Consider the following 55,391-nt stretch of genomic DNA (forward strand, 5'->3'; position numbering starts at 1 on the left):
TGCTGCTTCCACTGCTGACGCGCAATATCGGCGGCTACGTCTGGTCGCTTCCGGTGACGACCGAGCCCGCTCGCGCGCTCGGCGATGAAATCTGGGGCTACCCGAAGACGGTCGCCGACATCACCCACCGCGACGACGCGACCCGCCGCGAGACGACGGTCGTCGAGGACGGCGACCGCGTGGCGACGGTCAGCATCGACTGGCCCCGGACATGGGAACGCCGGGAGCGGATAGAGAGTTACGCGGTCCGAGAGGGACGACTGGAACGGACGCCAGTCGAGTTCCAGGGGAAACTGGGGGCCGCACCGCTGAGCGGGCGCGTCGACGTGGACATAGGCGACCACGAGCGGGCTGACACGCTCCGCACGCTCCGCACGCTCAACCTCGGCTCCCGGTGCGTCCTTCGATTCTCACTGGAAGGGCGGATTACGTACGGCGCTGGCCGGCCGGTGGAGCGGTAGCGGGACGATGCAGTAGCAGGTAAAAGCCGTGCAACAGGCATACCGCGCGCCTGGCGGCGCGCGGTTTCACTTCTCGCGACCAGCGGGAGCGAGAAGGGCGTTTTTAGCGTAGATTTTTGCGAGGAGCCCTCCCGCAGCGGCGCTTCGCGCCGCGAGGAAGGGCGACGAAGTAAAAAGGTACTAGAGGAATTCCCGAACCTCAGAGTACCACATGTCGTGCTCGTCGCCGGCGCCGATGGCCTCGGCGATGCGAACGGCGATGGCGTGCCAGCAGAGCTGGTCGGGGTCGTCGGGGTCGAGGTTGTACTCGCTGTCGGCGCAGGTGCAGCCGCCGTCCTCGACGATGTACTCGTCGTCGTGGCCGACGACGACGGTGAAATCGCGGTACTGCTTGACCCGGCTCTCGCCGACGGCCTCGATGGCCTGGTGGCCCCGGTCATCGTGCACCGCGACGATAGCCGACACTGCGTCGGGGGTCAGCTCCCCGGCGGCTTCGAGGTCGGCCACCCACTCCTCGACTGCGGTCACACCCATGCTACGGAAAGGGGTGACAAAACGGCGTCGGCTTCAGCAGCCAAGTCCCGACCGCCTGGCAGGCGGCGGGGAGTTATCAATGCTTGTACTGTGCCCAGAAGGATAAACACGGAGTGCAGATTTGTTCCGACATGAACCTCGACCTCCCGTGGCTGGCGCTGGGCTCGTTCGCCTCGGGAATCGGGTCGCTGTATCTGCTGGCACAGCTCCGGGCGCACTGGGACAAGCCCGGCGCACGGTGGTTCGTCGCAACTATCGTCACGCAGACGGTCTGGTGTTTCAGCTACGGCGCGGCGCTGCTGGTGTTCGACCCGACACTGCGCCTCGCCCTGGAGATGGTGTCCTGGCTGGGGATCATCTGGATCGGGTTCTGCTTCCTCTCCTTTGCGCTGGGATACACCGGCCGGACGAACGTCCTGGAGAGCGGGTGGTACCGGGGGCTGGCGGTGCTGCCGCTCGCCGGCACGGCGCTCGTCGTCACGAATCCGCTCCACACTGTGGTCTGGCAGGGCTTCCGGGTCGTACCGGCCGCCGGCAGCGCGGGGGCCGAGTACGCCGTCCTGCCAGTAGGGCTGCTCATCATTATCGTCGCGATGCTGTTCGTCAGCTTCGGGACCCTGCTGGTGTTCGATACGGTCGTCAGCTACGGCCCGCTGTACCGGCGCGAGGCGCTGGCGGTCGGCCTGAGCCCGATACCGCCCGGGGCCGCGGTGTTGCTGTGGGCCGGCGGCATCGGGCCGACTCCGACGGTGAATCTGACGACGCTCCTGTTCCTGCCACACGTCGCGCTGGACTTGTACGCGTTCGTTCGCAGCGACATGTTCGAGTTCCACCCGGCGACGCGACGGGCCGGCGAGCAGGCGGCCATCCACGACATCGCTACGCCGGTCGCCATCGTCGACGAACAGGGCCGGGTCGTGAACCTCAATCCAGCTGCCGAACGGATGCTCGCCGTCGACAAGCACGAGGTGCTGACGGAGGCGCTGAACGACTTTCTGGGCGACGACGACATCGCAGCCGACGGTGGGAGTTCGCGGGTCTCCATCGAGGCCGGTGGTCGACACCGCGAGTTCAAAGTCCGGCAGACGGCGCTCCGCGATGAGGCGGGCACGCAGTTGGGCTACACCGTCGTTTTCCAGGACATCACCGACGAGATCCGGCGCGAGCGCCGCCTCGAAGTGCTCAACCGGTTTCTCAGACACAACGTCCGCAACGAGAGCGTCGTCATTCAGGCCCGGGCGGAACTACTGGCGGGGGAACTGGACGGCGAGCAGTCCGACCACGCGGCGACCATCGAGCGGTCGGTCAGTCGCTTGGTTGACTCTGGCCAGAAGGCCCGGACCCTCGCCGAAGCGGGGTCAGACGATGCCGGACTCGAATCCGTCGGGCTTGCCGACCTCGCCGCCGAAGTCGTAGAAATCGCCCGTGACGAGTACGGTGGTTCAGTCACCGTCGAGATACCCGACGGCCTCCGGCTGACGACCCAGCCTGCCCTGCTGAGGATACTGCTTACAAACCTTATCGAGAACGCCCTCCAGCACGTTCCGGACCCCGCTGTCAGCGTCCGTGCAACTGTCGACGGCGACGAGGTCGTGCTGACTGTCAGCGACAACGGCCCCGGCGTCCCCGAGCACGAGCTCGGCGTGCTGGAGCGGGGCCGTGAGACGGACCTGAACCACGGCAGCGGCATCGGCCTCTGGCTCGTCCGCTGGACGGCCACGACGCTTGAGGGTGACCTCGACTTCGATACGAGCGACGGGACAACCGTGACCGTTCGACTCCCCCAAGAGCGGACAGCCACTGAAGCGGCATGAATGTGGTACTCACGGAGACGGTCCGCCGACCGTACTGAGTGCGATTACACAGCCAACATTCTCAGTGCGATTACACCAGCAACATCGGGTGGGACTGAAAGGGGCGAGGCGCTGGCGGACGGCGGGCGATGCAAGCACTGCACGAGCGACTGTAAGGAGCGAGGCAGCGCGCAGCGAGACCTCCGATGCCAGCGCCTCGGGGCTTTCTGGCTGTTCACAACAGCCTGAAAAATAGCGGACCCGACAGGCAGGTTCGAACGACTTAACGGCGACCGCACGGACCGGAGAGTATGCGCGTCAGTGAGGGCCGAGTGACCGTCACGGTGCCGGAACAGCCCGACGCGGGGAAGGGCGCGGACGTGTTCTTCAACCCCGTCCAGGAGCTGAACCGCGACATCACCGTGGCGGCACTGCGGGCCTACCGAGAGCGAACCCCCCGCGTGTCGACGTACTTGGACGCCACCGCCGCCAGCGGCATCCGGGGCGTCCGCGCGGCGGCCAACGACTGGGAGACGACGCTGTGTGACATCGACGACGACGCAACGGCGCTGTGTGAGCAGAACCTCGAACGCAACGACCTCGCGGCCTCAGTCCGGCGGTCGGACGCGAACGTGCTTATGCACTCCGAGGCGTTCGACGTGGTCGACGTGGACCCCTTCGGGACGCCGATCCCCTTCGCCGACGCGGCCGTCCAGGGGACCAAACACCTCCTCTGTGTGACGGCCACCGACACCGCGCCGCTGTGTGGCGCGCACTTCGAGAGCGGCGTCCGCTCGTATGGGGCGGTCCCGCGAAACACCGAGTTCCACGCCGAGATGGGGATGCGCGTCCTCCTGTCGGCGATGGTCCGGACGGCGGCCCGCTACGACATCGCCGCCCGGCCGATTCTCAGCCACGCGACCAAGCACTACGCTCGGACCTATCTGGAGTTCGACCACGGCGCGAAGGTCGCCAACGACTGCATCGACGAACTGGGCTACGTCCACCACTGCCAGCACTGCCTCTGGCGCGACCACGACTACGGGCTCATCGCCGACCCACCCGAGGACTGTCCCGTCTGTGACAAACACCTCCAGACGGCCGGCCCCATCTGGCTCGGCCGGACCTGCGACCCAGCGTTCGCCGACGCCATCGCCGAGCAGGTCACGGAGGAAATGGGCACCGCCGACGAGGCGAAAGAACTGCTGGCGACGCTCAGAGACGAAATCGACACGCCGACCCACTACGACCAGCACCGCCTCTGCAAGCGCTGGGGACGCGGCGCGGAAGCCATGGACGAGTTCATCGAGAAACTCCGCGATGCTGGCTACGAGGCCTCCCGAACGCACTACGGCGGCACGACGTTCAAGACGGACGCCGACGTGGTGGAAATTCGCGAGGCGACGGCGGAGTAACGGACTACAGGAGTCCAGACAGTCCCGAGGATTACGAACGGAGTGCGAGCCGAACTGATTCTTACCGACCGTTCGCCCGGCCGACGCTCTCTCGAACCGCGGAGACGAGGTCGTAGCCCAGCAAGTACACCGGGCGCAGGAAGTAGTTCGCCATCCCCGCGAGACCGAGCAGCCCGCCGATGGCCTGCACCTCGCCGGGTGTGGCCGACAGGCGGACGAGCAGCGGCAGGGCCGTAATGAGCGGTGCGAGCCACAGCGACTGGACGATGCCGTCCATATCGACACCAGCGACGGGACCGAATCGGTCCTCGTCCGGTCGGGCGGCGAATAGAACAGCCATCAGTACCAGCAGGCCCACGACAATCGGCAGAGACGCGCCGACGCCGGCGACACTGAATCCGATAGCCAGTGCGGCCGCGATGAGCAACAGGACAGTCACCTGCATCGTCCCGTGCCGGATGGCCGCTTCCGTATCCATATCCGGTCGTTGCCGCGATGCTGTATAAACCCTGTGAGGGCGGCGTCCCTTTCTTAACACCTTTCGGGTTCGACCGCAAAGCAGTGGCGAACACGTGCCCTCCACGTACAACCCGGTCCGCGGCGTCCTGCTGTTCGTCGGCGGCCTCCTCGCGCGGGTCGGCCTCGTCGAGCGCGAGCGGGTCCGCCGAGCGACGGACCTGTCCTGGCCACGGATCGTCACCGGAGTCGCCCGGATGTCGAAGTCGACGGTCGACGTGGCGATGGTCGGGCTGGCGCTCGGGCCGACCGCTATCGCCGGCGTCGGCTTCGCCGCCCCGTTCTGGGAACTGGTGTTCGCGCTGGGCGGCGGCGTCGCCGGGGGGACAATCGGGATGGTATCCCAGCGCTACGGGGCCGACGCCGACGAGGAGTTGGCGGTCACCGTCACGACCAGCGCCGCCGTCGTTCTGGGGCTGACACTCCCATTGATGGCGGCGTACTGGGTCGTTCCCAGTCTGCTCGTCGATCTCGTCGGAACGGGGTCCGAAGCCGTCGGCTACGGGACGCGGTACCTGCGCGTCGCCGCCCTCGGCGTCCCCTTCGCCGCACTGAACCTCATCGCCAGTCGGACGCTCGTGGGGGCCGACGACGCCTGGTCGCCGATGCTGCTCCGGGCCGGCGGCGCGGTCGTCAACATCGCGCTGAACGCGGTGCTCATCTTCGGCTTCAGCCTCGGTGTCGTCGGGGCGGCGCTTGGCACTGTCATTGCGAACGTGCTCGTCACGACCGGGTTCGCTGTCGGGCTGGCCCGCGGTGGGCTGCCGATAATCGGTGCGTTTCCGGTCCGGATTCCGGTGTCGCGGCCGTTCGTCGACCGCGGACTGGGGCGTGACCTCGCGGAGACCGGGGCACCGCTGGTGGGGGCCAACCTCGCGCGGACCGGGGCGCAGTTCCCTCGGCTGTTCATCGTCGGCCTGTTCGGACCTGGCGTCGTCTCGGCCTACGTCGTGGCACTCCGCGTCCGGGCGCTGCTTGACACACCGAACTGGGGGCTGAGTCTCGCGTCGAGCAGCCTCGTCGGGCAGGCACTGGGCGACGATGACGAGGGCGAGGCGACCGTCTGGGCGCAAACGGTGCTCCGGCTGAGCATCGGCGTGTACATCGTCGTCGCGGCGACGCTGCTTCCGTTCTCGCGGGGCATCGCCCGCCTGTTCGTCTCGGACCCAACAGTGCTCCCGCTTGTGACGGTGTTCGTCGCGGTTGCGTGTGCCAGTGTCGTGTTCCGGGGCGTCGACGGCGGCTCGACCGGGCCGCTCCGGGCCAGCGGCGACACGCGCTGGCCGTTTTACTCCCAGCTGGCCGGGATGTACCTGTTCGCCCTTCCGCTGGCGTATCTCGGCTACGTCACGCCGCTCGGCGAACTCGCACTGTACGCCTCGCTGATGGTCGAGACGGCGGTTCCCGCGGCGGTGACCTACTATCGCTTCCGGTCGGGGACGTGGCGGGTCGTGAGCCGGTCCTACCGGCCCGACACGGCGCTCGACGATTGACGCACGTCGGCGAGCGACTGTCATCAGTCAGTCGACAGTATATTTGTGGCTCCACCTTGACGTGCCCACGTGGACCGCACACGCGCTGTCTCCGTCGGTCGGGCTGTCATCCGTACCGTTCAGGAGGAGGAGGTCTCCTTTCTCGCCGCCGGCATCGCCTACTACATGTTCGTCTCCCTGCTGCCGCTGTTGCTGCTGACGCTGGTCGTCGGCACGCTGGCGGGCGGGGAGGCCTTCGCCGAGCGAGTCGTCAGCGCCGCCGGTGACGTACTCACACCGGCAGCGTCGACGCTGCTCGAAGACGCGCTGACCAGCGGGGCCGGCCGCGGGGGCGCAACCGTACTCGGTGTGGGCATCACACTCTGGAGTGCGCTCAAGGTGTTCCGCGGGCTGGATACGGCTTTCAGCCGCGTCTACGGGACAGACGGCCCCGACTCGATCATTGGCGAACTCGTCGACGGGCTGGCTGCGCTGGGCGGCATCGGTATCGCGCTGGTCGGGCTCGGTATCATCGGGGCGTTCGGGACAGTGCTGGGCGTGCAGGTCGCGCTCGGCGGGCTTGCGCTCGTTCCTGTGCTGGCAGTCGCCTTCCTCCCGCTGTACTACCTCTTTCCCGATCAGGAGATGACACTGCGGGAGGCCGTTCCCGGCGCGGTGTTTGCCGGTGTCGGGTGGACGCTGCTCGGGACGGGGTTCAACGTGTATGCGGCGCAGGCCGACTCCTATCAGGTGTACGGCGTCATCGGCGGGGTCCTGTTACTCGTGACGTGGTTCTACTTCGCTGGACAGGTACTCCTCGTGGGCGCGGCGGTCAACGCGGCGCTCGCGGACCGGCAACTACAACAGGTACCGCACCGACGGTCCGGCAAAGCGATGAGTGAGGACGCTGACGAGACTGACACGCCCCCGCCAGCAGGAGCCGGGCCGACCGGCCGAGACGAGGCGCTGACAGACGAAGAGCTCAGAGAGCTCCGCGAGGAGTTCGAGTCGTTCCGGGAGGACATCGAGGGCCGGACGCTCCACCGCGACGAGGTGAAGTCCGACCTCAAGCAGTACGTCCGCCGCCGGATGCGTCGCGGCCACGCCCGCCAGTGGGGCCCCTACATCGTCTTGCTGTACGGCACGATAATGACCCTCGGCGCGTTCTACTATCTGAAGGGACTCTATGCCGTCCTGGCGATGCTGGTCATCTGGCTGTCGACGCTCGGCCTCTACACCGTGATGATTGCGGTCGGTGTGACGCTCACCGCCACCGGTCTTCCCGGACGGCTCGTCGACCGCGTGCGCGACTGGCGACAGTGATGCGAGCTGTCGGCGTCACAGAGGTGCTGTCGGCGCTGCCCGGGGCAGTCGTCGTGCTGTTCGCGCTGGTCACCCAATTAGGGGATTTCTGGTTCACCTTCCTGGCCTGTGGCCTGCTGTACTGGCTCGGCCCGCGGACGCCGAAACTCGGTCGCGGCCTCACTCGCGACCGGACGGCGATGCTGGTGGCGCTGCTCGCCGTCGGTGTCGCGCTCGTCGTCTCACTGAAAGGCGTGTTCGCGCTGCCGCGGCCGCCCGGGGCTGGCACGGCCACCCACGCCGAACTCCTCCCAGCGGCGCTGCGGGGTACCTACGAGTCAATGGCGACCGGAGAAGGGTTCGGCTTCCCCAGCGGCCACGCCACCCTCTCCCTGCTCGTCTGGGGCGGTATCGCGTGGGCACTCCGGGTCGGCACGCGTCGACAGCGCACCGCCGTCGCCGCGACGATCATCACCCTCATCGGGATCTCGCGGCTGGTACTCGGCGTCCACTACCTCGCCGACATCCTCGCGGGCTTTGCCATCGCCGGTGCAGCCCTCGTACTCGCACTCGGCGCGCTCAAAACGCCCGAACGGGTGTTCGGCCTCGCGGCCGTCATCGCCGTGGCGGGGCTACTCGTCACTGGTGCCTCCCGTAATTCGGCCGGGGCACTGGGCGTCGCTGTCGCGGGTGCCGCAGTCTGGTCGCTACTGGGTGATGCGATGCCGGAGCCGACCCGGCACGGTGTCGGTATCACGGCGTTGCTGGGCGTTGTCTCGGTCGGAGCGTTTCTCGGCGTGACGTTCGGGTTAGACCCGTCGCCGGTCGCCGTCACGCTGCTTGCGGGGCTTGGGACCGGAGTCTTGCTAACGCTGCCGCTGGCCGGTGAGCGCCTCGCGAAAAAGGTGTGAGTGGCAGCCGTTAGAACTTCTCGAGGTAGCGGTCGAGTTCCCAGTCGGAGACGTCGACGAGGTACTCCTTGTGCTCCTGCGTTTTGGCCTCAACGAAGTTCTCGTAGACGTGCTCGCCGAGCGCGTCCTGAATCACTTCGTCGTTTTCGAGCGCTTCGACGGCTTCGCCGAGGTTCGACGGGAGCGTGGTGATGCCGTACTCCTCACGTTTCTCTTCGTCGAAGTCGTAGATGTTCTCGCGGACAGGGTCGTCGCACTCGAGGTCCTGCTCGACGCCGTCGAGACCGGCGTGGATGAGTGCGGCGAAGGCGAGGTACGGGTTACACGACGGGTCGGGGAACCGAGCCTCGATACGGCTTGCGGCCGGCGTTCGGGCGGCCGGCTTGCGGATGAGCGCCGAGCGGTTACGGTCGGACCAGGCGACGTAGACAGGTGCCTCGTAGCCCGGAACCAGACGCTTGTAGGAGTTCACGGTCGGGTTCGAGACGGCCGTGATAGCCGGTGCGTGCTTGAGAATCCCGGCGGTGAAGCTCTTTGCCGTCTCGGAGAGGTTGAACTCGTCGTCCTCGTCGTGGAACGCGTTCTCGCCGTCCTCGGTGAACAGCGAGAGGTGCGTGTGCATCCCGGAGCCGTTGATCTTCGGGATGGGTTTCGGCATGAACGTCGCGTGCAGGTCGTGTTCGGCCGCGATGGCGCGGACGACGGAGCGGAAGGTCGCGACGTTGTCGGCCGTCGAGAGCGCGTCGTCGTAGGTGAAGTTGATCTCGTGTTGGCCCTGGGCGACCTCGTGGTGGGAGGCCTCGATGTCGAAGCCCATGTCTTCGAGGCCGTAGATGATGTCACGGCGCACGTCGGAGGCGAGGTCCTTCGGCGCGAGGTCGAAGTAGCCGCCGGCGTCGTTGGTCTTGGTCGTCGCACGGCCCTCTTCGTCTTCCTCGAACAGGAAGAACTCGGGCTCGGGGGCGGCGTTGACCGTATAGCCCATGTCGTTTGCGCGCTTGATAGCTCGCTTCAGGACGCCACGCGGGTCGCCGGAGAACGGCTCGCCGGTCGAGGTGTCGATGACGTCACAGATGAGTCGGGCACTGGAACCGCCGTCGACGTTTTCTCTCCACGGGAGTACCGAGAACGTCGAGGGGTCCGGGTCCAGACGCATATCGGATTCCTGAATCCGGACGAAGCCGTTGATCGAGGAGCCGTCGAAGTAAATCCCCTCTGTGAACGCTTTCTCTGCTTGGTCGGCTGTGATCGAGACGTTCTTGATGGTACCGAGGATGTCGGTAAACTGGAGTCGGAGGAAGTCGACGTTCTTCTCTTCGATTTCGTCGAGTACCTCCTGTGCCGCCTCTGAAAGTTCGCTTGTCATCTTTGGACACCCGATAGGAACGGTGCTACTACTAAAACCCTGCTGATTTGCGCAAAGGTTTCGACGCTTTCGCTTACATTTGGACATTCGTAAAATTCTAATCCCTGGGGGGCGTCCCCCAATGTAATGACGTACGAAAATCTCGACCGTGAGCTAGTGAATGCACTTCTGGGTGACGGCCGTGCCAGCCTCCGAAGCCTCGGAGAAGACCTCGACGTGTCGGTAACGACCGTCTCAAACCACCTCTCCGATCTCGAAGACGAGGGAATCATCAACGGGTACACGCCCAAAGTCGACTACGACAAGCTCGGTTACGACGTGACGGCCATCATCCAGCTCAAAGTGGAAGGGTCGTCGCTCCCGGCAGTCACCGAGGATCTCGAAGAGCACAAGCAGATGATCTCGGTGTACGAGGTCACCGGCGACTACGACGTCATCGCGGTCGGGAAGTTCGCCGACACCGACGGCATGAACGCCCAAATAAAGGAACTCCTCACCGACCCAGACATCAGAGAGTCGAACACCTCTGTCGTACTCAATGCCGCAAGCGAACACGAACAGTTCGACCTCGACCTGAAGGAGTAGCGACCGTCGTTCCGAGCGCTCTCAGAGCGACGGCTCCCGGGAGTCTGATTTCCGGGTGGCATGGTACGCGAACCCAGCCTCAAATGGTACCGACGAATACTTGACTGACCAGTCAGTTAGTCACGCGTAATGAACGACGGCGACACGGCCGACGATATTATGGATGCGACCTACCGTGCGCTGTGTACGCACGGCTATGCGGATCTGACGATGCAGGATATCGCCGACGAGTCGGACAAGAGCAAAGCTGCCCTCCACTACCACTACGACAGCAAGCACGACCTCCTCTGTGCGTTCCTCGAATACCTCTATGACGGGTTCGTCGACCGGATCGAAGACCCCGACGGCGAGAACCCACACGAGCGCCTGCTGGCACTCATCGATTCCGTGCTGGACAAGCCGGACGACGGGAGCGAAGAGTTCGGGACGGCGATTCTCGAAATCCGTGCCCACGCGCCCTACGAACCCGGCTTTCGCGAGCGGCTCACCGAATTCGACGACTACCTTGTCGACGAACTCGAAGTGATCCTCGAAGACGGTATCACTGACGGGACGTTCAAATCGGACCTCGACGCCGAGGAGACCGCCCGGTTCATCGTCACCGTCCTGACCGGGGCTGCGACCGAGCGTGTCACGACCGGGCGCCCGGTCGAGTGTACCCGACGGATGCTCGCCGAGTACGTCGAGACACATCTTCTGGACGGACAGCAGGAGGTCACAGCGTGAGCGTCCGGCAGAAACTGGGTCGTCTGGGTGCGCGGCTCGGGAACCTGTTCAAGGGGCAGGAGGAACTGGACCTGACCAGCGGTGACATCGGCAAGCCGTTGCTGTTCCTTTCTTTCCCCATCGTCATCACGAACCTGCTACAGGTGGCGTACAACCTCGCGGACACGTTCTGGCTGGGGCAGTACTCCACGACAGCGCTTGCGGCCATCTCCTTTGCCTTCCCGATGATCTTCCTGCTCATCTCGCTCGGCATGGGGCTGTCGGTGGCGGGCAGCGTCCTGGTCGCACAGCACACCGGAGCCGAGGAACATCGCGAGGCCGAGTACGCCGCCTCCCAGACTGTGACGTTCGCGCTGTTGGCCTCCGTGCTGCTCGGCGCGACTGGCTACTTCTTCGTCGAGGACTTCCTGAGCCTGCTCGGGGCCTCCGAGCAGGTTCTCCCTGGCGCGACGGGCTACCTGCAGGTCGTCTCGCTCGGACTGACGGCGATGTTCGGTTTCTTCGTGTTCATCTCGCTGATGCGCGGGGCCGGCGACACCATCACGCCGATGCTGGTGATGTTCGGGACTGTCGTGCTGAACATCGTCGTCGACCCGTTCCTCATCTTCGGCTGGTGGGTGTTCCCCGAGATGGGCGTCGTCGGCGCGGCCGTCGCGACGATCTTCTCGCGTGCCGTAGCGCTGGTCGTCGGTATCGGTATCCTGCTGTCAGGCAGGCGCGGCGTGCGGATTCACCTCAGTGATATGGCACCCGATCTGGAGTACCTCCGGAAACTGCTCAGACTGGGCATCCCGGCCTCCGTTGAGGGGACCGGTCGCGCCGTGTCAGTCAACGCCATGTTGTTCATCGTCGGGACGTTCTCGGTGACGGTGGTCGCGGCCTTCGGCGTCGGCATCCGCGTGTTCTCGCTGGTGTTCATGCCGGCCATCGCGATGGACCGCGGCGTCGAGACGATGACCGGCCAGAACCTCGGGGCCGAGCGGCCTGACCGCGCAGCGACGGCCAATCACTTCGCCGCAAAAGTCTCGTTCGCCATCCTCACCGTGCTGGGCGCGATCACTATCTTCGCCGCACCGGCCGTCGTCAGCGTGTTCAGCGACGACCCCGAAGTCGTCCGCATCGGGGCCGAGTTCCTCCAGTGGGTCGCCCCGACCTTCGGATTCATCGGCGTCGTCCGGGCCTACTCCGGTGGGTTCCGCGGAGCCGGCAAAACCCTCACCGCAGCGGCGCTGGCGGTCACGATGCTGGGAATCATCCGCCTGCCGGTCGCCTGGGTCGCCTCCCGCCCGGTCGCGGTCCCGGCGTGGCTCGGCCCGCAGGTCGTCGACCTCTTCGCGTACTCGATGGCCGAACAGGGCATCTGGCTCGCCTTCGCCGTCTCGAACGTCCTCGCGGCCGGCCTCGCAGCGGCCTGGTTCCTCCGCGGGACGTGGCGCGATGCCGATCCCCGGACCGGCAGCGAACCGGCCGTCGCGGACGACTAACGGCGCTGGTCACTGGAAGACAACCGCGAAAACGTTCTGAAATCGCGTTTCAGCGCCGTTCGGCCCGCTCGAAGCGCTCGTCCGTGAGGTACACGTCGCCGTCCTGAACCGTGACCTCGATGCTGTCGAGGGCGTCGCCAGCACATGGGCCGTGCGTGCAGACGCCATCGTCGGGTTCGAACTGTGCGCCGTGTTTGTGACACACCAGTTGGTCACCCCGCACAATCGCGCCCCGGCCCGGGTCAAGCGGGACTTCGGGCTGGTGGGGACAGGAGTTGCGCCAGGCGGCGACGGCGTCACCCGAGCGGTGCAGGATACAGTTGACGCCGCGCCGGCCGTTACGAGCCTCGAACACGAGCGTGCTGTCGGTGGGTACCGAGTCGAGTTCGGCGATGCGGCACGGGTCGTCACCGTCGTCGTTGCCGTCGGGCGACTGCTCGTCGTTGCCGCTGGACTGCCCATCGTCGCCAGTGCCGGAAAAGCTGAATCGGACAGTCGCGTCGCCGGCCTCGACCTCGCCACCGTCGTCGTGGACACGGACCGATTCCGATTCGTCGTCGGTGTCGACGGTCACGTCCACGGGGTCGCTCATACAAACTTGTCGGCGATTGACACACATAGCGATGTCGAAGTCATCCGCGGCATGCCGGTTGCAAAACGGAATTATGTCATCCGCTCGAAAAGACGGTATGGACCGAGACGACGTTTCCGTCGAAGTGGAAGTCGAAGTGGAGATAGACACAGCGGAACTGGAAGCCGAAGTCGAAGACATGGCGGAGTTCGAGGCGGAACTGGAGGGCAAGGGCGTCGAAATCGAACTAGAGGCCGAAGTCGAATTCGCCGAGGCCGACGAACATGAAGAGATGGACGAGACAGAAAATGAGACGGAGGCCTCCGAAGCCGACGACGAGATGGACGAGGCAACGGATAACGAAGACCAGGAGTAGGCACAGACAGCGTCAGCCGCGGTTGGCAGGGCACACCTCAGTGGATGCGGGTGAACCCGATTTCACAATCGCAGGCGAGGTATCGGGCGCAGCCGGTGGCTTTTCCAGCGCTGTGACTGAGAGGAGCCAGTCAATAATCAGTATCGTCGGCAGTACCGACTGATTCACACTGACACTACGGGCCGTCTCACCACGCATCTACCTATCAGAGTACGTACTGAAATCTATTTCTCAGAATGCTTACTAATACGCCCTGGCTACGAACAGGCACACGATGCACGACACGCCACACGTTATCGGTATCAGCGGCAGCCTCCGTGACGACAGCGGAACCAGAATCGCTGTCCAGTGTGCCCTCAATGCGGCGACCGGTGCCGACGCGACCACGGAACACATCGACCTGCGGGAGTGGGACCTCCCGCTGTTCGACCCCGACGCGGGTGCGGCTGAATCCGGTGACGGCCCGGAACTCGCCGCTTGCGTCCGCGAAGCCGACGCGATAGTCCTCGGAACACCTGTGTACCACGGCACAATCGCCTCACCGCTGAAGACAGCGCTTGATTACTGCAGTATCGACGATGTCGAGGGGACGACCATCGGCATCCTCGCAGTGGCCGGCGGTGGGTTCCCGACACCGACGCTCCAGCACCTGCGCGCTGCCGTTCTTGAACTGAAAGGCTGGCCGCTCCCGCAAGGTGTCGCCATCCCCGACTCGTGGGCCGCCTTCGAGGACGGCAGCATCGCCGACGGAGACATCGCGGAGCGCGTTGAGGAACTTGGCTCAAACGTCGTTGCGTACGCAGGTGTTGCGGACCGACGTGAGGAAACGGAACAGTCGGAACTGGCGACCGGGGACTGAGGTTACTCGAACCAGTCGACGAAACTCCCCTCCAGCAGATTCTCCTCCTGATGCCGGATGTAGGTGGCCTGCATCCCCCAGATCGCTTCGGCCAGCGGGACGTTCTCCTCGACGCGGCGGCGGACGTAGTCGTGTTTCCAGCGTGCGGGTGTGAGCCGGCGGTCGACGCGTTCACGCAACGGCCGGATGTAGCTGTGGGCCTCCTCCGCCGAGAGGCCCCGCTGTTCGAGGCCCTCGCGCGCGTGCTCGAACAGTTCACCGTATATTTCTTCGGTGCTGGTCGTTGTTGCTCCGTCAGCGGTAATCCACTCGATTTTCGCCCGAAGGCCGTTCCGCGCGGCGGTGTAGAAGTTCTTCTCCGCCGTCTCCCAGTCCAGCGACCGGATGGGGTGTTCGAGCTGTGGCAGGCTCTCCATCAGGCCGGCAAAGACGGCTGCAAAGCCGATGGCGTCGTCGACGGTCGGCTGAGCGGCCAGCGGGCGGAACTCGATGCGAGCGTTTGCCGCCGACCGCGTCGGCCCTTCGAACACCGGCCTGACCCACCGCCAGTAGGAGCCGTGCTTGTGTCGGAAGTGGACGAAGTCGTCGTCGAAACGGGTGCCGGACGGCAGGTCGACCGGGACAATAGTGTCGTCCGCGACGATGTCGTCGATAGCCTCCTCGACGGAGTCGAAATCCGGCGGGAAACAGACTTTCGGTGGCGTCGTGTCGCCATCAGGTGGATTGAGAACCGACTCGAAGACGCCGATTCGGTTTTCCATGTTCGCCCGGGCGACGATCTCCGGGTCGGGTGCGTCGTCGTAGAGGTCAGGCGGGAAAAACGGGGAATTGACGCCAAGCGCCAGCAGCGGCGCGGCGATCCGGAGCGCGTAGCTGAAATACTCCGGCAGGTCCGGAGCGTGAGGAATCTGGTAGTGGGGTTGAATCGAGGTGATGAGCGACTCCGGCATCACTGTCTCGGCCTGTAGCGAGACGTGCGGCGCGTCGATTTCGAACGCCGAGGGGTAGTCCGTATTGGCCATCGTGTGATAGCGGACGGAGTCCGACATGTTCGTCCCGATGCGGACGCCGCTCTGTTCGACGCAGTCACAGAGGTACTCCCGGGCCGTCTCACCGGTGGGTGGAACGGTCCACATGCCGTCAGAGACGAGGCGGATGCCCTCATTGCGCACCCGTTGTTGGGCCGGCATCAGCGACGCCTTCAGTTCGTTGCGCTGGGCCGCCAGCCCGTGGGTGTTCAGCGGCTGCGGGCTCGTCTGCATCTCGGCGTTGTGCAGGCCGAGCTCCTTCTCGAATCCGATGAGTTCGAGCAACTGACGCGGGACCCGCTGGAGTGCGTCGGTCTGCTCATCGACGGCATACAGCTCCAGTTCCATGCCGACAATCGCCTCCGAGTTGTCGAAGGTCCCGCTTCGGACCGCGGACTTGAGCGCTTCGGCTTCCTCGCGGGCCCGTTCGTTGAATGACTCGCTGTCCGCTGCAAGCACCTCAGCCACCCGGTCCGCCAGTTCCGAAGCCGACATATCTCCGGGTTTGCAGCCATGGGTGTTAAGCATGCCCCAGAGAGCGGGCAGGTAGCGAGCGCGTGGATTCCCCACGCACGACGCGACCGCCGCTCACTCCCGACCTCACCGAGAAGGCAGATCACACAGCCTCACAGCAGCTCCCCGACGTCACTCATCGTCTCCCCTAACGGGTCCCGTTCCTCAGTTATGAGCGCCCCCTCCACCGCATCGCGGGCGGTAGGCAACGGCTCGTGGGTTTCGATATAAACAGCCAGCGCAAACTCCTGTTCAGTCACGTCAGCGAGTGCGATGGCGTCGCTGCGGGAGAGGTCCCCGGCAAGCCAATCGGCGATTATCTCTCGTCCCTGTGGCCCGACCGGTGACACTTGCTCGCCGACGAGATGGAGCGTCTTGGCGGCCATCACAGGCGCAACACCGGCAGCGCGGCCCGCATCGCCGACGCTCTTGCCGGCTGCGTAGGCTTCGACGACGGTCGCCGCTGTCGCCGCTGAGCACGGGAGGTCGTCTGCCACGGGGGCCAACCGCTCCGGGAGAGGTGCGTCTGTCTCATCGACGGCAGCGATGCCGCGGTCACGCTGGTGGGTCGTGACCTCGACACCAGCGGCGATATCCGACAACGTCATTAAAATTTCCTTCTATACTCCGGAATTTAATACTGACGGAAGATCGATAGGCGCTGATGTTAATTCCAGTATCTACCTACCGGTTACCGGTAGGCAGTTTCACCGAAAAACGCCCGGAAACCCGCCTTTGCATCGGTTTTTTAACCCTCCATCCAGCCGTAGGTGGAAACATGAGCACGACGGTAACGCAATGTCCGGAGTGTAACGGGTCAGTCAAACAGCAGGGCGTCGAATCGGTCTGTAGCAGTTGCGGGCTGGTCGTCGGCGAGGACGCTATCGATCCCGGGCCGGAATGGCGGTCGTTCGACGATGATGACACGGACCGGGCACGCACGGGCGCGCCGCTGACGCGGTCGCGCCACGACCGCGGTCTCTCGACGAAAATCGGCCGTTCGACGCGACTGAAAGGGCGCAAACGCCGTCAGTTCGCTCGCCTCCGCCGCGAGCACAACCGCGCCCAGATCAGCTCGAAACGGGAGCGAAACAAGGTGTACGCCTTCACCGAGATCCGGCGTATCATCAGTTCGATGGCGCTCTCGGACGCGATACGGGACCGGGCCTGCGTGCTGTTCGAGTCCGCACAGAACGAGAACCTGCTGCAGGGCCGAACGCTAGAAGGGTTCGCGGCCGCGGCCATCTACGCTACCTGCCGGACCGAAGGCGTCGCCCGAACCGTCGACGAACTCTGTACCGTCGCCAAAGCGACCCAGGCGGAGCTTCGTGCAGCGTACGACGCCCTGAATAGGGAGCTCGGCTTGCCGACCGGTCCGATTGACCCACGTGAGTATGTCCCCCGGTTCGCGACGGCGCTGGATCTGCCGACAGCGGTCCGCCAGCGTGCGGAACGGCTCGTCGACGAGGCACAGGACCGTGGCCTGGTCAGCGGGCGTAATCCAGCCGGTGTCGCGGCGGCGTGTCTCTACACCGCGGCGCAAGAGCAGAACGTGGCGCTCACACAGGTCGAAGCGGCAGAGACGGCGGACGTAACGCCAGTCACGCTCCGTGGGACCTACACCGAGCTACAAGAGTAGACTGCGTCAGCAAGCGCTTCGAGCGAGTCGTGTGCTGGTGCTTCCGGTGCTGTTTCTCGAATCGGCTGTCCGTGTGTCTGTGCCGTCGCCAGCGGCTCGCTCTCCGGAATTTCGACGGCCGGCGCACCGAACCGGTCCGCGACGGCCTCGGTCGCAGGGTTCGGTCCGGCGCGGTTGAGAGCGACCCGACAGAGCCCGGCGTCGAGTTCGCGGGCCAGCGCCCGGACCCGGAGCGCGTCAGCGAGCGCCGCGTCTTCCGGTGTCGTGACGAGTACCGCAGCGTCAGCGGCAGCAAGGGGAAGCCCCACGTCGGCGTGCATCCCCGCCGGCGAGTCGACGATGACCCAGCGATAGGTCCGCTCCAGCGCGGCGAATACGTCTGTGAGGCCCTGCAAGTCGGCGCTTCGAGCGCCGGCCAGCGTTCGTCCGCATGGGACGAGAGTCACGGGACCGTCCCCGCGGACAGCCTCATGCGGGTCGGCGCGGTCGGCAAGAACGTCGTGCAGGTCGGGGCCGTGACTGGACGGGAGGTCCGCCATCCCGAGGTCGCCGTCGACGACGACGCTGCCCGCGTTCGTGTTTGTGAGCGAGTTCCCGCTGTCAGCCCGTTCGAGCGCGTCGAGTTCCGCCGCGAGATTGTACGCGATAGTGGACTTGCCGACGCCGCCCTTGCCACCGGTGACTGCCAAGATCATGCTAGGCGGGACAGCGTTTCGGTCGGCACCGTGGCGGCCGCCCGTCGGTCGGCAAGCCGCTCGGCCCGCCGGGCCAGCGCCCGGAGCATTTGTTCGTCAGTGTCGCCGCGTGCCGCAACTGTCCGCACGCCGGACAGCCCGTCCGCCGCACGAACCGCGGCCGTCGCCGCCGACAGCGAATCCACCTCGGCCAGCCGCTCGGCACGGTCGACCCGTCGAGCAACGGTTTCGAGCCACTGCGAGACCGAATCGGGGAGTTGCTGTTCTGACTGCCGAGCGGAATCAGCCCTTGATCTGGCTGAGGGTTGGACAGTCGCTGTCTGCGGGTCCACCCGCCTGTCGTCCCATTCAACCGCAGATGCGTCCGACCGGCTGTTCTCGGAGTCGGCCCCCTGTGTCCGCTCGCCCGCAGGCACAGCGTCAGCAGGCGGTGCCGGATCGCCCAGTTCCCTGAGTACGGCATCTGCGGAGTCGAGTCGCTCGTCCGCTGAGGTAGTATCGGGCGCCGGTTCGGCGCGCACCAGCTCCGCCGGCTGGGCAGACGGTGGAGCCGGTGTCGCGTACCCGAGCGCGTGCGTCCCCGGCCTAACGACCCCCTCGAACCCGTCCTCCGACCAGCCGGCCGCAGGAATGCCCTGCGTTCTCGGCGGCCAGAGGGGGCCATCGAGACGGTTCCGAACGGTAATTCGAGTCGGTTCGGGGATGTCACCGACGGTTGCCGTGACGAGCGTCACGCCGTCGACTCGCTCGGCGCGACAGTCGAAGGTAACCATAGGAACGGTGGCCCGGCCTTCCGATTTAAAAGTCAGCAACGGACGACGGGCGCATCAAGGCAGTCCGACGCAGCCGTCGGTGACCTGAACTGATCCGTTCCAAGGACGACCGGTGCGGGCGTCCGGGCGACCCGGAGTACGGCCAGCGCGGCCGTTACTGGATCAGCGTTGAACGGACTGTCTGGGACCGGCCCCGGAACGGCTTCGATGGCCCGAGCGAACGTATCGGCGCATCGGTCGACGAGGGTCGCCCGAGCGTTCCGCCGGAGGTTGGCCAGTTCGTCGGCAAGCCGACGTTGTTTCTCCAACGTATCCCGGTAGGCGCGTGCCCGCTCCCGGCGGAGTTCCCGAGTTTCTCTGGCGGCAGCCCGCCGTGTCTCCCGTTCGCTCAGTTCCGTCGCCGCGTCCCGGAGAGCGGCCTGTACCGCCTCGTCGTCCGCACCGACCGCCTGCCGAGCGGTGAGACGACCGCGGTGGGTGGCGACCGCCTCCTGCAGGCCGTCGATAGTCGACTCCGGGACGGGGTCGACAGGGTCCGGCAGCTCCGGCGGCGAGCAGTCAAGCTCGGCCAGCTGGGCGCGGCACTCAGCGATAGCGTCGTCCTGCGGGGTCTCGTATCCACGTGACCGAGCGGCGGCCGCGAGTGCAGTCCGCGTTCGGAGTCCCATCGACGGGTGGACGTGTCCGGTGTAAGCGTACACAGCCGGTGGCTCCGGGCAGGAGACGGCCGGGAAACGCCGCTGTCCACGAATGCTTGCGGCGATGATTCGACCATCGATGTCTCGCGTACGGAGATCGACGACAGCACCTGCGTAAGTGGTTCCAGCGACGCGGAGCTTCACAGGTCGACGCCTCGGAGTTGGTCCGGGTCCGGGAGGTCACGCCCGGACGCGAACCGCCCGTAAGGCGTCGCCGGTTCCTTGCGTGCCTCGTACCGTTTGGCCGCCTCGCGGACGTGCTTCGGGACATCTGTCGGCTCGAACGGCTCGACGTGTTCGATCTGTACGTCGAGGTCGTGTTTCTCGTGGAGTCGGAGTGCCTGAAAGGCCCCGTACTCGGTTTCGGAGAACAACGCTGCTCTCCCGAACTGCCGAACAACACAGTCTTCGTGGGCACGACAGACGTTCCGCAGGTCTCTGCGTGCCGCCCGGGAGTAGGTGACGACGAGTAGCACTGGATAGACATTGCTATTATTGCTATAAAATTTTACTGAATTGAATTAGATTTAGGCTGAATATATATGGCAGTCGGAAAGAAAGATAGGGGAGACAGTCGGATTCGAGAGTCAACACCGTGGGGATGATGTGGGATACACCGATAGTACTCACGCTGCTCGAAAGGGGCCTACTCGACGACTGTAACAGTGAAATCGCCGGCATCCGCGACGAGGTCCTGTACCCGCTCGCGGGCTGCTGTCTCGGACGGCGCAAGGACGACGAGTCCGTCTACGGCAGCCCCACCGCTTGCCCGGTAGGCCTGCAGGTCCCCCTCGAACTCAGTCGCGTAGGTCCGGAGCGTCCCGCGAACGTCCCGTTCGAGGTCACTGAGCGACCGCGACCCTGCCTCGAACTCGGCCAGCGCCTCCTCGATATTGCGGAGTGCGGAGATACGGTCCATATCAGGTCGTCCGGAGGTGATCCGTCCGGGGCTCGTACACCTCGCCTTTCTGTTTCAGCTTGTCAATCTCGTGTTCGGCCTTCGACTCGTCGATACCGACCTCCTCGGCACGCTCGATGACCACGTCGGCGGGTGCGCCCTCGTCGTACTCGTCCTCGATGTCCGAGATGATGCCCTTGATGTTCTGGATGCGGTCACGCTGGGTCTTCGACTGGCCGGTCTCGACCACGTCGGCGTCGAACTCGCCGGTCTCGGGATCGACGCCGATCTCCTTCAGGCAGTAGTGGGCGATGTCGACCGCCCGGTCGGCGTCGGCTTCGTCGACAGTGTCGGAGAGGCGTATGCGTGCAGAGGCCTCAGCAAGCCGGACCAGCGCCTCCAGTTTCCGGGCGGTGACGGGCACCGGCGCGTCCTCGTCCTGCCCCTTCATCCGCAGATCGACGTAGAAATCCTCGATGCGCGATTTCGCCTCCTCCGTCATCGTCGGGAAGCAGTTCCGCTTGGCATAGGCGACGTACTTCCGGAGGAGGTCCGGTTCGATAGTCGGCGCGACCTCCTCTGTAACGGTGCCGACCTCCTCCTCGCTGAAGTTCGAGGTCGGGTTCTCCGTCCGGTGGGTGTGGAGCTCGCCGGCGTAGTTGGTCTGGATGATGTGTTCAGCGAGGTTGCGGTCCTTTTCCTCATCGGGCTTGTCCGTCACGGTGAAGATGAGGTCGAACCGCGAGATGAGCGCCGGTTCGAGGTCGATCTGCTCGCCGATGGGTTCGTACTGGTCGAAGCGGCCGTACTTCGGGTTGGCCGCGCCCAGCAGCGAACAGCGGGATTTGAGCGTCGCGTTGATTCCGGCCTTGGAGACGCTGATACGCTGCTGTTCCAGCGCCTCGTGCATCGCAGACCGATCTTCTGGACTCATCTTATCGAGTTCGTCAATCGCGGCGATCCCCTGGTCTGCGAGCACGAGCGCACCCGCCTCCAGCGTCCACTGCTGACCGTCGCCGAAGTCGTCGCGAACGGCGGCCGCGGTAAGCCCCGCGCTCGACGACCCCTTTCCGGAGGTATAGACGGAGCGTGGTGCGATGTTCTCGATATATGACAACATCTGCGATTTCCCTGTTCCCGGGTCTCCTATCAGCAACATATGGAGGTCTCCGCGTATTCGAGACCCGTCAGGTAGCTCCTTCGTCACGCCGGAGAAGAGCTGGAGCATCATCGCGAGCTTCTCCTTCTCGTAGCCGTAGATGGAGGGGGCAATGGCCCCGACCATCTTGTCGTAGATGTCGGGTTCGCTGGAGAGTTCGACGATTTCCTTCTTGTCGGCGTCGGTGATCTCCATGTCTTCGAACTGCTCGTCCTCGATTTCGACGCTGACGCCCTCCATGTAGATGTCGAACATCGGGGACTTCTCGTTGTCGTTGCCCCGCTGGTCGAGTTTGAGGATGCCGGTTACGCGGACGTGGTCGCCGGCGGTGACGTGGCCCGTGATGTCGTCCTCGATGTTGATATCGATTGACTGGGGCGTCTCCCCGCCGCGCAGGCCCTCGGGGGACTCCTGCACGCGGAGCTTCTGCGCGTCGATGAACTGGGACTGGTCGGTGTTGAGTCGGAACGGCCCTTGCCGTTCACAGCCCTGGCAGTCGTGTGGTTCCTGAAAGTCACCGGCAGTCTGGGGAATGCGCGTGAGCGTCCCACAGCGCTGGCACTCGAAAGCCGCTTCGATGACTTTCGGGCGCACATCAGTCGCTTTCCGGATGATACCACGGACGGCGACGAGGTTGCCGTGATGTTCGTGGCGGAGGTCACGGATGTCCTCGGAATCCGGGAGATTTCGAACGCGGACGTGGGCCTGCCCGAGTGAAACATCGACCGGGAGGTCGTACAGTCGAAGCGCCTCCTCGGCGTACTCCTGAATCTGCTCGGGCTTGGTCCGGTAGTCGTCGGCCAGGTCTGGATCGAAGCGATAGAGGTCGTCCCAGTCGATATACAGCGATTTCTGGTCGTTCGGATATTTCTGGGCGAGCTCACCGATCTCGTTGCGGTAGTAGTTGCGGTAGAACTCCTCGAAGCGGTCGATGAGTTCGGTGTTCTCGGCGGTCGCCATTTGAGTGGACAGTGGTTATGCCCACTGGCCTAAGAAGGTTCGCAAACCGGGGTGGAACTGAAACGATATGCTGTCGAATCCGAAGCCGGTAGTGGAACCGACCCCGAAGAGAAGAGGTGGTCAGAGTAACTGTGGTGGAAAAACCGAATGGGATCGCCCAGATTTGAACTAGGGGCGCGGGCACCCAAGGCCCGAAGGTTACCAAGCTACCCCACGATCCCGTATTACCTTCTCGACTCGACAGCGTGTAAAGCGTTTCGTTGCAAGGCGGCCGTGTCACGCGGGAGCGAGGCCCCAGAAATACGCGATACCAAGGGTCGTCGCAACGGCGAAGACGGCCTGTAGCGGGGCACCAACCTTCAGGTAGTCGGTGAATCGGTACCCGCCGGGACCGTAGACGAGGAGGTTCGTCTGGTAGCCGACCGGCGTCATGAACGCCGTCGAGGCGGCAAACGTGACGGCAAGGACGAAGGCGAAGGCGTTGGCGTTCAGTTGCTGGGCGGTTTCGATAGCGACCGGGATCATCAGGACGACAGAAGCGTTGTTCGAGATGATGTTCGTCAGCAGCGCCGTGACGAGATACATGAGGCCGAGGACGACGGCGAGGCCGCCACCGGCGGTGAGGACACTGCCAGCACCCATGACGAACAGCTCCGCGAGCAGATCAGCGCCGCCAGTCTCCTGCAGGGCGATACCCAGCGGAATGACGCCGGCGAGCAGGAAGATGACATCCCACTGGACAGCGTCGTACAGCTCCGGGGGGCGGAGACAGCCAGTGAGAACCATCGCCAGCGCGCCGCTGAGCGCCGAGATGACGATGTGAATCGGCGTCAGTGCCGCGACACCGACGACGGCGGCGACGATGCCGATTGCGATGGGGATCTTCGACCGCCGGAAATCCGGCCGTGCGACCTCCTGCGCGACGATGAAGTCGTTATTACGGTTGAGGCGTTCGATGCTCTCGGGAGTGGCCTGCACCAGAAGCGTATCGCCGATGCGGAGTGTGACGTGGTCCATTCGCTGGCGGTACAGCTCTTGCCCGTGGCGAAGCGCCAGCACGGTCGCGTCATAGCGCTGGCGGAAGCTCGTGGAGACGAGTGTTTCACCGATGAGCGAGGAGCCGGGAGCGACGACAACCTCGACGAGGTTCTTCCGCTCGTTTGCGGTTTCCAGTTCCGCGTCGTCGACCTCGACATCCGGGATGACGTCCAGCCCTTCGACGTCGAGGAGGTCGACGAGCGTGTCCCGGTCCGTCCGAACGGCGAAGACATCACCAGCCTGAATGGATTTCTGGCCGAGCGGTTCGAGGAACGTGCGTTTCTCGCGGACCAACTGGACGATGTCCACGTCGAACTCTGAGACTCTGAGCGCCTCCTCGACAGTCTGGCCGATGAGCGGGGAGTCTTCGCGAACGACAACCTCGGTGAGATACTCACCCATCTCGAACTCCTCGGTGAGGTCCTCCTCGGCCGGGATACGCGACGGGATCAGATAGCGCCCGACGGTAAGGAGATAAACCGTTCCGATGACGGTCACAATGATGCCGAGCTGGGTGAACTCGAACATACTGAACGGGCGGCCGATCAGTTCCGCCGAGAGCTGCGAGGCGAGGATGTTCGTTGAGGTGCCGATGAGCGTCAGCATCCCGCCGAACATCGAGGCGTAGGACAGCGGTAGCAGTAATTTCGACGGTGAGAGCTTGCCCTTGTGCGCGATATCAGTGACCATCGGCAGGAGGATGGCGACGGCGGCGGTGTTGTTGATGAACCCGGAGATAGGTGCGACCAGCCCGACGGTGGCACCGAGCTGTTTCGTTTCGCTATCCCCGGTCAGGGAAGCGATTTTCGCGCCGAGGATCTGGACGATGCCGGTCCGCTGGACGCCGTCGGAGAGAATGAACATCGCCAGCACGGTTATCGTCGCCGTCGAGGCAAAGCCGGAGAGCCCGCGATTCAGCGGCGAAATCCCGTCACCGGCCTGATGTAACACGTACACCGGCTCGGCGAGCAGTCCGACATCAGCCGCGAGTACGGTCACCGGTTCGGCCAGCATCAGCGCGACCATGACGCCGATCGCGGTCACGTCGACGGGCAGCGCCTCTGTCGCAAACAGCACCAGCGCGGCGACGATGACCGCGAAGACGAACAACATCCCCGGCGTGACAGGTGGCAGCGACACGTCTGTCCCCTGCAGGGCCAGTGACAAAAGGATGGGTCGTTTGCGAGCGCGGGCGTCCGCTCACACCCTGCTCCGGCGGCCGACGTTTATCCCTGTCCAGGCCGAACAGCTCACAATGAGCCTTTTCAACGATCTCGGTCGAAAAGTCGAGGAGCTGAAACAGGAGGTCGGAAACGCGACCGACGACGAAGCCACCCACCGGTGTATCGAGTGTGATACGCTCCTCTACACAGACCACGACGAGTGTCCCGAATGTGGGAGCACGTCGGTCATACCCCTGTCTGACTAGCAACAGCGAGGAACCCGACCGGAGTCGCGTCGCTCACCGCGTCGGGCCGTCACGACCCAGGTCTTCGAGCAGAGCGTCGTAGCTCCGGCCGAACACCGCCTGTTTTCTGAGCGAGGTTATCGCGACCTGGAAAACGGGGACGGCGAACTGTCCGTCCGGTCCGCCGACGACGACGGCCGCTTCGTGGTCCGTTTCATCGCTCCATTCGCCGTCGAGTTCTCGGACGAGTACCTCACCGAAGTAGCCGCCGAGTTCCCGCACGACGCTTGTAAATGCGCGGTCGTCGAACGACGCATCGCTCCCGAACGTCGTTTCGGCGAAACGCTCGTCGTCCCACTCTGCGTCGACCAGATCGTCGAGCCGCGAAAGCGAAGTCGGCGAGAAGTCGAGGTCGTGTTCACCCCAGAACTCCGCGAACTCGACAGCGGTATCGGCGTGGTCCGCACGGACCGTGTCGGGTTCCCACGAGCGGGCCATCGAGCCAGTGGTCGGGTCGCTGTCAGTAGACGCAGACAGTTCACTCTCGTCGGTGGCCGCTGTCGCAGCCGTCTCGTCAGCGGTCACATCCTGTGATGCCGCGTGCTCGCTGGTATCGGTCGTTTCGGCATCCCCGACAGGAACCGATGTGTCGGGGCTATCATCGAACAGTTCGCCAGCATCGGATTCCGCAACGGCTGCCGGCGCATCATCGGCCGCCGCGGCGTCGGCGGTGTCTGTCGGTGACTCGTCAACCGTCGTTTCGGAAGCCACCTCCGCGTCTGGAGCGGCGTCTGACGACGCATCCGGCGAGCTATCGGGGGTCGGGTCGTCATCCGTCGGTTCTCCGACCGCTCCGTCGTCGGCTGCGTCCGTCGCTGCTTCGTCAGCGGATATGTCAGTTCCCGCCTTCGTGGCCGCGGTCTCACTGGTTCCGTCCTCGTCGCGAGAGTCGACAGCCGAGTCTTCGAAAGGTGTCTCGGCCGCCGGCGCGTCGTCCGGGGAGTCCGCTGTCGCACTATCGAACGACGACTCCGCTTCGTCGATGTAAGTGGCCGCTTCATCAGCCGTGACCGCATCATCGCCCGTCGTCTCTTCATCAGCCGTGACCACATCATCAGTCGTTGTCTCGCCAGCAGCAGTCGTGTCGGCAGTCGGTCCATCCGAAGAGGCGTCGGAGAGTGTCTCAGCTACCGGTATTTCAGCCGTGGGGTGGTCAGCAGCGGTTTCATCCGCCGACTGCTCGACGGCGGTGTCGGTAGCCGGCTCCGCATCGCTTGAACTGATAGTTGCTCCGTCGCTGGCGGTTTCACCGGTCGACGGTTCGCTACCGGTGTCGTCTGACGCTGAATCGGTCGAGTCGGGGTCGGCATCTCCAGCGGTGTCGGAAGCCGAGCCGCCGGCTTCGTTGTCCGGTGGAGCCTCGTGCTGTGGTTCGTCAGCGACCTCGCTGATGACGGGTGTGGGACCGGTGTCGTGCGACTGGTCGTCAGTTTCCGTCCCGGATTCGATCCGTCGGACGACGCGGGTCGGCTCCGTTTCGACAGCCTGAGACGGGGCAGAATCAGCTGTATCGCCGGCGGCTACCCCAGTTTGTGCGTCTGTCGCCGTCGATTCGGGAGGCGCGTCGCGCTCGTCAGCCTGTCCGTCGTCGACGCGGCTAACGATCCGCGTCGGCTCGGAGACGATGCTGTCGGCGTCGGTTTCGTCCGCATCCCGCGCTCCCCCATCGTCGATGCCTTGTGCAGTATCGAGCGCCAGTTCGGATTCCAGCCGCGTCACGACAGCCGCGAACACCGGCTCGTCGCCGAACGAGCGGGCGGCCACGTCGAACACCGCGACCGTCACCTCGTCGTCCGGGCCGGCGACGGTAACGCCCCACCGGCCGTCGGACTGGACCCATTCACCATTGTACGCCCGCAAGAGGAGTTCGCCGAGATAGCTCCCGAACCGTACCGTGTTCTCAGTGTATTCCGTCACGCCGGCGTCGTCGCCCGCGGTTTTGCCGTCGTAGCTCTCCTCGATGGCCGTATCGAGGCGCGCGAGCGCTTCGGGGTCGAACGTCAGCGGGTCCGCGCCGTCGACGACGCGCTCGGCGTACTCGCGAAAGGTCGCCGGGTCGAGCGTCGCCGTATCACGTAGTTCCGGCCCGTCGTCGGACGGCCGGTTGTCCCCGGCCGCCTGCTCGTCCCTGTCGGTCGACGAGTCATCGCCACCGACAGCGCGACGGATCGTATCGAACAGGCCCATGAACACCGGAAGTACGTGCCGCTACAAGAATGTACGCCGAAAGGATACTCGGCCGACAGGTCTGTGGGGCGAAAGCGGCTCAGTGCTCGTCACGCAGTTCCATGTCGGCGACGATCTCGTAGGGATGTTGCCCCTTGCGGATACCATCGAGCAACTGGAACGATTCGTCGGGTGCGAGGAAGTGCCGCGTCACGGCCCGGCCGAGCGGCGTCGGTGAGAGGCCGTCGATGAACTCGTATTCCAGTAGCTTCCCCAGTGCATGCTTGGTCGGCACCTCACCGACCATCCGGTCGTTGAGCCGCTTTGCCTCCTTGCCGGCGACGGTGACGTTCGCCAGCGTCTCCTCGACGGCCGCGCCCTCGTCGTAATGAGTGATGACCGGCTCCATCTCGCCTTTCAGGAGCTTGAACGCCACCTCGTCCTCGGTCATCTCCATGCTGTTGTGGTACGAACAGTCGGGTTCGACCAGCATGTAGACGGTACCTTTGTCGTGGTAGTCCGGGCGGCCGGCCCGGCCGAGCATCTGGCTGAACTCCTGGACGGTGAGCCACTCGATGCCCATCGCCAGTGAGTCGAAGATGACCTGTGAGGCCGGGAAGTCGACTCCGGCAGCCAGCGCCGCCGTCGTCACGACCGCCGCGAGGTCTTGGTCGGCGAACTGCCGCTCGACTCGCTGGCGCTTCCGGTTGTCCAGCCCGGCGTGGTACGGCGCGGAGCTGTACTCCAGTTTCCGTGAGATCTGGTGACAGCGCCGTCGGGAGTTCGTGAAGATGATGGTCTGGCCGCGGTAGCCCTTGCTGGATTTGTTGTCGAAGGCCCGCTTGACGAGCTTCTTTTCGGTCTCGATCTTCTCACGGCCGTCGGCAAATGTGACGTGCCGTTCGATTGGGACCGGGCGCTCCTCGAACTCGATGAGCGTCGCCCGGAGCTGGTCGGCCAGCTGGCCGGGGTTACCGACCGTCGCCGAGAGGTAGATCCACTGCGTATCGCCGCTGTCGGGCGCGCCACCGGACTCGCAATAGTATTTGAGTCTGGAAATCAGCCCGTCGAGCCGGTGGCCCCGCTCGTCCTCGCCGAGCGTGTGGACCTCGTCGATGACGACGGTCCCGACGGTCCCGAGGTCCTTGCCGGTCCGGAGCGCGTGGTCGATCCCCTCGTAGGTGCCGACGATGACATCCGCTTCGGGGTCAAAGCGACCGCCCTCGTCGGCGATGCGGCTCGCACCCACCCGGAGGGATACGTCGACCATGTCGCCGTAGCGGTCCTGGAACTGCTCGTACTTCTGATTCGCGAGCGCGACCAGCGGGACGAGAAACAGCATCGTGCCCTTGTTGTTCAGGACGCGGTCGATACCGGCCATCTCGCCGATGAGCGTCTTCCCCGTCGCCGTCGCGCTCACGACAAGCTGGTCGCGGCCCTCCGTGGCCCCGTGCTCAACGGCGAGGCTCTGGACCGGCAACAGCGTCTCGAACCGGGATTCGAGGTGCTCCTGCATCCCGGGGTGGAGGTCCAGCGAGTCCACCCGGACGGGGTCGACCTCGTCGACGGTCGCCGAGATCTCGTCGAACTTCGTCAGGTCCGGGTCCAGCTGGCCGGACAGGAGGTTCGTCACCCGGTCGAGGTCCTGTACTTCGAGCAGCAACTCTTCGAGTCGGTCGCGCGCGTCGCCGCTGATACTGCCTTTGAACGCGAGTTCGCGGTCGAGCTGCTGGCGAGCGCACTCCGGGCAAATGGTCTCGTCGTCGGTCTCGATAGCGGTCTCGCTCGTAATCGGCGAGTAGCGCCCGTCAGAGGCACACAGTCTACAGGTCCGGACGACCTTGGCCTCGATCTGGTAGGCATCGAGCATCTCGCGGATGCGCTCACGCGCAAGCGGGGCGGTCTGTTCTGAAACCCGAATGCGGGCCGCACGGCGGGCAAGATCGACGAACTGGTCGGGCGAGCGAAGCTCCTCGCTGGTCCCGTCCTTGACGCGGAGCCGACGCGGGCGGGGGCCGGCGTCGGTCTCCTTCAGTTCGAGGATGCCGTGGAAGAGCCGCTCGCCGTCCCGGTGGGCGGCGACGCGGAACTCCTCGCCGTGTTCGTGGAGGAACAGCGTCTCTACCTGTGCGGCCTGCTGTGACACAGTCGTCTAGAGGCGACTGCGCTACTTGAGCGGTTCGGACTAGGTGTGGATGGTGCTATCGTTGTGACCGTTGGTTTGACCAGCCAGAAAGTCCCACCCAGCATAGCTCGTCTACTCGGCTGCATATGGGGCGGTTTGGCTCTCAGCTGTTGCTATTCCCGTGTAACTGCTGATGGCAGTCACTCCTGCAGTTTGATCTTGTCGTCGCCGGCCGGAACGGCACAGAGGAACGCGCCCGGTTCGTCGCCAGCGTTGCGGTACCAGTGGACGGCACCGGCGGGAATGTGGAGGCTATCGCCGGCTTCGACGTCGTACTCCTCGCCTTCGATGCCGACGGTGTACCGTCCAGAAAGGACGTACTGCTCGTGTTCGATTTCGTTGGTGTGTTTCGGCACGCTGCCGCCGGCGGCGAGCGTGAACCGGCGGATCGCGAGATTGCCGCCGCCTTGTTCCGCGCCGATGAGGACGCCCTTTGCCAGCCCGTCGGCCGCGCCGACGGCCTCGTACTCGATGTCCTCAGCCCGGCGAATCAGTGGGTCGCTCATGTGCGGTTCATCGCGGGCACACCGCAAAGGCGTATCGACGGCGGTGCTCTCCGCAATCCTGCCAAAGGGGATTAAGACCGTCCCCCGATAAGCGAGGGGTATGCGCCGGTTCCGCATTGGAAGCGCGTTCGGAATCCCCATCCAGTTGGACCTGACGTTTCTCCTCGTGCTACCGCTGTTCGCCTGGATTATCGGGACACAGATCGAGCAGACGACCGAGCTGTTGAACGGGACGTTGAACGCCGGGCTGGACGCGACCGTTCTCACCGACGGTGCGCTCGTCTGGGTGCTCGGCATCGGTGCGGCCGTCGGCCTGTTCACCGGCGTCGTCCTCCACGAACTCGGCCACTCGCTGGTGGCCATCCGCTATGGCTTTCCAATCGACTCTATCACGCTCTGGCTGTTCGGCGGCATCGCCCAGCTCAGCGAGATGCCCGAAGACTGGAAACAGGAACTGGTCATCGCCATCGCCGGCCCTATCGTCAGTGTCGCCGTCGGCGCTGTCTGTTTTGTCGCGTTCCAGATTCTGCCGAGCGGCGCGGCGACGGCCATCGAATCGGCGCGGTTCATCCTCGGCTATCTCGCGCTGATGAACATCGCGCTGGCGGCGTTCAATATGCTCCCGGGGTTCCCGATGGACGGCGGCCGCGTCCTTCGCGCGTTGCTCGCCCGCCGGCGATCCTACGCCAGAGCCACCACCATCGCCGCCGAGGTCGGGAAAGTGTTCGCCGTCTTCCTCGGCCTGTTTGGCATCTTCGTCCTCGGAAATATCTTTCTCGCGGGGCTGGCCTTCTTCATCTATATCGGCGCGGCGGGCGAGTCCCGCCAGACCTCAATGCGGGCCGCGTTCGAGGGCGTGACCGTCGCGGACGTGATGACGCCGGCGGACCGCGTGACGACGGTCTCCGAAGACCTGTCCGTCCGAGAACTCATCCAGACGATGTTCAAGGAGCGCCACACCGGCTATCCAGTCGAGCGCGGGGGCGAGGTTGTCGGCCTCGTGACGCTCGAAGATGCCCGCGCCGTTCAGGAGGTCGAGCGCGATGCCTACACCGTCGGTGACGTGATGACGACCGAAATCATCACGATCAGCCCGGACACCGACGTGATGGACGCGCTGACCTCGCTCCAGCAGAACTCCGTCGGTCGCCTACTCGTCACCGACGAGGACGATTCCTTCGAAGGGCTGCTCACCCGGTCTGACATCATGACGGCGCTCTCGATTATCAAATCGAGCAGCGACTACACCGCCATCGGCGAATCAGAAACCGAGACCGTCCGACCCGAGTCCAGAATAGAGCGATAAATCACTCCTCGGCGAGGTACGACATCGCGACCTCGTCGGAGACCTGCTCGAACTGCTCGTAGTACTGGCCGACGGCACGGAACTCCGACGGAATCTCCAGACAGACTACCTCATCGACCAGCGCTTCGAGGTCCGATATCGCCCGCGGCGAGGCGACCGGCACTGCGAGCACGAGCCGTTCGGGGTCGGCCTGTTGGATCTGCTCGATGCAGGCCCGTGCCGTCGCGCCCGTCGCCACGCCGTCGTCGACGAGGCACACCCGCTTGCCCGTAAGCGACGGCGATGACTCCGGGTCACGGTAACGCTGGGCTTTCTGCTTGGCGGCGTCGGCCATCTCCGCTCGCGTGTTCGCAACGTAGTCACGAGGAATCTCTCGTCGATCAATGACATCGGTATTGAGCCACACGGTCCCATCGGCGGCGACAGCGCCGATGGCGTATTCGGGGTTGTTCGGTGCGCCGATCTTCTTTGCCACCGCGATGTCCAGCGGGACACCGAGCGCGTCGGCGACGGGACGGCCAACCGGCAGTCCACCACGCGGGATTGCGAGGACGATGTCGGCTTCGATGTCCCGCTCGCGCAACGCCTCTCCCAGCCGTTTCCCAGCCGCCTGCCTGTTCTCGAAGGTCGGGGAGCGGTTGCGTACCATACTAGTTAGTTCGCTGTCGAGACGCAAATATTTCCGCATGCTGGCGACTTCGTGCCAGCCAAAGAACTCAGCTACTCGGCCTCTAGCGCCGCAGCGATTGCTTCGAGTTCGCCCTTCCGGAAGGGCTGTTCCGCGTCCGTCGGGTCGTCGTCCCCCCGTTCCCCGATTTTCCAGAGAATCCCCGCCCGCATCTGTGGCTTCGACGGCAACCGATCCGTGTCGATGTCATATCCGACGGCCTCGCAAATCGCCGCCAGCGCTTCCTTAGTAAAAGCAGTCGAGACCGGGCGTTCGTACCGTCCGACAGCCTCGCGAATCTCGTTCCGCAGTTCGTCGACAGTCGGTGACATACGCGTACTGGCGGCGGGCCGGATTGTGTAGATTCCGGTCCGACTACACCGTCGCGCCATCGACAGCAGACGCGTCCCACTGCCGGATGCCAGCCCGCCAGTGCAGTTCCGCCCGCGAGACGCGACCGAACTCCGCCCGCCGGTGACAGCCCGGACACAGCGAGACCACGTTATCCAGCGTGTGTGCGTCACGGACGGCAAGGGCTGGTATCGCGACACTCATCAGAACAGTACCGTTTCTCGTACTCAGAATGAAATTGGTCCGAACAGTGCTCAAATCTCTGTTTGCCAAGCGTTCGCCGTGGACACTGAGTCCGCGCTCCGAGTCAAACGTTCGGTCACAGGAAGGACAATAGTGGTATTTCACCTGAAAGTAAAACTCTCTGACAGCTCGTAAAGAACCAGAATCAGAATAGAAATAAGAATCACCGAAATACTGAAAGTGTCGAAATCGGCGTGTAGAAAGTCTGAGTCCGGGCGCGGGAATTGAACCCGCCTCTTAGCCACCACAAGGCTAAAGGATGCCACTACCCCAGCCCGGACACGCTTGCTGAAGCATACGTAGATATTCCGCTGGAACAGAAATACGTTACGAATCTGGAAATCAGTGGGTCGTGAGAGCGCGTGACAGCGGTGGTATATCGGGTGCTGTCCAGTCTATCGACCGCTTCGGGACGCTTTTAGGCGGCCGACACGTACAGAAAAGCACGCGTGGCTATCACGGACAAAATCTACGTCAAGAACCACCAGCAACTCGCCTCCCAGCTAGAGACGAGTTTCCCGAAGGGGGCGTTCAAGGGTGCGACGCTGGATATTCTCTTTCAGGGCGAGGGGCTGGCAAAGCTCGACGAAGCCTCCCGAGAGCGAGTCCTGGATTTCGCTGAGGACTTTCTGGACTGTGACTGTGAGGCCAACCCCCACTGTGGCTGTGCCGAGCGGAAGTTCATCTCGTACCTGCTGGAACTGCGCGAGCAGGGGATGGGGCCGGACGCCATCGTCGACGTGATGAGCGACGACTACATGCTGTATGCGTATCCGGGCGACGTGCTTTCCTTCCTCGATAACTCCGTCAGAACGTTAGAAGCCGTGGAAACCCTGGCCGACGTCGATGGGCGCGACGACGTCGCCGAGGACGTCCAGCAGAAACGCCAGCGATTACTCTAGGTCGTCGAAGCTGCCGATACGGTAGGAGGCGTCGTCCTCTTCGCCCTGGTCGAGGTCTTCGAGGTGGATGACTTCGTCCTGATCCATCTCGTCGAGCTGCTGGCGGAGCTTCGTGACGTAGCGCTTGTGTTCTTCCAGTTGTTCGCGGAGGTGTTCGGCTTCGAGTTCGAGCCGTTCGTGCTCGCGAACGAAGCTCTTCGGGACTTCGACCTTCGGCGGGAAACTCTCGGTGCTGGTCTCGGTCGCGTCGTCCTCGAACTCGTGTTCCGGCGCGACTTTCACCTGGCCGTCGTGGGAAACGAGCGTATCGACGTAGTCACGAAAAACTGCGGACAGCGAGATATCGCGCTCCTCGGCGATTTCGCGGAGGGTCTCGAATTTGTCCTCGCTGACGCGAAAGGAGATAGTCTTGTTTTTGTTGCCCATAGTTACGTACTGTTTTAGCAGCAACGTATTTAATCGTTTGTCAGACGCTACCGGACCTGTTCCTCAGTGGCCGTCTCTGGCAACAGCCGAACCGCAGTGATTTAACAGCGGGCCAACCCCGCTTCTGGATAGAGATGGCGACAGATATCGACGCAACTGGCCACCACTTCGGCATCATCGTCAACGATCTGGACCGCGCCGTCGAGTTCTATCGCGACGTGCTCGGACTCGACGTACTGACCCGCTTTTCCGTCGGTGACAAGGCGTTCGGAACCGCGGTCGACATCGAGGGGGCCAGCGCCGAACTGGTTCACCTCGACGCCGGCAACGTCCGTCTAGAGCTGGCGACATACGAGCCGGAGGGCGAGGCGATGCCGGACCCGGACCTCAATCGACCAGGAGCGACCCATCCCGGGCTTGAAGTCGACGATCTCGACGCCGTCGCTGACCGACTGCCCGACGATGTCGAGACGCTCAGCGACCCCCAGACGACCGAGAGCGGGACGACGATAATGTTCGTCGTCGATCCTGAGGGGAACCGAATCGAGCTACTGGAGCCGTAGCGGCAGAAAAGTCACTAACAGCGAAAATCGAGGATAGCGCCGGAGTCAGTCCGCGCTGGCTTCGGCCTGCTCGTCCTGCAGGCTCTCCAGCGCACCGACGACCGACTGGCGGTAGTTCTCGATGGACAGTTGCTCGTACTCCTCGTCGGCCATCGCGATGTACTCATCAGTGGCCGGGTCCTCCAGGTCGGCCTCCTTGTACCGCTTGACCCGGTCGAGGGTTCGCTCGGCCGTCTCGACGACCCAGCGGTCACGAGTCGCTTCGTCGACCTCCGAGATGGATTCGGGGCGGATCGAGACGTTCACTTCGCCCTCGTCGGTCTCGTAGGTGCGTGGCTTGCCGACGACGGCGACGTAGGCCGGCGGTTCCAGTTCACGCAGCATCGACGCCGCGTCGGGCTGGTACTGCCCGGCGTACATGAAGAACGTGTCGCCGTTGGGGTCGACGACCCGTCCCTGCCAGTACTCGCTGTCCTCGCCGACGTCCTCGGTCTCGGTGAGGGTCCCGACCAGGAACACGCGGTTGGCGCGCTGCCCGGTCGGAAGGAGGACGTACACCGGCGCACGGTCGTCGTCGGATTCCTTGAACGTGTAGCTCGCGTCGTTGAACTCGCGTGCGAAGACGCGCCGTGCGACCTCGCGGGTGGGTGTACTCGCCATTTAGATCGACCTCGCTTTGATGAGAATCTCGTCAGCATCCACGGCGCCGGTCAGTCGCTCCTGCTCGTCGGCGAGCAAGTAGCGGCCGAACGTCGGGCCTCGAACGCGGTAGTACCGACCGAGAATCTTCTGTCGCATCTCGTCGGCGACGACGGTGGTGTCGAGCGCGTCCATCGCCATCTCCTTCCCCTCCTCAAGGGAAATGCCGGTCAGCTCCTCGGTCGCTTCCTCGTCGAAGATGACCTCGGTGACCTCCTCGCCGTCGTCGAGGACGCCCTTGATGCGGAGGTCGAACTCGCCCTCGACCTCGCCGTGTTCGTTACAGCGGCCGTTCTGGAGGACGCGCGTGCAGTCGTCCTCTGGACAGCGTTTGATAAGCCCGGAGCCGGACTGGATATCGACCAGCGCGCCGTCGGCCTCAACGCTGTCATCGCCAACCTCGATTGCTTCGTCGAGTTCCTCAATGGTGGTTGTCCGGTTGAGCTTCACGGAGAAGCGACCCTGGTACTCGTCGGTCACGACGTTGCGCAGGGCGTAGGACTTGCCTTCTTCGAGCGACGGGAGGTCGGACTTCGACCACTTCGTGAACTTGATCGTGCCCGTCTCGTCGCCCAGCAGGCCGACCTGAGCAACGGCGTCGGCGCGTGGCTCCCAGAGTTCGACGACCGTCGCGCGGACATCAACCCATTCCTCGGGGGCGTCGACGTCGGCGACGTTGACCTGCTCGTTGCCGCCGCCGTCGCCGCCGCCCAGCTGATCGCGGTCCATGCCGGCCTCGTCGAGGTACGTGTTGACGACGCTCCGGCGGGCCTCGCTGATGGGGACCTGGTAATCGTTCACCAGCGTATCGAGACGTTCGACAACGTCGTCGACGTCTATCTCTAGCTGGTCGGAAAACTGCTCGTGTATCTCTGTCGCGTGGGTACGCAAATCTGACTCAGTCATTGGCTTTCACTGTCTCCGCCTGGTTTTCGTTGGGAGACATCCGACGCTTGGTCCCCTTCGGATATAAATACTCGCCCAGCGGAGTGGAAGTGAAACTGGCTCTGGGTGGCGGAATCCCGAAGGCGGGGTGTGAAAGCCACGCGAGAAGATTGATTTGTGGCCGGGCACAACGGTCAGTATGGCCGACGACGACCGACTCGCACGGTTCATCCGGGACACCTTGCGGTCGGCCGAGCAGCAACTCTCCGACGCAAAGAAGGCCTACAAGAACGGCAAGCGGTCGGCGGAGGCCGGCCTGCCCAGGGACGAGGAGGGGCGGGCCCGAATCGTCTGTCGCCGCCACGCCGAGTACCGCGCGGTATCGATGGACGAGCAGCGGCGGCCAGTCTGTTACGATGCGGAGAACCTAGATTGCCAGGGCTGTGTCGAAGACATCAGGGACGGAACGATAGAGACGTGGTAAGTGGCTGCTGGCAGTTGGTTCAGCTGATCCGCGCCTCGGTCGCCAGTACAACACTTTAGCACCGGCCGGGTGAAGTCCGGGTATGGAGCGACCAATCGTCGCGCTCGTCTTGGCCGGAGGCACTGGCACGCGCCTGTACCCGGCGAGTCGGAGCGACCGGCCCAAACAGTTTCTCTCGTTTGGGGAAGACGAGTCACTACTGGCCGAGACTGTCAGTCGGGTCGGGTTCGCCGATGAAACCTACGTGTTGACGCGCGACTCCTTCGCCGATGGGGTCCGGGAGCGCGTCCCGAATGCGGCAGTACTGACCGAACCGGAACCGAAAGACACCGGGCCGGCGCTGGCGTACGCGGCCCACCGCATCCGCGAGCAGGTCGGCGACTGTGTTCTGCTCTGTCTGCCGAGTGACCACCGGATTTCGGGGCCGTTCGAGACAGTCGCACGGACGGCCACGCGGGTCGCAGTGGAAACCGAGGGGCTCGTCACCGTCGGCATCGAACCGGACCGACCGGCGACCGGCTACGGCTACATCAAGCCCGGCCCGTCCGGGAACGGCTTCGCGCCGGTCGAGACGTTCCACGAGAAGCCCGACCGTGAAACCGCGGAACGGTACGTCGAGGAGGGGTTCTACTGGAACGCCGGGCTGTTCGCCTGGACGCCGACGGCGCTCCTGTCCGCCGCGGAGTCATCGCCGCTTGCACCGATGGTCGAACGGCTGAACGAGGACCCCAAAGCGGCGTTCGACGCCGTCGGCCCGGTGAGCATCGACTACGCCGTGCTCGAAGAGGCCGAGAACGCTTTCGTCGTCCCGGCGGCGCTCGACTGGGACGACCTGGGCTCGTGGGACGCCTTCGAGCGAGTGCTGGACAGCCAGGACGGAAACGCGGTGCTCGGCGACGCGGTTACCATCGACGCCGACGGGAACGTGCTGGCGAGCGACGGCCACGTCAGCGCCGTCGGTGTCGAAGACCTCGTCGTGGTGTCCTTCGACGACCGCACGCTCGTCGTTCCGAAAGACGAGGCCCAGCGCGTTCGGGAGGTCGTGTCGGAACTGCGGGACAGCGGGCGGTTCTGACCGGACCGGCAGCCGGGGCTGTTAGCTCCGCATCGACCCGCCGTCAATCGGGAGTGCCGTCCCGGTGACGTAGGAAGACCGGGCCGACGAGAGGAACGCAACCACGTCCCCGAGTTCCTCGGGCTGGCCGACGCGCTGGAGGGGCGCGTCTGACCACGACTCGATGCCTTCCTCGTAGGAGTCGTACTCGCCGCGCTCGACGGCGGCTTCGACGAGTTCCTCGATGCGGGGCGTCTCGTGTGCGCCGGGCAGGACGGCGTTGACACGGACCTCCGGCGCGAACTCGCGGGCCTGGGTCTTCATCAGACCGATGACCGCCCGGCGGACGGCGTTCGAGAGTACCAGGTCGTCGATGACCTCCCGGACGGAGCGCGAGGTGATGTTGACGATGGTGCCGGCCTCGGAGTCCCGGAGGTAGGGATAGGCGGTCCGGGTGGTCCAGACGGCGCTCATCACCAGCAGGTCGTAGGCGCTGTACCACTCGCGCTCGGTCGTCTCCATGAACGGTCCGGGGGCCGGGCCGCCGGCGCTGGTGACGACGTGGTCGAGGCCGCCGAAGGTGTCGACGGTCTCCTCGACGAGCGCCTCGATCTGGTCGGGGTCAGTGATGTCGGCCTCGACGGCCAGTACGTCGCCGTCACCGATAGATTCGAGTCGGTCACGCGCCTCGTCGACGTGGTCCGGCGTCCGGCCACAGACTGCGACGTTGGCTCCTTCAGCGGCGAGCGCTTCGGCGCTTGCGAGGCCGAGGCCGCTCGTCGCGGCGGTACACAGCGCTGTGTTGCCATCGAGTTCGAGGTCCATATCGGCTACAAGAACCGACTGTCTCAAAGAAGTCCCGCTCGCGGACTGTCCCAGATACCCTGACCGCGGACCGGCCTAGCTGCCCCAGAAGTTGTCCCGGCTCCCGAGCCGCCGGCCGTCGTCGGGGTCGTCATCCGTCTCGTTGGTCTCAGTGTCGCTCTCTTCGGTTTCGGATTCCGAAAGTTCTTCGTCCATCTCCAGTCGCTCGACCTCCTCGGCGCGGGCGTGGTTCGAGTGGACGTTCGTCACCTTGACCAGCGACCGCGCCGGCGGGAGCACGCCGTCCACCATAATGATGAAGCCGTCCTCGGTCCGACCGACGCCGGCGCCGCTCTCGTGGATGTCCTCGACGTCGACGGTGACTTCCTCGCCCATCTTGACCGGCTGGCTCTTGAGCTCCGAGATCGGCTGGTTGTAGTGATTGCACCACTCCGCGCCGCCGCGGTCGCCGTAGTGGGTACAGCCCATCCCCTGAATTCGTTCGGTGAATTCGGGACAGTCGTCTGCGAGCGGACAATCGGCCATATCAGGGGATAACGTGGCCGCTGGCAAAACGCTTGCGACCCCAGCGCGGCGTCACACAGCCCGTTATGACATCTGAGGCGGTCACCGCCAGACACCTTACTGCCACTCGCCGATTGTCGGCTCGTTCGGCAGCGCCCGCAGCTACGAGACCACGGATGCAGCAGGCCTAGTTTGCCCCCGCTTTGTTCGTACGTCTCCCAAACGCAGTCAAAAGGAGCCGGTCGAGTGTAGGTAGCCGGGGGGAGTGACCGACCACGGCACGCCACCGGACGATCAGTACGGCCACCGGCGGTGCGAGCGGCTGGAATGCTTCGAGAGTCGGGTGCGCTGCAGGATGCCCCACGGCCGGAGTTGCGTCCGAGCGCCAGCGCGGCATTCTGTGCCGAATATGTTTTTCCACAACTGTCATGCCAGCCGCTTACCTGTCATGCGATAATGGCATCACAGTCCATCTTCGAGCGGATCGGCGGTCGCGACGCGGTCGATGCGGTAGTCTCGGACTTCTACGACCGAGTACTCGACGACCCAGTGCTCGAACCGTACTTCGAGGAGACCGACATGGACCAGCTCCGCAGCCACCAGGCGCAGTTCATCAGCGCTGTCGCGGGCGGCCCGGTCGACTACGACGGCGATGAAATGCAGACCGCCCACGAGGGCATGGGAATCACCGAAGACGCGTTCGCTAACGTCGCGACCCACCTCGAAGCCGCGCTTCAGGAGAACGGCGTCCCCGACGACGACGTCGAAGCGATTCTCACTGAGGTCGCTGCCATGGAAGACGACATCGTGGAGACGTAGCCGGCTGCCGTGAGTCAGACGCACACACAGCTCCGGAGCGGAGGCCAAGCCAGATTGTACAGCGGAGCACGGTATCGCCCTGCCCCAGCAAACAGAGACCGTGAAACTGCAGGTGTTTAACCCATATCTTCAAAACAGTAGCTGGGTGTGAAAATGTCGCTATTACATACGTGTTGCCGGAAAACCCATGCGTGTGAAGGGGACAAAACCGGTACCATCCCCCCAAGTCGGGTTGCCGTGCCTCTGACAAGTCATGCAAACTGACGCGGTACTGGTAGTCGTATGCCCTTCACTGCAATACTAAGGGAACCTCGTAGTTCGTTCCGGAGACGATTGGTTTTGTGAGACCGGACAGCAAATGGTATTGATGCTTCTCGTTGTTGGTCGCAGATAACGGGCACGGTGGGATTCGAACCCACGACCGTCGGATGTCTTCCCCCAATGGCAGCGCCAGCGGGGATAGAAGTCCGACGCTCTATCCGGACTGAGCTACGTGCCCTCGCTGTCGTGTACTTCCGGTGGTGACAAAAGAAATGCGGAACGCAGTCGCCGGTCAGTCACCGTGGTCGAGGTCTTCTTCGACGTCATCGGCCGTCGTAATAGCGTTTACATTACCGGTCTGAATTGCTGTCAGCCCGTCCAGCTCACAGAGGGCGTCGATTTCGTCCTGCGTGGTCGAGACCAGCAGGTCGTCAAACTGGAGGTGGCGCTCGACGGTCGCGCCGGCGGCCTCCGCAGCGGCGGCGACGCTCTTGGGGTCGGCATCGTCGGCCGTTTCGAGAACCAACTCCACGGGCTCGCCGTCGATAGGGTCCGCACGCAGACTCTCGACGACACGGGAGACGTACATCACTCGGACGAAGGACCGCCGGGGCCTTGATTGTGCTGTTCGGGGTGGTCGAAGCGTGCCTCCGCGACAGCAAAGGCCAGCGTACTGACTAGACCGAGCAGGGTCCCGCCGGTGAGCATCACCGCGAGGTACTCCAGGTCACGAACCCCGAGGAAGAAGGCGCTGACGGCGTGCAACACGGCGGCGATCGACAGGACGTAGAAGGGGGCGTTGAGATATCGCCAGCGGAAGCTGCCGTCGAGGTACTCGTCGGTCACGCGGCCGAGGCTGGAGGTGATGCCGGCGGCGGCAAACCACTGAATCGCACCGGAGACCAGCGACGCGATGACTTCCAGCGCGTCGGGGTCCGTCTGGCGTTCGAGTTCCTGAACACCGCTGACGCCGCCGATAGCGAGCAGTGCGGCTGCGACGACGTAGGTGATGATCGTCACGCGCCCGGCGTACAGCCCCGAGGTCGCCCGTTCGACCGCTTCGTCCAGTATCTTTTCAGCGCCGAGGCCTCTGGCGAGGATATAGAGCCCAAGCAGGCCGGAGATGACACCCAGCGCGGATCCGGGGTAGCCCAGTGCCTCGATGGCTATCGTCAGCGGGTAAATCAGCAGGAGGATGCCCAGCGGGACCAGAATCGTCCCGCGGGTCTCCGGGTCGTCGAGTACCTGCTTGATGGTGTAGTACATCGATTCGAGGTTCTGGGCCTGCCGGACGACGACGCGGCGGACGCCGTCGATGCGGACCCGCGAGCGGATGACGGGGACGACGGATTCGTCCTGTGCGCCGTCGGTGACGATGAGCGCCCGCACGTCCTCGCTGGCGGCCAGCGACGCCAGCACGGTATCGACCTCCTCGCCGACGGCCCGGTTGGCAGCGACATCGCTCCCGTCGACGCCGGTGACGGCGGCGACCTCGACTGGTTCGTCGGTGATGTCGTCGTAGATATGGACGCCCTCGAACAGGACGTTTACGTCGGAGTCCTCCGGGTCGTTCGAGGCCAGCGCTACCGCTGCGTCTACGACGGCATCGCGCCCGATGACTGGCGTGTCGATGCCGGTCTTGCGGCCGAGGTCGTCGTCGAGGTCGATACACAGCACCAACAGCATCTACCGGCGCTACGCCGCCTGTCTTTAACTTCTTTCGGGACCGGTTACCCTGATTCCGACAGCGTCCCGCGGGTCCGACGCTCGACGAGCAACAGCGCCGCAAGCCCGAGAATAATGAGCGTGTACGCTGCGGCAGCGGTGAGCGCGGCCTGTTCGGAGCTGTACTCACCGGTACGGAAGATGATAGCCTTCCGGACCATCGCGATGACGCCGGTGTAGATGACCAGGCGGACGATTCGGCGTGTCTCGCTTTCCTGCGTGTACGCGACCACGGTCTGGTACACCTCGACGATGATAAAGAGGAGGAGAGCCGTGTCGATGAAACCGACAACGACCAGCGGGTCGGTGATATCGCCGCGGAGCGCGCTCTGGAATATCTGGAGGGTCAGATCGAAGACACCGATGGCAAAGAGGAGAACCAGTACCAGCGCCGCGATGACCTCGACGTATCGGATGAGCGACTCGCTGACCCCCAGCACCCTGTCGTCGAACGACTCCGCTTCCGGCAGTGGCCCGCCCACGGGGTCAGAATCCTCGTCATCCATACACACGAAACGGACGCCAGACCATTCAAACCGGTCCCTATCTAGCGTGGCCCGGGTCCGCCGGCCGGGGCTCGTAAGCGTCCTGTGTCACGCCCAGTCGGGAGACGAGCCACAGGACCGGGAGCAACAGTATGCTCCCGACGACGAAGGGCGACCAGTAGCCGACGGCGAAGTACAGCCCGCCCATAACAGGTGGACCGACGGTGCGGGCCAGACTACCGGCACCCTGCGTGATACCGAAGGCGCTCCCCTGAAGGGCGGCGCTAGCTCGCTGGGAGACAAGCGCCGTCAGCGTCACCGAGAGGATACCGTTGCCAAGCGGCAGGAGCGTCAACACAAGCAAGAGGCCGAGCAGGTCAGCGGTGAGAAACGGGGCAACTGCGGTCAGGTCGGGCAGGATCGAACCGAGGAGCCGCGAGGCCGGAATGGCACCGACGCCGACGACGAGCAGCCCGCTCCCGAACAGCGAGAGTCGGACCGGACTGTAACGCGCCGAGAGTCGGCCGACCAGCACCCCCTGCGTGATGACTGCGAGAACACCGATGTATGTCAGCAGGAGCGCGCTCTGGGCGGCCGTGTAGCCGTAGATATCGGCGACGTAGGGGACGAACATCACCTGTACGCCGGAGAAGGCAAAGGAGACGAGAAAGAAAGCTGCGAGCAGCGGTCGGAGGCCAGGCGTCGATACCGCCGCCCGGAGCTGGGTAATCGACGAGGTGCGGTCGGTGGTGGCTGCGGCCGCGGACTCGGAGACGGTCCTTGACTCGGGGAGAAAGAGCAGGGCGACGAACACACCGGCAAGACTCGCGGCCGCGGCGGCAAAGCTCGGTAGCGAGAACCGGGTGATCGGGACGGCTGCCGGCAAGAGGCCGTCGACGGCGGCGACTGTGGCGTCGAAACTCAACACCGCGCCGATTCCGGGGCCGAAAATGAAGCCAAGGCCGAAGGCGGCTCCGATGAACCCCAAGGCTGCAGCCCGGCGCTCCGGCGGTGTTACGTCGGCAACGTAAGCCTGGGCCGTCGAGAGGTTGCCGCCCATCGCACCGGCCAGCAGTCGGGAGAGGAACAGGAGCCACAGCGCGTCAGCGAGGCCGAACACCGTCCACGCGACGACGGAGCCACACAGCGACACCACCAGCACTGGGCGGCGGCCGACGCGGTCCGACAGTGAACCGAGAAGTGGCGCGAACACGAACTGCATCGCGGAGTACGAGGCAGCCAACAACCCGATGACGAACTCCGTCCCGCCGGGGAACGTACGCGTGTAGTACGGGAGGATGGGGATGATGATACCGAAGCCCAGCAGGTCCAGAAAGACGACGAAGAAAACGACCGCGAGGCCGCGACGGCGTCGGGACCCGGTGATTCCGGCCCCGGTCTCTGTCATACCACCGTCTGCGTCGGGGAGCGGGATAAGAGCGCCGGACGGCCGGAACAGCCAGGGGACGACCCATGCCGTCCCATCCCACGCCGGGACCGATGCGCACGCTTTTTCCCGCTGGGAGGAGTGGCTAGAGACAATGATTTCCGAGGGCTGCGAACAGTGCGCCAAAGGCGGCAAGATGGTGCTGTTCGTCTACGGCTACTGCGACCAGCGAGACTGCTTCTACTGTCCCCTCGGGGAAAACCGCAAGAACGTCACCCAGATGTACGCCAACGAGCGTCCCGTCGAGGACGACGCCGATGTCATCGAGGAGGCCAAGCGTATGAGCGCGCTCGGCACCTCAATCACGGGTGGCGAACCCCAGGAAGCCCTCGACCGGACCTGTCACTACCTGGAGCTGCTGAAAGACGAGTTCGGCGAGGACCACCACACGCACCTCTACACCGGCATCCCCGGCGGCCGCGAGAACATGCGCCGCCTCTCGGAAGCGGGGCTCGACGAAATCCGCTTCCACCCGCCGCTGGAGCAGTGGGGCGACCTCCACGGGACCGAGTGGGAGGACATCCTCTATATCGCCCGCGAAGAAGGACTGACGCCGGCCTTCGAGATTCCCGGCATCCGCGCCGAGGAAGAGTTCTTGGAGTTCCTCGACGAGGGCGCGGCCGACTTCTGTAACATCAACGAGTTCGAGATGTCCGACGGGAACTACCGCCGGATGCAGGAGGAGGGCTTCGAGCTGAAAGACGACCACATGAGCGCCGTCGAGGGCTCCCACGACATCCTGGAAAAGATGGGCGACCACGAGAAGGTGTACTTCTGTACGAGCGTCTTCAAGGACGCCGCCCAGCACCGCTCGCGGCTCAAGCGCATGGCCCGTAACATCCGCCGCCCGTTCGACGACGTGACCGACGATGGCACGCTCGTCTACGGGAAGGCCTGGACCACCGAAGCCCGACTTGAAACCCTCGGCGTCCCCGAGGAGTACTACACCGTCAAATCAGAGCACGTCGAACTGGCCTGGTGGCTGCTGGAGGAGATGGTCGAAGAGGGCGACGTCGAGAAGGGCGAAATCGTCGAGCAGTACCCGACCTACGACGGGACGGTCGTCGAGCGGACGCCGCTGTCGAACAGTGCTGACGCCGGACGAGCGACGGCCGACGACTGAGAACAGCGTCGTTTTGTCATTCTGCGCGATGGCATCTCCGGGAGCGAGAGCCCTATACTGTCGGGAGTGTGTAATTGGTGGATAGAAATTGGAACAGCCAGAAAGCCCTCGCGTTCAGTCCTACTCAGACCGGCTGATCAATCAGCAACAAGGTGGGACTGAAAGAAGCGGCTGGCTCCGGGAAGACGGCCGCTGCAAGGACCGCAGCAAGTCCCTCAACCGGAGCCAGCCGGGGCTTTCTGGCTCTCTGTGTCAATTATTACTAAACTAAACACTACTGTGCCGTCCGGCCTGAGTTTTATTTATCAGTCGGGTGAAAGTCAGGTACCCCTCCATGCGACTTGCTATCGACAGCGGCAAACTCCTGTATGCACTTGGTGTTTTGTTCGCCGCGGCGGCGCTCCTGTATTTCGTCCGGGACGTCGTGTTCGACCTCTCGATAACGGTGAAAGCAGCACTGCTGTTGCTTGGCTTTATTGCGCTGTTCGTTGCGGGTGTGGCCCTCGAGCGGGACGTGCTTGACGTCGTCGCCTTCGCTCTCAGTGGCGTGACCTACGTCGTGTTCGTCGGCTACGTCGTCGTTCGGTATTCGCCGGGTGAAACGGGCACGTTCCTGTTGCTCGCCCTGTCCGCGGGGCTGTTCGTCGGGCTCGGCTACGCGCTCCGGGCAGGGATTCCGACACCGTCGCGGCGAACGGCGGCGGTGGTACTCGGGAGCCTCCTCGTCGTGAGCGGCGTGTTCGTTGGAGCCGACGCGCTCAGCGGCGGCGTGACCTACGACGTGCAGACGGACGAGTCCGTCACCGTGTCGATCCCGGAGACGGAGCAGACCCCGGACAGGTACCCGTACATCGAGGCGGAGATCGGGGCCGTTACCGCGTCGAACCCGTCACCGTTTCTACGGGCGCTAACCCTCCCCTCGCTTTCGGGCTGTCTGGTCGGGCCGACAGACCATCCACAGGACAGCGTGTATGTCGACACCGATATCGAGTGGGACGAGGACACCATCGGCGCTTCGACAACGAAGTCCTACGCCGTCAGCGCTGAGTTGCCGATTGACCCGAACCGGACGGAGTCGAAAACGTACACTATCGAACAGGGGATCGACTGCAGCGCGGAGCGCTCCGAGCCGACGATAGCGATTCAGGTCGACGGACGCAACAGAGTAGACTGACTACTCCAGTTCCGTGAGACACTCCTGGCAGTAGGTGGCGTCTTCCATGTTCGGTGTGCCGCAGGTGTCACAGGTCACGACCGATAGACCGGTCTCCGAGAGCGGTGACGTCTCGTCGGTTAGTGCGTCGACCGGCCAGTCGGGGCCGGTCGGCGACTGGTCCCGCATCTCGGCGCGCTGGTGGGCCTGTTGGATGAGTTCGTCGTCACGCATCGCTTCGAGGCCGCGCCACAGCCCCAGAAACAGTAGCGTCGGCGCGACGATAACGAACAGGCCAGCGATGACGCGCAACGCCAGTTCCACCTGGCCAAGTGGCATACGATAACAATGGTCTGGAGCGTCGAATATCCTTCGTCGTATCCGTCGACTCACGGGTCGACAGGCCGCGTCGCCGCCTTCTTCCCTCGTCTCGCTGAAGGCAGGGTATGAGTGGCCCTATCGTAGCAGTCGGTGGCGGACTCGCAGTGGTCGTGCTTCTCGGATTGAGCGCGTTCTTTTCCAGTTCGGAGATAGCGGTGTTCTCGCTACAGAAGGACTGGATAGCACAACAGGCAGCAACGGGGGAGCGACAGGCGCAGGTGCTGCAAGAACTGTACGATAATCCACATCGCCTGCTGGTAACGCTGCTGGTCGGCAACAACATCGTCAACATCGCGATTTCGAGCATCATCACCGTCCTCGTCGCGAGCTATCTCTCGCCGGGGCCGGCAGTCGTTGCAACCACGGTCCTGACGAGCTTCCTCATCCTGATTTTCGGCGAGATCGTGCCGAAAGCGTTCGGCCTCGGCAACGCACAAAAATGGGCACTGACCGTCGCATCGCCGGTCCGGATCGTCGAGCGCGTGCTCTCCCCGCTTATCACGTTGTTCGACGGGATTACCAGTCGTATAAACGCCCTCATTCCCGTCGAAACGGACATCGAGAAGCCGTATTTGGACTGACCGTCAGTACTGATACAGTGAAACGACGAACGGGAGCTTGTTGTACATCCAAATCGCCAGCGGCAGGCCGACAATCGTCACCGACAGCGCGTACGCGACGCCGGTCCAGATGCCGCTGGCCCACCAGCCGACGAAGACGAACCAGACCGCGCGGACGAGCAGTGAGTGCTGCGAGCCGCCGTCGGTCTCCGTGACGAGTCGGTCGCGTCGCTTGAGCGTCAGCACGAGCGGCACCCTGTTTATCATCTTGATGCCCAGCGGAAGGCCGATGATTGTGACGTTCAGTAACCACGCGACCGAGAGCCAGATACCGGTCACCCACCAGCCGACGAGCAGGAACCACACCGCCCGAACGAGGAGGGGCCGCTGTTCACTCATACCTGAACCTACCCTGGCCGGCATCATAAGCTTCCTCTCCGGTGTGAGGATAGAAATCGAGCCAGCCACACAGTGTAGATTCGGCATTACGCTTCGAACCCGTCTTCGAAGACGAACGTCCCGTTCCGCTGGACGACCTGCACCGACCTTTTTCAGCGTCGGGTCGCCTCTGGCGACCGCTCCTTGAAAAACGTCGACGAAAAGGCCGACCGCTCACTCAGTTCGCGGTCGGTACTCAGTCCTCGAACCCGTCTTCGAAGACGAACGTCCCGTCTCGTTGGACGACCTCGCCATCGACTTCGATGAACGAGTCCTCGCTCATGTCGACGATCATATCGACGTGGACGGCCGACTCGTTTTGCTCGTTGTCCTCGCCGACGGTCTCGTCGTAGGCTCGTCCTACCGCCATATGAACGGTGTCGCCCATCTTTTCATCGAACAGCATGTTGTAGGAGAACTGGTCGATATCGCGGTTCATGCCGATGCCGAGTTCGCCTAGCCGGTTCGCGCCGTCGTCGGTCGAGAGGACCTCGCTCAGAAGGTCCTCGTTCTTGGCGGCGCTGTGCTCGACGACTTCGCCGTCCTCAAAGCGGAGGAAGACATCAGTCACTTCCCGGCCCTGGTGGTACAGTGGCTTGTCGAACAGCACCTCGCCCTCGACGCTGTCGGGGACCGGTGCGGTGAACACCTCGCCACCAGGGAGGTTCTTCTCGCCGTAATCGTTGAGCGTCTCGTTACCGGCGACCGACATCGTCACGTCGGTCGTCTCCCCAGAAACGATACGGACCTCCTCCGCGGGGTCCAGAATCTCGACCATCTGTGCCTGGTGCTCGCGGACGGCGTCCCAGTCTTTGAGGACGGCATCCCAGACGAAGTTCTCGTACCCCTCCGTAGAGGTCTGGGCGAGCTGGGCGTTAGCGGGTGCGGGGTACTGTGTGAGACACCAGGTCTTCGAGAGTCGTTCGTTCAGGAGTGGCTGCTGGGACTGCTGATAGGCGGCCGTCGTCTCAGGGTCGACGTCGCTGGTCTCGGTGACGTTGTCGCGGCCCTTGATCGCGATGTACGCGTCCATCTCCTCGTACAGCGCTTCGATATGGCTCGGCGTTTCGAACTCGTCCCGGTTGCGGAGATAGGCGCGGCGGAACCGCTCACCGAGGCGGTTCTGCACGACAAGCGGGTTCGCGCCGCGGTCGGCGGCAAACTCGTGTAGCGCGGCAACGAGGTCTTCGGCCTGCGGGTGGGCGTCGATAACGATGTTGTCGCCTTCGCTCAGGTCGATAGAATGGTCGACGATGACTTCCGCATGTTCGCGAATACGTGGGTCCATACAGATAGGCACCACCGGCGGCCCCTAATCGTTACCCTCCCGGCTACTTCTTCTTGCTCTGCTGGAGCCCCTCTTTGAATCCCTGAAACGTCCGCCGGAGCATCAGATACATAAAGAAGAAAAACAGGAGCACAGCGGCGAGGAGTGCGTAAGTGAGCAGGTCAGCCATACCGGCGGTTGTCGAGCCGTCATCAAAGTCCTTTCGGGAGTCGTGCCTTCGGGCGTCTACTGGGCGATATTGGAGGGTAAAATACGGGTTTGACCGATAGCTACAACGACCACTGTGCTTTGGCAAAGACTCATAATCCCATAGAACATACAGATAGTCATGTCGTTGCTGCCCTCTCGGGACCCGGCGACCCCGGACGCCGAACCCCGAGTTATCGGTGTCGACAGTGAGGATGCGGACGACGTGCTGTCGGCACTCTCGGCAGAGACCGCGCGCAACTTACTGTCAGAGCTAAACAAGGAGCCAGCACCGCCGTCGGAGCTGGCCGACCGGGTGGATACGTCGCTGCAAAACGCGCAGTACCACCTGAAGAAACTCAAAAACGCCGGTGCGGTCGAGGTCGTCGATACGGCGTACTCCGAGAAGGGCCGCGAGATGGACGTGTTCGCGCCGGCCAACCAGCCACTCGTCATCTGTGCCGGCGACGAACAGGAGACGTCGGGCCTGCGGGCGGCGCTGGCGAACATTATCGGCGGGTTCGCGATCATCGGCTTCGCCAGCCTGTTGGTCCAGCAGGTGTTCGGGAGTGGGCTTGGATCGCTGTTCGGCGGCCCGACAGTGTCGTCCGGGAGTGCGGACACTGGTGCCCGAGATCCGAGTTTTTACTCCGGGAACGCGACCGTGACCGACGGCGGCTTTGAGGCTACTGCGGGCGCACTCGACACTGCTGCACAGGGCGGTGCCGAGGCCGCCGCCGCTGTGATTCCGCCGGGGTTAGCGTTCTTCGCCGGCGGCGCATTCGTCATCGCGGGCATGGCGGCGCTGTGGTACATGCGACAGTAGCCGCGGATTCGATTCACTGTGACGTGAGCTTTTGGCGGAAATTACCGTGTTACTGTCTTACCGCTCGACGAGAGTCGTCGAAATCGGCGTCCCGTCCGGGGAACGGAGACGGACGCGGACGTTACCAGCCATCACATCCAGTTCCGCATGGGCCGGCTGGTAGCGCCGCGGGTCGGCATAGCTCCCCGGGTTGACCAGCGTCCAACCGCCGAAGTCGGTCAGCGTGGGGTTGTGTGAGTGCCCGACGACTACGACATCGGCCTCCTCCTGTCGAGCCAGCATGCCAAGCGAGGTTTCCGAGTGCTCGTGGCCGTGAACGATGACGATGGTGAGTCCTTCCCAGGAGACGGTCGCAACGTCGGGGAGTCGGGCGCGGACCGCTGGTCTGTCGTTGTTCCCGATAACACCAGTCAGTTCGTCGCATTCGGCGTCGATAGCGTCAAGGACCTGCTCAGTCATGAAATCGCCCGCGTGGAGAACGTGGTCGGCCTCGCGGACAGCATCGAGCGTCCGACCTGACAGTCGATGGTCGTCCGTCCCGTGCGTATCGGAGATGACAGCGAGCATACCCCCGGTAGTGGAGCCAGGTATAAATCCAGAAGCATTTTGCGTCACGGTCGTGACGGAAAAATAATGGCAGGGAGCAAGTCAGTCGTCATCGCCGCACTGATAGCCAACGGCGCGATTGCGATCCTGAAGTTCTTCGGTTTCCTTCTTACCGGTAGTGCTGCGATGCTGTCGGAGACGTACCACAGCATCTCAGACACCGGGAATCAGGTGTTTCTGCTCATCGGAATTCGGTTCAGCGAACGGGAGCGCGACCGCCGCCATCCCTTTGGGTACGGCAAGGCGCAGTTCTTCTACAGTTTTCTCGTCTCCGTGTTCCTGTTCGGCATCGCCGGCTGGGAGAGCGCGAAGCACGGCTGGAACGAACTCATGGCCGGCGGCCACGGCGGCGGTGGACACGCCGGTGAAGCGGTCGAGTTCCTGTTTTTCTCCTTCCAGCCCCCGGCCTGGCTGGACCCGCTGTGGGTCAACTACACGGTCCTTCTGGGCGCTTTTGTCTTCGAGACGTACGCGCTGGTGAAGGCCCGCGCCGAAATGAAACGACAGATCGACCGGAACGACTGGTCGGGCTACCGCGAGGCGTTCCGCAAGACAAGCGACGTGACCACGCTGACCGCGCTGACAGAGGACACCATCGCGCTCACAGGCATCGTCATCGCGCTGGCCGGCCTGTTCCTCGAACAGCAGACCGGCAACCCCTTTTTCGACCGGATTTCAGCCCTACTCATCGGGATTATGCTGATGGGCTTCGCCCTGGCGCTGGCCTGGGAGAACAAGCGCCTCCTGCTGGGGGAGAGCCTGCCGACGGACGAGGAACAGCGCCTCCGTGACGTCGTCATGCAGAACGAGCACGTAGACGAAATCGTCGGCTTCCGGACGGTCTACTTCGGGCCGAACGAGGTCATCGTCTTCGCAGACCTGCAGTTCGACCCGACGCTCGACACGGAGTCGATGGACAACGAGATAACGGCGTTGGAGTCGGCGATGCGCGAGACCAACGACAACATCAGGAAAGTCTACATCGAGCCGGAACTGTAAGGATCTCTGTCTTCGAGCCACCACGGAATCGGAACGCGCTCGAGATCGGTTGTGACTGTCATCGTCGTGTCGATATCCGGCCGCTCCGGGCGCTGTTCGGTGTGTTCGACGTGTCTGATTATCCCCTGCCGGTCGACGTACAGCCGCGACCGCCCGACTCCGGATTCGTTCCCGGCAGTCGATGTCTCGACCGTATCCGTCGCAGCCAGAACAGCGACCGGCCGGCCGCGCCACCTGACCGACTCCACCTTTCGATACGCAGTCTTCGATAGGAGCTGACGAAGCAGGTCAACTCCGGCCGGTGAGGCGACCAGCGATGTGTTCCCCGTTGCCGGCGTGGTGGCGTATGGCGTATCGGGGTCGTCGCGGACGTTCGTGTACACCGTCCCGTCGGCGAGGACTACGTCGTCCGATATCGGACCGAACCGTCGCTGGACGCGCTGAACGCCTCGCTGACGGTCTATCCAGACGTCGAGCGTATTCTGTGGCCCCGCCTGTTCAACGTGGCGGTGAAAGCTGCGTGTCGCCAGCGCCCGCTCGTGGCGGTCGAGCAGTCGCGCTACGTTGACCGTGCCGTCGCTAGTGGGGACCGGCACCGTCTCGTCCGGCGAGTCAGTGGGGACTGGCGCTGGCGTCACCGGGTCGCTATCGTCCGCCGTCGGACCGGCCGGGAGAAAGCCGGAACAGCCCGCGAGAAGCGCGATACCGACGGTGAGCGTGACGCGCCACATATGGTTCTGGAAGGGCGCTCGCGGCAAGTAGCTGTGGGGGCGAACCCTTTTGCCGGTGAACGGCCAAACCAGGCCTGTGGCGACGACCGACGACGGGTACATGCGGTTTTTCCCCTTCGAGGAGCCGTACGACCATCAGCAGGAGGCGATGGGAACGATATACGACGCCCTCGATGAGGGCCGTGACGTACTGTTCGAAGGGGCCTGCGGGACCGGCAAGACGCTCGCATCGCTGGTCCCCGCGCTAGAACACGCCCGCGAGACGGGCAAGACCGTCGTCATCACGACGAACGTCCACCAGCAGATGCGCCAGTTCGTCGAGGACGCCAGAGCAATTACCGACCAGGAGCGCCTGCGAGCGGTCGTCTTCCGCGGCAAGGGGTCGATGTGTCACATCGACGTGGACTACGAGGAGTGTCAGGCGCTGCGGGACACGACCCGTGATCTGGTCGACGTCGAGAGCGACATCGCCGAACTCGAACAGCGCGAAGGGGAACTCCTCTCGGACGGCCAGGCTGGCAGCAGCGAGGCGATGGAGGCCCGTAACGCCGTCGTCGAGGAGCTCCGGGACCTCCAAGACGAGCGCGAGGAAATCGAGACCGAACGGTCGACCTGTGACCACTACTACCGGAACCTCACCGTCGACACCAGCGAGTTCTATTCCTGGCTGTTCGACGACGTTCGGACGCCCGACGACGTGTACGAGTACGCTCACCAGCAGGGACTGTGCGGCTACGAACTGCTGAAAGAGGGGATGGACGGCGTCGACCTCGTCGTCTGTAACTACCACCACCTGCTGGACCCGACCATCCGCGAGCAGTTCTTCCACTGGATCGGCCGCGACCCCGAGGACATCATCGCCGTCTTCGATGAGGCGCACAACGTCGAGTCGGCTGCTCGGGACCACGCCCGGCGGACGCTCACCGAGAACACGCTCGACCAGGCGCTGGACGAACTCGACGGCGAGGACGACGCCCGAACCGACGCCGCAGCCAACGTCATCGAGACGTTCCGGGACGCGCTCGTCGAGGCCTACGAGGACTCCTTCGGGTTCGGCGAGCGTGAGGCCGTCGACGAGCACTGGGACGACGTCACCATCGCCAACGACGACCGGAAGGACGACCTGACACTTGCCTTCCTGCAGGGGTACACCGGCCCCGGCTTTCACGAGGAACTGGATCGGGCGCTGGAACTCGGCCGGGACCTCGACGCGCGCTACCAAGAGGCGTTCAAGAAGGGAGAACTGGACACCAGAAAGGAGTGCCAGACGCTGCAGGCCGCCGGCTTCATCGCCGACTGGCTCGACGAAACAGACGACACCGGTCAGTACCCCGTCGTCAGCGTCCGCCGCGACGAGTCGACGGACGACGTGTACGGCCGCGCGGAACTGTACACCTGCATCCCCGAACAGGTCACCCGCGACCTGTTCGAGGACCTGCACGCGGCGGTGCTGATGAGCGCCACGCTCCGACCCTTCGACGTGACCGAGAACGTGGTCGGCGTCGAGGACCCGGTGACGATGGCCTACGGCGCACAGTTCCCCGAGGAGCGCCGCCGAACCTACGCCGTCGACGGCCCTGCGCTGTTTTCCAGCGAGCGGGACGACCCGCAGACACAGCAGCGTATCGCGCGCACCCTCGAAGGCATCGTGCGCTTCACGCCCGGCAACACGCTCGTGTTCTGTCCCTCCTACAGCGAGGCCGAGCGCTACCACGACATGACCGCCGTGAGCGCGACCCGGTATCTGGACGAACCGGGAACCCAGGCGCGTGACCTCCGAGAAGCCTTCACCAGCGGCGACGACGGCGTCCTCTATACCTCGCTGTGGGGGACGCTTGGGGAAGGCGTGAGCTACGACGGCGACGATGCCCGGACAGTTGTGGTCGTCGGGGTCCCGTACCCCCACCTCGATGACCGGATGGACGCCGTACAGGACGCCTACGACGTGGCCTTCGGCGACGACGAGGCTGAGGCCGGCTGGCGCTACGCAGTGGAGATTCCGACAGTCCGGAAAACGAGACAGGCCCTCGGGCGTGTCGTCCGGTCACCTGATGACTTCGGCGCTCGCATCCTGCTGGATAAGCGCTACACGGAGGCTGCTGAGATGGAGATGCACGACTACGCCGTCCGGGGGACCTTCCCGCCCGAGGAACGGCGCGAGATGGTCGATATCGGCCCCGAGAAGCTCAAGTTCGCGATGCTGAATTTCTATCAGGACATGGACGCCTACGACGGGCCGCCGCCGAAGCCGTAGGGTCGCGATCCGTCGGACGACGGCGACCGGCGGAAACCGGATGTTTTGAAACCCTCCGTGCGAAACTGGCGGGCAATGCTAGTCGCCTTCGACTTCGACGGGACGCTCTCCGATTCGGAGATGACGGTCCTGCTCGGGAGCCAGAACGGGACGGCCGAGGATATGGCCGACATCACCGAGCGCGCGATGAACGACGAGATAGAGTACGCCGAGAGCCTCCGCCAGCGATGTGCGCTGCTGGAAGGCCTCTCGGATGAGCAGGCCCAGGCGGCCTTCGACGAGGTCGCCCTGCGTCCCGGCGCGGCGCGGGTCATCGAGGCGCTGCGGGATGCCGGCGTCTACGTCGCTATCCTCACCGGCGGGTTCGAGCGCGGCGTCGAGGCTGCACTCGAAACGGAGGGGGTCGAGGTTGACGCCATCGTCGCCAACCGGCTGCTGGTCGAGGACGGCACCCTCACCGGCGAGGTCCGTGGCCCGCTCATCTCCGGGACGAAAGACGACGCCATGGAGGTCGTCACCGCCGTCACCGGCGAAGACCGGGACACGACCGTCGCCGTCGGCGACGGGGCCAACGATCTGCCCATGCTCGAAGTCGCGAATCTCGCTATCGGCTTCGACCCGAAACCGGCCGTTGCCCCATCGTGTGACACGACGGTCGAGACGATGGATGAACTGTATGAGCTGCTAGAGGCCGAGGGAATCCTGTAGCGAACTCTCCGTTTCTGTCGCTCACTGTCCCGATCTGTACGCTGCACGGTAGACGGAGAACAAACGGGGAGAGGCACGCTCCCCACGGACGCGAGCAGTCGTTGTCGGACCAATGACAGAGTATGGTTGAGCGTGAACCGACGCGTGCTCGCAATCGGCGACGGTTCATTTAACACATAAACTCCTACCGTAATAACCTTGGCGAATGGGTGAATTATTGCACTCCGGCAGTCCGTTCGTCCACAGAATATCGGTAAAATACTACGTATCAGTTAATGAGTTGCCTGTCCGATTGCCTGATCGAGGTCAGCCTTGATGTCCTCGACGGACTCGGTACCGACGGAGAGTCGGACCATATCGTCGGTGACGCCGGCGGCGGCCTTTTCCTCGTCCGT

60 protein-coding genes, 2 tRNA genes and 1 pseudogene (1 of these 63 running past the window's edge) are annotated in these 55,391 nt (G+C 64.1%); 26 read left to right on the plus strand and 37 right to left on the minus strand.

What is annotated here, in order from left to right:
* Positions 1–461 (plus strand): acetoacetate decarboxylase family protein (locus C444_RS00795; RefSeq protein ID WP_161607589.1); only part of this gene is annotated, 461 nt, incomplete at its 5' end.
* A gap of 180 nt (positions 462–641) precedes the next feature.
* On the opposite strand, the gene C444_RS00800 is transcribed toward C444_RS00795, so the two are convergent.
* Entirely contained in the window at positions 642–995 is a 354-nt protein-coding gene (locus tag C444_RS00800; protein ID WP_004590231.1) for a hypothetical protein, read from the minus strand.
* A gap of 131 nt (positions 996–1,126) precedes the next feature.
* Between C444_RS00800 and C444_RS00805 the strand changes: the two genes are divergently transcribed.
* Both C444_RS00805 and C444_RS00810 read left to right on the plus strand, forming a co-directional pair.
* Complete coding sequence (locus C444_RS00805) at positions 1,127–2,809, plus strand: histidine kinase N-terminal 7TM domain-containing protein (RefSeq protein WP_004590233.1); 1,683 nt, start codon at positions 1,127–1,129, stop codon at positions 2,807–2,809.
* 290 nt (positions 2,810–3,099) lie between these two features.
* Positions 3,100–4,203 (plus strand): tRNA (guanine(26)-N(2))-dimethyltransferase, encoded by a 1,104-nt coding sequence (locus tag C444_RS00810; protein WP_004590235.1) that lies wholly within the window; start codon positions 3,100–3,102, stop codon positions 4,201–4,203.
* A gap of 61 nt (positions 4,204–4,264) precedes the next feature.
* Here C444_RS00810 and C444_RS00815 read toward each other — a convergent pair whose 3' ends face one another.
* Positions 4,265–4,681: a hypothetical protein gene (locus tag C444_RS00815; RefSeq protein WP_004590237.1), complete on the minus strand. Its 417-nt coding sequence runs from the start codon at positions 4,679–4,681 to the stop codon at positions 4,265–4,267.
* A gap of 94 nt (positions 4,682–4,775) precedes the next feature.
* Here C444_RS00815 and C444_RS00820 point away from each other — a divergent pair, with 94 nt between their 5' ends.
* From C444_RS00820 to C444_RS00830, 3 genes are all read left to right on the plus strand, one after another.
* Positions 4,776–6,212, plus strand: coding sequence for an MATE family efflux transporter (locus C444_RS00820; protein ID WP_004590239.1), 1,437 nt, complete (start codon positions 4,776–4,778; stop codon positions 6,210–6,212).
* A 69-nt stretch (positions 6,213–6,281) separates the two neighbouring features.
* A complete protein-coding gene (locus C444_RS00825) occupies positions 6,282–7,514 on the plus strand; it encodes a YihY/virulence factor BrkB family protein (protein ID WP_004590241.1) in 1,233 nt (410 codons plus the stop codon).
* Positions 7,511–8,404: a phosphatase PAP2 family protein gene (locus C444_RS00830; protein WP_080509660.1), complete on the plus strand. Its 894-nt coding sequence runs from the start codon at positions 7,511–7,513 to the stop codon at positions 8,402–8,404. The genes C444_RS00825 and C444_RS00830 overlap by 4 nt, the downstream gene beginning before the upstream one ends.
* A 10-nt stretch (positions 8,405–8,414) precedes the next feature.
* Here the strand turns inward: C444_RS00830 and glnA are convergent, their stop codons facing one another.
* Positions 8,415–9,770: a type I glutamate--ammonia ligase gene (gene glnA / locus C444_RS00835; RefSeq protein ID WP_004590244.1), complete on the minus strand. Its 1,356-nt coding sequence runs from the start codon at positions 9,768–9,770 to the stop codon at positions 8,415–8,417.
* Between the two features lie 126 nt (positions 9,771–9,896).
* On the opposite strand from glnA, the gene lrp reads away from it, so the two are divergent.
* The 3 genes from lrp (at position 9,897) to C444_RS00850 (ending at position 12,565) form a co-directional block, all read left to right on the plus strand.
* Positions 9,897–10,355 carry an HTH-type transcriptional regulator Lrp gene (gene lrp, locus C444_RS00840; RefSeq protein ID WP_004590245.1) on the plus strand — a complete coding sequence of 153 codons (459 nt, stop codon included), beginning with the start codon at positions 9,897–9,899 and terminating at the stop codon, positions 10,353–10,355.
* Positions 10,356–10,484: 129 nt separating this feature from the next.
* Complete coding sequence (locus C444_RS00845; protein WP_004590246.1) at positions 10,485–11,081, plus strand: TetR/AcrR family transcriptional regulator; 597 nt, start codon at positions 10,485–10,487, stop codon at positions 11,079–11,081.
* On the plus strand, positions 11,078–12,565 hold the full coding sequence (locus tag C444_RS00850) for an MATE family efflux transporter (RefSeq protein WP_004590247.1): 1,488 nt from the start codon (positions 11,078–11,080) through the stop codon (positions 12,563–12,565). Before C444_RS00845 ends, C444_RS00850 begins: the two co-directional genes overlap by 4 nt.
* Before the next feature lie 49 nt (positions 12,566–12,614).
* Here the strand turns inward: C444_RS00850 and C444_RS00855 are convergent, their stop codons facing one another.
* Entirely contained in the window at positions 12,615–13,157 is a 543-nt protein-coding gene (locus C444_RS00855; RefSeq protein WP_004590248.1) for a Rieske (2Fe-2S) protein, read from the minus strand.
* Between the two features lie 97 nt (positions 13,158–13,254).
* Between C444_RS00855 and C444_RS00860 the strand changes: the two genes are divergently transcribed.
* Both C444_RS00860 and C444_RS00865 read left to right on the plus strand, forming a co-directional pair.
* Entirely contained in the window at positions 13,255–13,512 is a 258-nt protein-coding gene (locus tag C444_RS00860; protein WP_049909003.1) for a hypothetical protein, read from the plus strand.
* Between the two features lie 274 nt (positions 13,513–13,786).
* A complete protein-coding gene (locus tag C444_RS00865) occupies positions 13,787–14,371 on the plus strand; it encodes an NADPH-dependent FMN reductase (protein WP_004590250.1) in 585 nt (194 codons plus the stop codon).
* A 2-nt stretch (positions 14,372–14,373) separates the two neighbouring features.
* Here the strand turns inward: C444_RS00865 and C444_RS00870 are convergent, their stop codons facing one another.
* Positions 14,374–15,894, minus strand: a complete 1,521-nt coding sequence (locus C444_RS00870; protein WP_004590251.1) for a glutamate--cysteine ligase family protein — start codon at positions 15,892–15,894, stop codon at positions 14,374–14,376.
* A gap of 131 nt (positions 15,895–16,025) precedes the next feature.
* Complete coding sequence (locus C444_RS00875; RefSeq protein WP_004590252.1) at positions 16,026–16,520, minus strand: DUF7858 family protein; 495 nt, start codon at positions 16,518–16,520, stop codon at positions 16,026–16,028.
* Positions 16,521–16,690: 170 nt separating this feature from the next.
* Between C444_RS00875 and C444_RS00880 the strand changes: the two genes are divergently transcribed.
* The gene (locus C444_RS00880) at positions 16,691–17,551 is read left to right on the plus strand and encodes a transcription initiation factor IIB (protein WP_004590254.1); all 861 of its coding nucleotides are present in this window, start codon (positions 16,691–16,693) and stop codon (positions 17,549–17,551) included.
* Here the strand turns inward: C444_RS00880 and C444_RS00885 are convergent.
* The 8 genes from C444_RS00885 to C444_RS00920 form a co-directional block, all read right to left on the minus strand.
* Entirely contained in the window at positions 17,530–18,246 is a 717-nt protein-coding gene (locus C444_RS00885) for a MinD/ParA family ATP-binding protein (RefSeq protein WP_004590255.1), read from the minus strand. The two genes, C444_RS00880 and C444_RS00885, sit on opposite strands and share 22 nt — an antisense overlap.
* A complete protein-coding gene (locus C444_RS00890) occupies positions 18,243–19,019 on the minus strand; it encodes a DUF7857 domain-containing protein (RefSeq protein ID WP_004590256.1) in 777 nt (258 codons plus the stop codon). Before C444_RS00890 ends, C444_RS00885 begins: the two co-directional genes overlap by 4 nt.
* A gap of 32 nt (positions 19,020–19,051) precedes the next feature.
* Complete coding sequence (locus C444_RS00895; protein WP_004590257.1) at positions 19,052–19,861, minus strand: DUF7856 family protein; 810 nt, start codon at positions 19,859–19,861, stop codon at positions 19,052–19,054.
* Positions 19,858–20,193, minus strand: coding sequence for a DUF7855 family protein (locus tag C444_RS00900; RefSeq protein WP_004590258.1), 336 nt, complete (start codon positions 20,191–20,193; stop codon positions 19,858–19,860). Before C444_RS00900 ends, C444_RS00895 begins: the two co-directional genes overlap by 4 nt.
* A 170-nt stretch (positions 20,194–20,363) precedes the next feature.
* The gene (locus tag C444_RS00905) at positions 20,364–20,636 is read right to left on the minus strand and encodes a DUF7854 family protein (RefSeq protein ID WP_004590259.1); all 273 of its coding nucleotides are present in this window, start codon (positions 20,634–20,636) and stop codon (positions 20,364–20,366) included.
* A gap of 1 nt (position 20,637) precedes the next feature.
* Positions 20,638–22,734 (minus strand): minichromosome maintenance protein MCM, encoded by a 2,097-nt coding sequence (locus tag C444_RS00910; protein ID WP_004590260.1) that lies wholly within the window; start codon positions 22,732–22,734, stop codon positions 20,638–20,640.
* A gap of 148 nt (positions 22,735–22,882) precedes the next feature.
* Positions 22,883–22,955, minus strand: a tRNA-Pro gene (locus C444_RS00915).
* Between the two features lie 55 nt (positions 22,956–23,010).
* Positions 23,011–24,885, minus strand: coding sequence for an SLC13 family permease (locus C444_RS00920; protein ID WP_004590261.1), 1,875 nt, complete (start codon positions 24,883–24,885; stop codon positions 23,011–23,013).
* Between the two features lie 142 nt (positions 24,886–25,027).
* Between C444_RS00920 and C444_RS22135 the strand changes: the two genes are divergently transcribed.
* Positions 25,028–25,201 (plus strand): glycyl radical enzyme family protein, encoded by a 174-nt coding sequence (locus tag C444_RS22135; protein ID WP_005536738.1) that lies wholly within the window; start codon positions 25,028–25,030, stop codon positions 25,199–25,201.
* 33 nt (positions 25,202–25,234) lie between these two features.
* On the opposite strand, the gene C444_RS00925 is transcribed toward C444_RS22135, so the two are convergent.
* The 3 genes from C444_RS00925 to C444_RS00935 form a co-directional block, all read right to left on the minus strand.
* Positions 25,235–27,427, minus strand: coding sequence for a hypothetical protein (locus C444_RS00925; protein ID WP_004590267.1), 2,193 nt, complete (start codon positions 27,425–27,427; stop codon positions 25,235–25,237).
* A 79-nt stretch (positions 27,428–27,506) separates the two neighbouring features.
* Positions 27,507–29,552 (minus strand): DEAD/DEAH box helicase, encoded by a 2,046-nt coding sequence (locus C444_RS00930; RefSeq protein WP_004590273.1) that lies wholly within the window; start codon positions 29,550–29,552, stop codon positions 27,507–27,509.
* Between the two features lie 179 nt (positions 29,553–29,731).
* On the minus strand, positions 29,732–30,097 hold the full coding sequence (locus C444_RS00935; RefSeq protein WP_004590275.1) for a cupin domain-containing protein: 366 nt from the start codon (positions 30,095–30,097) through the stop codon (positions 29,732–29,734).
* 100 nt (positions 30,098–30,197) lie between these two features.
* On the opposite strand from C444_RS00935, the gene C444_RS00940 reads away from it, so the two are divergent.
* The gene (locus C444_RS00940; protein ID WP_004590277.1) at positions 30,198–31,403 is read left to right on the plus strand and encodes a CBS domain-containing protein; all 1,206 of its coding nucleotides are present in this window, start codon (positions 30,198–30,200) and stop codon (positions 31,401–31,403) included.
* 1 nt (position 31,404) lies between these two features.
* Here the strand turns inward: C444_RS00940 and C444_RS00945 are convergent, their stop codons facing one another.
* The 3 genes and pseudogenes from C444_RS00945 to C444_RS00955 all read right to left on the minus strand — a co-directional run.
* Complete coding sequence (locus C444_RS00945; RefSeq protein WP_004590279.1) at positions 31,405–32,052, minus strand: phosphoribosyltransferase; 648 nt, start codon at positions 32,050–32,052, stop codon at positions 31,405–31,407.
* 71 nt (positions 32,053–32,123) lie between these two features.
* On the minus strand, positions 32,124–32,402 hold the full coding sequence (locus C444_RS00950) for a hypothetical protein (protein WP_004590281.1): 279 nt from the start codon (positions 32,400–32,402) through the stop codon (positions 32,124–32,126).
* A gap of 43 nt (positions 32,403–32,445) precedes the next feature.
* Positions 32,446–32,616, minus strand: a pseudogene (locus tag C444_RS00955) (HNH endonuclease); the annotation flags it as partial.
* Between the two features lie 497 nt (positions 32,617–33,113).
* Here C444_RS00955 and C444_RS00965 point away from each other — a divergent pair.
* Positions 33,114–33,566, plus strand: a complete 453-nt coding sequence (locus C444_RS00965; RefSeq protein ID WP_004590290.1) for a DUF5814 domain-containing protein — start codon at positions 33,114–33,116, stop codon at positions 33,564–33,566.
* On the opposite strand, the gene C444_RS00970 is transcribed toward C444_RS00965, so the two are convergent.
* Positions 33,558–33,992: a CopG family transcriptional regulator gene (locus C444_RS00970; protein ID WP_004590291.1), complete on the minus strand. Its 435-nt coding sequence runs from the start codon at positions 33,990–33,992 to the stop codon at positions 33,558–33,560. The two genes, C444_RS00965 and C444_RS00970, sit on opposite strands and share 9 nt — an antisense overlap.
* A 134-nt stretch (positions 33,993–34,126) precedes the next feature.
* Between C444_RS00970 and C444_RS00975 the strand changes: the two genes are divergently transcribed.
* Positions 34,127–34,555: a VOC family protein gene (locus tag C444_RS00975; protein ID WP_004590292.1), complete on the plus strand. Its 429-nt coding sequence runs from the start codon at positions 34,127–34,129 to the stop codon at positions 34,553–34,555.
* A gap of 45 nt (positions 34,556–34,600) precedes the next feature.
* Here C444_RS00975 and C444_RS00980 read toward each other — a convergent pair whose 3' ends face one another.
* Together C444_RS00980 and C444_RS00985 are read right to left on the minus strand one after the other, a co-directional pair.
* On the minus strand, positions 34,601–35,215 hold the full coding sequence (locus C444_RS00980) for an RPA family protein (RefSeq protein WP_004590293.1): 615 nt from the start codon (positions 35,213–35,215) through the stop codon (positions 34,601–34,603).
* The gene (locus C444_RS00985; protein WP_004590294.1) at positions 35,216–36,160 is read right to left on the minus strand and encodes a hypothetical protein; all 945 of its coding nucleotides are present in this window, start codon (positions 36,158–36,160) and stop codon (positions 35,216–35,218) included.
* Between the two features lie 178 nt (positions 36,161–36,338).
* Between C444_RS00985 and C444_RS00990 the strand changes: the two genes are divergently transcribed.
* Positions 36,339–36,623: a DUF7091 family protein gene (locus tag C444_RS00990; protein WP_004590295.1), complete on the plus strand. Its 285-nt coding sequence runs from the start codon at positions 36,339–36,341 to the stop codon at positions 36,621–36,623.
* 82 nt (positions 36,624–36,705) lie between these two features.
* Positions 36,706–37,698: a mannose-1-phosphate guanylyltransferase gene (locus C444_RS00995; protein ID WP_004590302.1), complete on the plus strand. Its 993-nt coding sequence runs from the start codon at positions 36,706–36,708 to the stop codon at positions 37,696–37,698.
* 21 nt (positions 37,699–37,719) lie between these two features.
* Here C444_RS00995 and C444_RS01000 read toward each other — a convergent pair whose 3' ends face one another.
* The gene (locus C444_RS01000; RefSeq protein WP_004590303.1) at positions 37,720–38,502 is read right to left on the minus strand and encodes an SDR family oxidoreductase; all 783 of its coding nucleotides are present in this window, start codon (positions 38,500–38,502) and stop codon (positions 37,720–37,722) included.
* Between the two features lie 75 nt (positions 38,503–38,577).
* Entirely contained in the window at positions 38,578–39,027 is a 450-nt protein-coding gene (locus C444_RS01005) for a TRAM domain-containing protein (RefSeq protein WP_004590304.1), read from the minus strand.
* A gap of 435 nt (positions 39,028–39,462) precedes the next feature.
* Here C444_RS01005 and C444_RS01010 point away from each other — a divergent pair, with 435 nt between their 5' ends.
* Complete coding sequence (locus tag C444_RS01010) at positions 39,463–39,825, plus strand: group I truncated hemoglobin (RefSeq protein ID WP_004590305.1); 363 nt, start codon at positions 39,463–39,465, stop codon at positions 39,823–39,825.
* Between the two features lie 394 nt (positions 39,826–40,219).
* Here the strand turns inward: C444_RS01010 and C444_RS01015 are convergent.
* From C444_RS01015 to C444_RS01035, 5 genes are all read right to left on the minus strand, one after another.
* Positions 40,220–40,324: transfer RNA gene (locus C444_RS01015), tRNA-Arg, on the minus strand.
* Between the two features lie 54 nt (positions 40,325–40,378).
* On the minus strand, positions 40,379–40,675 hold the full coding sequence (locus tag C444_RS01020; RefSeq protein WP_004590306.1) for a hypothetical protein: 297 nt from the start codon (positions 40,673–40,675) through the stop codon (positions 40,379–40,381).
* Positions 40,675–41,772 carry a DUF373 family protein gene (locus tag C444_RS01025; protein WP_004590307.1) on the minus strand — a complete coding sequence of 366 codons (1,098 nt, stop codon included), beginning with the start codon at positions 41,770–41,772 and terminating at the stop codon, positions 40,675–40,677. Before C444_RS01025 ends, C444_RS01020 begins: the two co-directional genes overlap by 1 nt.
* 44 nt (positions 41,773–41,816) lie before the next feature.
* Positions 41,817–42,317 carry a phosphate-starvation-inducible PsiE family protein gene (locus tag C444_RS01030; RefSeq protein WP_004590308.1) on the minus strand — a complete coding sequence of 167 codons (501 nt, stop codon included), beginning with the start codon at positions 42,315–42,317 and terminating at the stop codon, positions 41,817–41,819.
* Positions 42,318–42,354: 37 nt separating this feature from the next.
* On the minus strand, positions 42,355–43,704 hold the full coding sequence (locus C444_RS01035; protein WP_004590309.1) for an MFS transporter: 1,350 nt from the start codon (positions 43,702–43,704) through the stop codon (positions 42,355–42,357).
* Positions 43,705–43,837: 133 nt separating this feature from the next.
* On the opposite strand from C444_RS01035, the gene C444_RS01040 reads away from it, so the two are divergent.
* The gene (locus C444_RS01040) at positions 43,838–44,866 is read left to right on the plus strand and encodes a radical SAM protein (RefSeq protein WP_049909006.1); all 1,029 of its coding nucleotides are present in this window, start codon (positions 43,838–43,840) and stop codon (positions 44,864–44,866) included.
* 334 nt (positions 44,867–45,200) lie between these two features.
* A complete protein-coding gene (locus tag C444_RS01045; protein WP_004590311.1) occupies positions 45,201–46,040 on the plus strand; it encodes a hypothetical protein in 840 nt (279 codons plus the stop codon).
* Here the strand turns inward: C444_RS01045 and C444_RS01050 are convergent, their stop codons facing one another.
* A complete protein-coding gene (locus tag C444_RS01050) occupies positions 46,041–46,358 on the minus strand; it encodes a DUF7577 domain-containing protein (protein ID WP_004590312.1) in 318 nt (105 codons plus the stop codon).
* Between the two features lie 107 nt (positions 46,359–46,465).
* Between C444_RS01050 and C444_RS01055 the strand changes: the two genes are divergently transcribed.
* A complete protein-coding gene (locus C444_RS01055; RefSeq protein ID WP_004590313.1) occupies positions 46,466–46,981 on the plus strand; it encodes a CNNM domain-containing protein in 516 nt (171 codons plus the stop codon).
* A gap of 3 nt (positions 46,982–46,984) precedes the next feature.
* Here the strand turns inward: C444_RS01055 and C444_RS01060 are convergent, their stop codons facing one another.
* The 3 genes from C444_RS01060 to C444_RS22860 all read right to left on the minus strand — a co-directional run bounded on the left by C444_RS01060 (position 46,985) and on the right by C444_RS22860 (position 48,855).
* Complete coding sequence (locus C444_RS01060; RefSeq protein WP_004590314.1) at positions 46,985–47,359, minus strand: YccF domain-containing protein; 375 nt, start codon at positions 47,357–47,359, stop codon at positions 46,985–46,987.
* A 235-nt stretch (positions 47,360–47,594) separates the two neighbouring features.
* The gene (locus tag C444_RS01065; protein WP_004590315.1) at positions 47,595–48,686 is read right to left on the minus strand and encodes an aminopeptidase; all 1,092 of its coding nucleotides are present in this window, start codon (positions 48,684–48,686) and stop codon (positions 47,595–47,597) included.
* Positions 48,687–48,729: 43 nt separating this feature from the next.
* Positions 48,730–48,855 (minus strand): DUF7859 family protein, encoded by a 126-nt coding sequence (locus C444_RS22860; RefSeq protein ID WP_004590316.1) that lies wholly within the window; start codon positions 48,853–48,855, stop codon positions 48,730–48,732.
* A gap of 159 nt (positions 48,856–49,014) precedes the next feature.
* Between C444_RS22860 and C444_RS01070 the strand changes: the two genes are divergently transcribed.
* A complete protein-coding gene (locus tag C444_RS01070) occupies positions 49,015–49,698 on the plus strand; it encodes an ArsR/SmtB family transcription factor (protein ID WP_004590317.1) in 684 nt (227 codons plus the stop codon).
* Between the two features lie 57 nt (positions 49,699–49,755).
* Here the strand turns inward: C444_RS01070 and C444_RS01075 are convergent, their stop codons facing one another.
* A complete protein-coding gene (locus C444_RS01075) occupies positions 49,756–50,265 on the minus strand; it encodes a metallophosphoesterase (protein ID WP_004590318.1) in 510 nt (169 codons plus the stop codon).
* Between the two features lie 66 nt (positions 50,266–50,331).
* Here C444_RS01075 and C444_RS01080 point away from each other — a divergent pair, with 66 nt between their 5' ends.
* A complete protein-coding gene (locus tag C444_RS01080) occupies positions 50,332–51,303 on the plus strand; it encodes a cation diffusion facilitator family transporter (protein WP_004590319.1) in 972 nt (323 codons plus the stop codon).
* Here C444_RS01080 and C444_RS01085 read toward each other — a convergent pair.
* Entirely contained in the window at positions 51,282–52,034 is a 753-nt protein-coding gene (locus C444_RS01085) for a hypothetical protein (RefSeq protein ID WP_004590320.1), read from the minus strand. The genes C444_RS01080 and C444_RS01085 overlap by 22 nt on opposite strands.
* 76 nt (positions 52,035–52,110) lie before the next feature.
* On the opposite strand from C444_RS01085, the gene C444_RS01090 reads away from it, so the two are divergent.
* Both C444_RS01090 and serB read left to right on the plus strand, forming a co-directional pair.
* Positions 52,111–54,288 (plus strand): ATP-dependent DNA helicase, encoded by a 2,178-nt coding sequence (locus C444_RS01090; protein ID WP_004590321.1) that lies wholly within the window; start codon positions 52,111–52,113, stop codon positions 54,286–54,288.
* 75 nt (positions 54,289–54,363) lie between these two features.
* Positions 54,364–54,996, plus strand: coding sequence for a phosphoserine phosphatase SerB (gene serB / locus C444_RS01095; protein WP_004590322.1), 633 nt, complete (start codon positions 54,364–54,366; stop codon positions 54,994–54,996).
* 272 nt (positions 54,997–55,268) lie between these two features.
* On the opposite strand, the gene C444_RS01100 is transcribed toward serB, so the two are convergent.
* Positions 55,269–55,391: the final stretch of an O-acetylhomoserine aminocarboxypropyltransferase/cysteine synthase family protein gene (locus C444_RS01100; protein WP_004590323.1), read on the minus strand. The gene runs 1,176 nt beyond the window's last position; 123 of the gene's 1,299 nt are visible here — the last part of the coding sequence; its start codon lies beyond the right edge, outside the window — the gene reads right to left on this strand; it ends in the stop codon at positions 55,269–55,271.

This window comes from Haloarcula japonica DSM 6131 (genome assembly GCF_000336635.1).
Lineage (GTDB): Archaea > Halobacteriota > Halobacteria > Halobacteriales > Haloarculaceae > Haloarcula > Haloarcula japonica.

Coding starts and splice junctions, on each gene's coding strand:
- C444_RS00800 (WP_004590231.1), bottom strand. CDS start 995: ATGGGTGTGACCGCAGTCGAGGAGTGGGTGGCCGACCTCGAAGCCGCC.
- C444_RS00805 (WP_004590233.1), top strand. CDS start 1,127: ATGAACCTCGACCTCCCGTGGCTGGCGCTGGGCTCGTTCGCCTCGGGA.
- C444_RS00810 (WP_004590235.1), top strand. CDS start 3,100: ATGCGCGTCAGTGAGGGCCGAGTGACCGTCACGGTGCCGGAACAGCCC.
- C444_RS00815 (WP_004590237.1), bottom strand. CDS start 4,681: ATGGATACGGAAGCGGCCATCCGGCACGGGACGATGCAGGTGACTGTC.
- glnA (WP_004590244.1), bottom strand. CDS start 9,770: ATGACAAGCGAACTTTCAGAGGCGGCACAGGAGGTACTCGACGAAATC.
- lrp (WP_004590245.1), top strand. CDS start 9,897: ATGACGTACGAAAATCTCGACCGTGAGCTAGTGAATGCACTTCTGGGT.
- C444_RS00845 (WP_004590246.1), top strand. CDS start 10,485: ATGAACGACGGCGACACGGCCGACGATATTATGGATGCGACCTACCGT.
- C444_RS00855 (WP_004590248.1), bottom strand. CDS start 13,157: ATGAGCGACCCCGTGGACGTGACCGTCGACACCGACGACGAATCGGAA.
- C444_RS00860 (WP_049909003.1), top strand. CDS start 13,255: ATGGACCGAGACGACGTTTCCGTCGAAGTGGAAGTCGAAGTGGAGATA.
- C444_RS00865 (WP_004590250.1), top strand. CDS start 13,787: ATGCACGACACGCCACACGTTATCGGTATCAGCGGCAGCCTCCGTGAC.
- C444_RS00870 (WP_004590251.1), bottom strand. CDS start 15,894: ATGTCGGCTTCGGAACTGGCGGACCGGGTGGCTGAGGTGCTTGCAGCG.
- C444_RS00875 (WP_004590252.1), bottom strand. CDS start 16,520: ATGACGTTGTCGGATATCGCCGCTGGTGTCGAGGTCACGACCCACCAG.
- C444_RS00880 (WP_004590254.1), top strand. CDS start 16,691: ATGAGCACGACGGTAACGCAATGTCCGGAGTGTAACGGGTCAGTCAAA.
- C444_RS00885 (WP_004590255.1), bottom strand. CDS start 18,246: ATGATCTTGGCAGTCACCGGTGGCAAGGGCGGCGTCGGCAAGTCCACT.
- C444_RS00890 (WP_004590256.1), bottom strand. CDS start 19,019: ATGGTTACCTTCGACTGTCGCGCCGAGCGAGTCGACGGCGTGACGCTC.
- C444_RS00905 (WP_004590259.1), bottom strand. CDS start 20,636: ATGGACCGTATCTCCGCACTCCGCAATATCGAGGAGGCGCTGGCCGAG.
- C444_RS00910 (WP_004590260.1), bottom strand. CDS start 22,734: ATGGCGACCGCCGAGAACACCGAACTCATCGACCGCTTCGAGGAGTTC.
- C444_RS00920 (WP_004590261.1), bottom strand. CDS start 24,885: ATGTTGTTCGTCTTCGCGGTCATCGTCGCCGCGCTGGTGCTGTTTGCG.
- C444_RS22135 (WP_005536738.1), top strand. CDS start 25,028: ATGAGCCTTTTCAACGATCTCGGTCGAAAAGTCGAGGAGCTGAAACAG.
- C444_RS00925 (WP_004590267.1), bottom strand. CDS start 27,427: ATGGGCCTGTTCGATACGATCCGTCGCGCTGTCGGTGGCGATGACTCG.
- C444_RS00935 (WP_004590275.1), bottom strand. CDS start 30,097: ATGAGCGACCCACTGATTCGCCGGGCTGAGGACATCGAGTACGAGGCC.
- C444_RS00940 (WP_004590277.1), top strand. CDS start 30,198: ATGCGCCGGTTCCGCATTGGAAGCGCGTTCGGAATCCCCATCCAGTTG.
- C444_RS00945 (WP_004590279.1), bottom strand. CDS start 32,052: ATGGTACGCAACCGCTCCCCGACCTTCGAGAACAGGCAGGCGGCTGGG.
- C444_RS00950 (WP_004590281.1), bottom strand. CDS start 32,402: ATGTCACCGACTGTCGACGAACTGCGGAACGAGATTCGCGAGGCTGTC.
- C444_RS00970 (WP_004590291.1), bottom strand. CDS start 33,992: ATGGGCAACAAAAACAAGACTATCTCCTTTCGCGTCAGCGAGGACAAA.
- C444_RS00975 (WP_004590292.1), top strand. CDS start 34,127: ATGGCGACAGATATCGACGCAACTGGCCACCACTTCGGCATCATCGTC.
- C444_RS00980 (WP_004590293.1), bottom strand. CDS start 35,215: ATGGCGAGTACACCCACCCGCGAGGTCGCACGGCGCGTCTTCGCACGC.
- C444_RS00985 (WP_004590294.1), bottom strand. CDS start 36,160: ATGACTGAGTCAGATTTGCGTACCCACGCGACAGAGATACACGAGCAG.
- C444_RS00990 (WP_004590295.1), top strand. CDS start 36,339: ATGGCCGACGACGACCGACTCGCACGGTTCATCCGGGACACCTTGCGG.
- C444_RS00995 (WP_004590302.1), top strand. CDS start 36,706: ATGGAGCGACCAATCGTCGCGCTCGTCTTGGCCGGAGGCACTGGCACG.
- C444_RS01000 (WP_004590303.1), bottom strand. CDS start 38,502: ATGGACCTCGAACTCGATGGCAACACAGCGCTGTGTACCGCCGCGACG.
- C444_RS01005 (WP_004590304.1), bottom strand. CDS start 39,027: ATGGCCGATTGTCCGCTCGCAGACGACTGTCCCGAATTCACCGAACGA.
- C444_RS01010 (WP_004590305.1), top strand. CDS start 39,463: ATGGCATCACAGTCCATCTTCGAGCGGATCGGCGGTCGCGACGCGGTC.
- C444_RS01020 (WP_004590306.1), bottom strand. CDS start 40,675: ATGTACGTCTCCCGTGTCGTCGAGAGTCTGCGTGCGGACCCTATCGAC.
- C444_RS01025 (WP_004590307.1), bottom strand. CDS start 41,772: ATGCTGTTGGTGCTGTGTATCGACCTCGACGACGACCTCGGCCGCAAG.
- C444_RS01030 (WP_004590308.1), bottom strand. CDS start 42,317: ATGGATGACGAGGATTCTGACCCCGTGGGCGGGCCACTGCCGGAAGCG.
- C444_RS01035 (WP_004590309.1), bottom strand. CDS start 43,704: ATGACAGAGACCGGGGCCGGAATCACCGGGTCCCGACGCCGTCGCGGC.
- C444_RS01040 (WP_049909006.1), top strand. CDS start 43,838: ATGATTTCCGAGGGCTGCGAACAGTGCGCCAAAGGCGGCAAGATGGTG.
- C444_RS01045 (WP_004590311.1), top strand. CDS start 45,201: ATGCGACTTGCTATCGACAGCGGCAAACTCCTGTATGCACTTGGTGTT.
- C444_RS01050 (WP_004590312.1), bottom strand. CDS start 46,358: ATGCCACTTGGCCAGGTGGAACTGGCGTTGCGCGTCATCGCTGGCCTG.
- C444_RS01055 (WP_004590313.1), top strand. CDS start 46,466: ATGAGTGGCCCTATCGTAGCAGTCGGTGGCGGACTCGCAGTGGTCGTG.
- C444_RS01060 (WP_004590314.1), bottom strand. CDS start 47,359: ATGAGTGAACAGCGGCCCCTCCTCGTTCGGGCGGTGTGGTTCCTGCTC.
- C444_RS01065 (WP_004590315.1), bottom strand. CDS start 48,686: ATGGACCCACGTATTCGCGAACATGCGGAAGTCATCGTCGACCATTCT.
- C444_RS22860 (WP_004590316.1), bottom strand. CDS start 48,855: ATGGCTGACCTGCTCACTTACGCACTCCTCGCCGCTGTGCTCCTGTTT.
- C444_RS01070 (WP_004590317.1), top strand. CDS start 49,015: ATGTCGTTGCTGCCCTCTCGGGACCCGGCGACCCCGGACGCCGAACCC.
- C444_RS01075 (WP_004590318.1), bottom strand. CDS start 50,265: ATGCTCGCTGTCATCTCCGATACGCACGGGACGGACGACCATCGACTG.
- C444_RS01080 (WP_004590319.1), top strand. CDS start 50,332: ATGGCAGGGAGCAAGTCAGTCGTCATCGCCGCACTGATAGCCAACGGC.
- C444_RS01085 (WP_004590320.1), bottom strand. CDS start 52,034: ATGTGGCGCGTCACGCTCACCGTCGGTATCGCGCTTCTCGCGGGCTGT.
- serB (WP_004590322.1), top strand. CDS start 54,364: ATGCTAGTCGCCTTCGACTTCGACGGGACGCTCTCCGATTCGGAGATG.